Below are 49341 nucleotides of genomic sequence, written 5' to 3'. Positions count from 1 at the left end.
CAAAGCGCCGCAAGGTCGGAATCTCGTGCAGCGCTTCTTCCATCGCCGGATCGCTCAACGCATACCACTGCTGCAGCAAATGAATCCGCAACATCGTCGCCAGTGCGTATGGCTGCCGACCTGGGCGTCCCGACACCGGATAGTGCGGTGCGATCAGACCGAGCAAGTGCTGCCACGGAACGACCTGCTCCATCTCGGCCAGGAAGATCTCCCGTCGGGTCTGCTTGCGCTTGCCCAGGCCTTCAGCGTCGCCGAACGTCAGTTGCATGGATTACTCCTCAACATGAGGCGGGTAGTGTCACGTATCTATGGTGCGTTGTTCAGAGGTTCCCTAGCGCGGCGTGCATTGGAGTTGGGTCATTCGCCCGCGATGGGCAGAGCGCTGCCACGCTACGCACCCGCTGAAGTGCGGGAGTTGCTGGAACGCCCTTACCGACTGATCTACCGCGTTACGCCAACGCAGGTGGATATCCTGACGGTGCTGCACTACCGCCAGCTGATGCCATCGGACCTGACCGACCTGCAACGTTGAGTGCCTGTGGACTGGTCTGAACTGCCGGGCAATGCGTTGCGGGTCGAGTAGGGAAAGATATTATCTATTGCGTCGCCGGACCATGCTTGTAAGACCGTCGCGCCCAGGTGCGCTCCTACGCAAGCGGGTGGTTGGTTAGCGATGGAAGGCTAGTGTTGCGATGACGCCGCGCTCCTGGCCTGGGCGCACGCTGACGCGCCAGCCGTACAAGTCGCATAGCCGACTGACGATCGACAGGCCGATGCCGCCGCCTTGCGAGTGGCCGGCGTGGGTGCCGCGGTAGCCGCGCTGGAACAGTTTGGCGGCGTCCTCTTCGCTCAGGCCGGGGCCGGAGTCGATCACCTCTACTGCATCGCTTAGCACGCGCACACGCACCTGGCCGTCCTGGGTGTACTTGACCGCGTTGCCGATCAGGTTGCCCAGCGCCACCGACAAGGCAGATTCGGGTGCGTCGATGACCAGGTCGCGTTCGCCTTCCAGCAGCAGTTCCAGCGGTTTGCCGCCGAGTTGGGCGCGGTGCGCGTCGATCAGTTGTTCGGCCACCTTGGCGACGTTGCTGCTGCCCTGCCCGCGCTCGTTGCGCGAGAGCAGCAGCAGCGAGCCGATCAGGTCGCTGCACTGCAGTTCGGCACGCTGGATGCGTTGCAGGCGTTGCAGCATCTTTTCGTCGAGATTGGGTTTGCTGAGCAGCAGTTCGGTGGCGCCGCGAATCACCGCCAGCGGGGTACGCAGTTCGTGGCTGACGTCGGCGTTGAATTCGCGGTCGCGCTGCACCACTTCGGTGAGGCGGGCAGAGTAATCGTCCAGGGCCTCTGCGAGCTGGCCTACCTCGTCGTCCGGGAAGTGCGCGGCCAACGGCTTGGGCTCGCTGGTGCCGCCGCGGTAGGCGCGCAGGCGCGCGGCCAGATCGGACACCGGGCGCATCACCTTGGACGCAGACCACCAGCCGATCACCAACGAAAACCCGCTGAAAACAAGCACCGAGAGCATCAAGGTGCGCTTGAGCTGGATCTCGCCCTTGATGGTCTGGGTCATGTCGTAGGCCAAGAAAAACCAGACACTTGGCGTTTTTCGCACAGCTAGCTTGTATGAGTACGGATTACCACTCTCGTCGACACCCGAGACAGTCCGAATACCATCCTTAAACTGATACCAATCCGGCTGTTCGCGGCGCAACGCTTCGAACTTGTCGCTCTTGACCACCCGCCCACGCATCTGCTGTACCGGCAGATCCGGGTTACGCAACGGGTCGGAATAGAACCGCTGCGCGAAGGCGTCGATATTGCGGTTCATCACGTCTTCGACCAACTGGGTTTCCACGCGCGAGCGCGCCCAGGTGGTGGCGAAGGCGAACAGTGTGGTCAGGCAGAAGCCAAACAGCACGAACGACAGAATGATGCGGCTGCGCAGGCGCCGCCGGTAGCGGCCACGCCTGCGGGCGGGCCGCGCGCCGTTATTGCTTTCAGGCATCGGGCGAGGCGATGCGATAACCGATGCCGTGACGGGTCTGGATCATCGGCACGTCGAACGGCTTGTCGACCACCGCGCGCAGGCCGTGGATATGCACGCGCAGCGAGTCCGAATCCGGAAGTTCTTCGCCCCAGACGCGGGTTTCCAGCTCCTGGCGGGTGACCACGGCCGGCGAAGCCTCCATCAGCGACTGCAGGATTTTCAACGCAGTGGGGTTGAGCTGCAGCAACTTGCCGCGACGGCGCACTTCCAGGGTATCCAGGTTGTATTCCAGATCGCCGGTTTCCAGCACGCGGGTGTGCACGCCCTTGCCACGACGCGAGAGCGCGTTGAGCCGCACTTCCACTTCCTGCAGCGCGAACGGCTTGATCAGATAGTCGTCGGCGCCGGAGTCGAAGCCGGCCAGCTTGTTGTCCAGCGAGTCGCGCGCGGTGAGCATCAGCACCGGCGTCTGCTTGCGCGCTTCGTTGCGCAGCTTGCGACACACCTCGATGCCATCCATGCCGGGCAGGTTGAGGTCGAGCACGATGGCGTCGAACTCGTGCACCACGGCCAGATGCAGGCCGGTGACGCCGTCGGCGGCGAAATCCACCGTGTGGCCGCGGTCTTCCAGATAGTCGCCAAGATTGGCGGCGATATCGCTGTTGTCTTCAATTACTAGAATGCGCACTGGAACCTCATTGTTGGGTCGTGTACCCGGCTGCGTGTGGCAAGGTGCCGTTGCAGCCGCGCTGTCGTCTTGGTTGTTTCAGCAGTTGGCGCCATTCGGCCGCCGAACGTACTGCGTGATGCTCAGCGTTGCTGGTCGTTCCGTCGCTGATTGAGTAAGGAAATGTAGACGTGAACCCCAATCCCGGCAAGCCATCACAAAAAGGCCCAGGTGCCGCTAAGCACCCGGGCCAAAAATGCATCCCGATCACCGTCACTGCCGAGAGCGGAGCTACGGTCGGGAGAGGCTAGCGGGGCAAGGATTAGAGTTTCGTTATTTTTTTGATAAAAATGTTAAATCCCCGATCAACGGGCCGTCTGCTCCAGGTGCTCGATGATTGCGGCGGCCACATCCACGCCACAGACGCCTTCCACGCCTTCCAGACCGGGGGTGGAATTGACCTCCAGCACCAGCGGGCCGCGATTGGAGCGGATCAGGTCCACGCCGGCCACCGCCAAGCCCAGCGCGCGCGCCGAGCGCACCGCCACCTCCTGCTCTTGCGGCGTGGCTTCGGCCACTGCGGCGGTGCCGCCCAGGTGCAGGTTGGAGCGGAAGTCGCCTTCGGCGGCCTGGCGACGCATGGAGGCGACCACCCGGTCGCCGACCACGAAGCAGCGCAGGTCGGCGCCCTCGGCCTCGCCGACGAATTCCTGCACGATGAAGTTCGCGTACAGCCCACGCAACGCCTCGACTACGCCGCGCGAGGCGCTGGCCTTCTCGGTGAGGATCACCCCGGCGCCCTGGGTGCCCTCGTTCAACTTCACCACATGCGGCGGCGGGCCGAGCATGGAGAGCAGGTCCTGGGTGTCGTCCGGGTTGTCGCCGAACACCGTCACCGGCATGTCGATGCCCTGGGCCGCCAGCAGCTGATGCGCGCGCAACTTGTCGCGCGAGCGCAGGATGGCGTCGGAGGGATTGGGCGTGTAGCTGCCCATGAATTCGAGCTGGCGCAACACCGCAGTGGCATAGCGCGTGACCGAGGCGCCGATGCGCGGAATGACCGCGTCGAATCCGGTGATTGGCTTGCCCTTGTAGTGCAGGCTGAAGCCATCGGCGGCGATACGCATGTAGCAGCGCAGCGGGTCGAGGATGCGTACCGTGTGCCCACGCTTGCGCCCGGCCTCGATGAGACGGCGGGTCGAATACAGTTTGCTGTTGCGGGAAAGGATGGCGATTTTCATCGCGGAGGGTGCGCGGCGCGGCCTGGACATGGTCGGAGTCTAGTGACGAAGTGACCCAAGTCCGTACGTCTGCCAGTCGATCGCGCGTGCGGGCTGCAACCCTGCCCTGCACGCTTCGATCCAACTGGTGTGCGACGGCCCCGAGGAGGGAAAGGCGAACGCTGCTGGGCAACGCTATTGAAGCGACGCAGGTGTTGCGCAACCTCAGTGGCCTGGATGCTAGCAGGGCGGCCGCGCGGCGCTCAAGCAATGCGCACATGCATTGCGCTAGATGCTGCGCGCATGCACCTTGTCTGTGCATATGTCTGTGCCTATGTCTGTGCCGAATGCGCCAACCAGCACCGACGCCAGTGATGCTCAACCCACTCGGCGCAGCATTGCGTGGGCACGCCCACCTCCAGCCGCGCTGCGCAGTGATCAGGCGAGCGCAGCGACTGCCGCATGCCGCCCTCACGCCGCACCCCTATGGCCGTGACGCGTTTTGCACAGGCAAAACCGCAATGCTTGAGTCCCCTAATGCCGGCATGCCGGCGCACCCGAGACTCTCAATGCGACGTCCAGCAAGCGCGGCCTATGCCAACCCCTCCCGCATCCGCCAGGGGCGCCCGTTCCCGCGTGGCACGCTCTTCGATGGAACAGGCACCAATTTCGCGCTGTTTTCTGCGCATGCCACGCGCGTGGAGCTGTGTCTGTTCGACGAACAAGGCACCGAGACGCGGGTCGATCTGCCCGAATACACCAATGAGATCTGGCACGGCTATCTGCCCGACGTCAAACCGGGCCAGCGCTACGGCTACCGCGTGCATGGCCCGTACGAGCCGACCGAGGGACACCGCTTCAACCACAACAAGTTGCTGATGGATCCCTATGCGCGCGAGCTGGACGGCGATCTGGTCTGGGCGGACGAACTCTACGGCTACACCGTGGGTCACCCGGATGGCGACCTGAGCTTCGACGAGCGCGACAGTGCGCCCTTCATGCCCAAGTGCGTGGTGGTCGAAGACACCTACGACTGGGAAGACGACGCACGCCTGCTCAGGCCGTGGAACGAAACGGTGATCTACGAAACCCACGTGCGCGGTTACACCATGCGCAACCCGCAGGTGCCGGAGGCGGTGCGCGGTACGTTTGCCGGACTAGCGCAGCCGCAGGTGCTGCAATACATCAAGGACCTTGGCGTCACTGCCGTCGAGTTGTTGCCGGTGCATGCGTATCTGGACGACCAGCATCTGCTGGACAAGGACCTGCGCAATTACTGGGGCTACAACACCATCGGCTTTTTTGCGCTGAAGTCGCGTTATCTCTCCAGCGGCCACCGCGACGAATTCCGCGACATGGTCAAGGCCATGCACAAGCAGGGCCTGGAAGTCATTCTGGACGTGGTCTACAACCACACCGCCGAAGGCAGCGAGTTGGGCCCGACGCTGTCGTTCAAGGGCATCGACAACGCCAGTTATTATCGCCTTGCCGAAGACAAGCGTTATTACATCAACGACACCGGCACCGGTAACACGCTGAATCTAAGCAATTCGCGAGTGATCCAGATGGTCAACGACTCGCTGCGCTATTGGGCCGGCGAGATGCATGTGGACGGATTCCGCTTCGACCTGGCCACCATCCTGGGGCGCGAGCCGAGCGGTTTCGATCAGCGTGGCGGCTTCCTGGATGCCTGCAACCAGGACCCGCTGCTCACGGAAGTGAAGTTGATTGCCGAGCCGTGGGATTGCGGCCCCGGTGGCTATCAGGTGGGTCATTTCCCGCCGGGTTGGTCGGAGTGGAACGACAAGTTCCGCGACAACGCGCGCGAGTTCTGGAAGGGCGAAGACGGCAAGCTCGCCGAGTTTGCCACCCGCTTTACCGGCTCGGCAGATCTGTTCGATCGGCGCGGTCGCCGCCCGTGGGCGTCGGTCAACTTCATCACCGCGCATGACGGTTTCACCCTGCGCGATCTGGTGAGCTACAACGAAAAGCACAACATCGCCAACGGCGAGGACAATCGGGACGGTTCGTCCAACGATGGCTCGTGCAACTACGGCGAAGAAGGCGATACCGACAACGCGGAGATCCTGCAGATTCGCGAGCGGCAGATGAAAAACCTGCTCGCCACCTTGCTGCTCTCGCAAGGCACGCCGATGCTATTGAGCGGCGATGAGCGCGCACAGTCGCAAGGCGGCAATAACAACACCTATTGCCAGGACAACGAAATCACCTGGCTGGATTGGGAAAACGACCCGACCGACGGCCGTTTGACCGAATTCGTCAAGGCGCTCACCGGCTTGCGCAAGCGCTACCCGATCCTGTCGCGCGGTCGCTTTCTCAACGGCCAGTACAACGAGGAGGCCGGCCTGCGCGATCTGACCTGGCTCAATCCCGGCGGCACCGAGATGGACGACGCGCATTGGACCGATGCCGGTGCACGCTCGGTGGGTTTGCTGCTGGAAGGCAAGGCGCAGACCTCGGGCGTCAAGGAACTGGCCAACGACGACACCTTGCTGATCGTCATCAATGCCTACCACGAAGGGGTGACCTTCACCCTGCCCTCGTCCGATGAACCGGTGCACTGGAAGCTAGTGCTCTCCACCGACGAAGCGTTGGAAGTGGACATGATGCCGGCCGGCGCCAGCGAGTTCCTGGCCCCGCCACGCAGCGTGTCGGTCTTCGAGTGCAAGAGCGACCAGTAACGTTGTTCGAGAGGTGACACATGCTCGCTGTCTGCTGATATCTGGCAGACAGCGAGCTTTTTTGTGCGCTTTAAAAACCCGCCATATCAAAGATGCCTGGATCAAAATGGCTGGCGGACGTTCAGAGCGGCCAACAAACCTATTGCTACGTTTTGTTAGCCATTCTCAGTCCCGCTGATACGGTGACGGCAGTCTGATCAAGGCACGCGAGAATACCGGTGATCCGCTCTCTTCGGACACTTTTAAACAAAGCAGCTAAACATTGGCGCAGCAACTTTAATTAATCATTGCAACGACTGACAAAAGCTTTTATCGAACAAACAGACAAACCAAACAGCGCTCAAGCTGGAACAGACCTTCAACCTGGATAGAGCGGAAACCGCTTGTCCGGATGATTGGCTTTCCATTCCTTGTACGAACTGGTGCCTTCCCAGGCCTTGAAGGCGCGCGGGGTGCGACCACGCCCGGACCAGGTCTCGCCGGAATGCGGAATCCAGTACTTGGCCACGACTTCGCCGGTGGACGATAGCGGGCCCTTGGACTTGCCCGTCATTGCGAGGGACGCGATCTGGCTTTTCTGTTTTGCGTTGAAGCGGCCACCAAACTGGGTCAGCACTTCGACGACCTGGTCAAAGGCTTCCAGTGTCTGGGCATATTTCAGCTGGGCTTCTTCCTGTTCGAGCTTACGCAGCTCTTCCAGCAATTGGGCTTTGGCGGCGGCGGAGGGTGAAGCAGGCGGAACCTGGCGCATTGGCAAAACTGAGGTTGGGCGGATCAACGAGTATTGCCGTTGCGCCGGCTAGCGTAAAGCGCTGTGGCCTACGCGAGTCTGGAAGCGGTCAGCGAGGGCGCAGCAGAGCATGCTCCCGGGCCATGCTCAGCACCGGCCCGATCCGCCCGGCACGGATCAACTCGCTGCAGTGCTTGCCCACGAACTCGACCCTCGGCGCGGAAAACCACTGCATCACCCGCTCCGGCTCCCCGGCATTGATCGACCAGGCGTGGCACACCGTCTCGCCCAGCTCCTCCACCCCCACCAGGCCCAGCTCTCGAATCTGTTCCGGGTCGAGCGCAAACATCTCCAGCACCCTGCCCGCATCGGCCGGCGTGCCGTAGCCGCTATTCATCTGCCTGGCGATGCCGGCGCTGTAAGCAACCGATGCGGCGTGTGCGGACTCGGCGCGGCGCATGCCCTTGAGAAGTGCGCCGATGAGTTGAGGATGTGTCGTGGTCATGGTGCTCGCTCGATCATGGCCATAACTATGACCACCATCGGCGATGCGCTCAATCAGGAGGTTCCTGACCATGGGCAAGGAAATCACGAAGCGTGCTATCGGGGTTCTTCAGGAAGTTACTTTCTGCAATCGATGTCATTTCGATGTATGCCTAAACAGGCGTCTTCTAGCGATCGATTACCAAAAGCCAGCACCCGACATCGAGGCCGATTCATGCGTAGAGTCGACCGTCCCAGCGTCACGGTGGAGATTTCCATGTCCAGCCCGGCCAAGGTCACAATCGACAACCGCACCAGCTACACCATCGTCACCCACGTAACCCGGGATTACTGGGTGGAAGGCGACGGCGACTCCATGAAAGGAATGGCTGGCCCTTCATTGAAGACTTGAAGAACACGTTTCTTGTCTGCGTGACCGGCAACAAGCAGGACAAGCAGACCTATGCGGAAACCGCGCCGAAATCGCGGCTGTGCTTCGCCGACAAAGACACCGATGCCGACGAGAATCCCTCGGATCCTCACCGGGTCTTTTTCAACTTCCACATCTTCCACTCTGATCGCGATCAATGGATGAAGACATTCAAGGCCTGCGTCGGCAGACCCGAGGTCATCATCCGTGCGTATCTAGCCAATAGCGAAGACAACTGGAACGATTGTCTCGACAGCGGCTGCTGCGTGATCGCGACCAACAAGATCAGCGACCACGCCTGGGCACTGGTCGGCGCGCAGCGCTTCGCCAAGCGGGTGCCGTTGTTGTAGTGAAGGAATTCCCTTACGGCCCCGCTCGTGGTTCCTGACAGCGATGCGAGTGGTTTTCTGGCAGAATCGGCGGCCTGCAGGCTGATGGACCATGGGCGTCGGCCCGCAGGCATGGACGCCAAAAGCGCTAATTAACCAAGGTCAAGGAGGATCACGATTGGGAATGTCATCGATTCGGCACGTGGGCGACTATCAGCTCACCGCGCATGTCACGCCCGGCCAAGGGCAGTTTTCGGCTGAACTGCTGCTCAGCAAATCCGGCGGCATTACCTTGCAGCGATACCGTGTGCCGGGCGATGCGTTCGCCGACCGCATCGCCGCGCATGATCACGCCAGGCAGTGGATGGCGATGTGCGAGGTCTCCAGCGATGGGCGCGTGCGCTTCGATGCGCATTGCCTCGATCAGGGCCGACTTGCAGTAGCCGCCGCCTAAGCAGGCGGGAAGCACCGGGTGAGCCGCTCGTTCCAGAAGGCGAGTTGCTCCAACGTGTGTGACTCAATGGGTTTTTCCACCGTCGACGACGCTTTGCGTTGCGCCACTGTGGCAATCAGCGATGCCGCCAGGCGATCCCAGCACAGTCTGAGCAAGGCCGGTTCGGGATGCGAAGCAAGCATTGCTTCCAGCATCGCCCCTTGCGCGACTCTTGATGCCTGCAATTCGCTCAGCGCATCGGTCACTGCCGTCATCCATTGCTCGGTCAACTGCTCCGTCATTTCCGCACGCGATCCCTTCTCAAGATGCACAGGCTATCCGCAATGCACGGGTTTGTACCGGCTGCGCGCAAGATTCGCCAAGACATTACTGAACCGTATGGCGGAGGTTTTGAGCGAACCTCTGAAGCGATGCTTTTTCATCACCGAGCGCTGCCGACAGTGCGTTGGCAAGATCGCTTTCACTCGCAGCCGAGACGGCTTTCGACTCGATGAAAGATCTCAGCTGCGAACTTGCCGCCACCAAAACCGATGCCCGGCCTGACGGAGCGAATTACTCAGTTCGTTATCGAGTCAAGATTTTGTGAAATCTGCCGATAACGGATTGAGACACCTAGGCAAGCGCCAGCGAACCAGGCAAGCCAGTCGACGTTGGCGACAACGCCTCAGGTTGCTCGGACAGGCCAGTCACTCGCCGGCTCCTCCCACTCCTCCGCTTCTTCCCCAGGTCCCAGCATGCTACCGACGATCAAGAGCAAATTTATATTGGCATTGTTGGGAACGCTGATTCCGAGCATCCTGCTGTGTCTGTTCCTGCTGAACAGCCTGCACACCTCCAAGAACAATGTAGGCACGCTCTACAATCGCGACTTCACCGGCTCTGCGCTTGCCAGCAGCATCGACGGTCAACTGACCCGGGTCGATATCAACATCCTGCGCATGATCGCCATCGGCACACCCGAGCTGATCACGCAATGGAAGCAGGAGAACCAAACGCGCTTCACGCAAGTCGCGGCCAGCATCGTGGAACTCAAGCAGTTGCTGAGCCAGGAAGCCGAACACACCGCCCAGCTGCAAAAGATCACCGCAAGCTATGCGCTGATGCAAGCGGGGATGCAGCGCCAGATCGAGTTGATCGAAGCTGGCGATATCGCCGGCGGCGCCGAAGTCAATCGGACCCAGGTCAAGGACAACGCCAACGCCACCTTTGCCGGGCTTGCCACCTTGCGTGACGAACTGGCCGCCTCTGCCAAGCTGCGCTATCAGCAGCAACAGGCCACCAACACGCGCGCCATCACCTTGTCGGCGATCGCGCTGGGATTGATCGCGCTGGCCGGCGTGAGCATCGCGATGCTCCTGGGTAACGCGATTTCACGCTCGATCCAGCGGGCGGTTGCCGCCGTTGAGCAGTTGTCGCGCGGCGTGCTCGACGTCGATATCAAGGTCACCGGCAAGGACGAAACCGTGCAGTTGGCCAGTGCGGTCTACCGCATCCGCGATCGCCTGCAAGGCGTCATCGCCGCCCAGCTGGAAATGGCACGCCGGCACGATGCTGGCGAGATCAGCTACCGCATGGACGAAAACGCATTTCCTGGCGAGTTCGGTCACATGGTGCGCGATGCCAACGCCCTGGCCAGTTCGCATATCGCCATGACGATGCGCCTGACACAGATCATCGGGCGCTACGCCATCGGCGATCTCTCCGATGAGATGGATCGGCTGCCGGGCGAGAAGGCGGTGGTGACCGAGACGATGAATCAGGTCAAACAGAATCTGCAGGCGATCAATCAGGAAATCAGCCGCCTGGCTTCGGCAGCGGCAGCCGGGGACTTCAGCGTGCGTGGCGACACCGAGCGCTTCCAGCATGATTTCCGCGCCATGGTCACCAGCCTCAATCATCTGATGGCCACTGCAGACGGCAACCTGCAATCGCTGTCTGCATTGCTGCAGTCCATCGCCGCGGGCGACCTGACTGCACGCATGAGCGGCGAGTTCAAGGGCGTGTTCGCGCAGATGCGTGATGACGCCAACACCACCGCCGCGCAGCTGGCGGAAATCGTCGGACGCATTCAGCACTCGGCAATCTCCATCAATTCGGCTGCCAGCGAAATCGCCGCCGGCAATCAGGATCTGTCGCACCGCACCGAGCAGCAGGCGGCCAACCTGGAAGAAACTGCCGCTTCGATGGAAGAGCTCACCTCCACCGTTCGCCAGAACGCTGAGCATGCACGCCAGGCCAATCAGCTGGCGATCGGTGCGGCAAGCGTGGCCTCGCAAGGCGGCGAGATCGTGAGCAAGGTCGTGGGCACCATGGCCGGGATCGAAGCCTCGTCCAAGAAGATCGCCGACATCATCAGCGTCATCGACGGCATCTCGTTCCAGACCAATATCCTGGCGCTGAACGCGGCCGTGGAAGCCGCGCGCGCAGGTGAACAGGGCCGTGGCTTTGCCGTGGTTGCCTCGGAAGTGCGCACGCTCGCTCAGCGCTCAACCGCAGCAGCGAAGGAGATCAAGAGCTTGATCGACGACTCGGTACAGCGCGTTACCGAAGGCTCCACCCTGGTGCACACCGCCGGCAACACCATGGCCGAGCTCGTGGCCAGCGTGCAGCGCGTGACCGACATCATGGGTGAGATCTCTGCAGCCTCGCAGGAGCAGTCGGTCGGCATCGAGCAGGTCAACATCACGGTCACGCAAATGGATGAGACCACCCAGCAAAATGCGGCACTTGTGGAAGAAGCCACTGCGGCGGCGCGTTCGATGGAAGAACAGGCCGGCCAGCTCACCGAAGCGGTTGCGGTGTTCAAGATTGCGCAGACGAGCACGCACAGCGCGCGTTCGGCACCAACCGCATCATCAAAGCTCAGCCTGGTCAGCGGCCGAACAGTAGCACCGGTCAAAGCCGCTACCCGCCAAGCGTCTGCACCGAAAAAACTGGCTGCCACTGCTTCCAGTGACGGGAGTAACTGGCAGGAATTCTAAGCTTCGACCGCATTCAGAGACCCGGCAATACCGGGTCTTTCTTTGCTTCATTCAGGCACGTCCAAGCATGTACGTGCAGGTTATCCATGCGCCTGATCGTCTTCATTGGACCCGCTCCCAACTGGTAGGCGACCGAGCGTCTACGTAATCGCCCCACGCTTGAAATTTATAACGCGCTGGCGAGTCGCTCGATGCTCAGATGTTGCGCAGTCTACGCAATACTCAGCGTCGCCCATGCGAGCAAGGCGTAACGGGTGGTCTTGGCGATCGCAACCAGCGGCAGGAACACGCGCAGCGGCTCGCGCATGACGCCCGCCGCAAGTGTCAACGGGTCGCCAATGATCGGCATCCAGCTCAGCAGCAGCGACCATTTGCCGTATTTGCCATACCACGCCTGGGCGCGCAGCAATGCAGCCGCTTTGATCGGGAACCAGCGCTTTGCCTGAAAACGCAATGCCTCGCGCCCAAGCCACCAGTTGATCAGCGAGCCGAGCACGTTGCCGATGCTCGCAGCAGCCACGAGCCCCAACGCAGAATCGCCGCGCAACAGCAGCGCCACCAATGCCGTCTCCGACTGCGCAGGGAGCAAGGTGGCTGCGATAAGCGCAAGTGCGAAAAGCGAGAGATACGTCATTGGCTACGTTGCGCGTGTTGTGATGATGCAGGAGATTGGGCGATGCATCCGGCGCAACATCTGCGCCACAACCGACGCCAATGCGACATGGCGCAGCGTTACCGCTTGACCGGCTTTCGCCGCTTGATCTTTTCGTCAGGAAACACCCTGGCACACAGAAAGTCGACAAACGCCCGCACCTTCGGCGAAGGATGCTTGCCTGCCGGCCAAAGCACGTGGAACGCGCCGCTGCGCCGCACGTGCTCGGCCAACACGGGAAGCAGGCGCCCGTCTGCCAGCAGGTCGCGGATAGCGAAATCCGGCAGGCAGGCTATTCCGAGTCCTTGCACTGCGAAGCACACCCGCGTTTCGATGTTGTTGCAGATCATCGAGGTGGGAAGCACCAGTTCGCCGCTGTTGCGCCGCGTATGCAGCGGCCAGGTTTCCAGTTTTCCCGAGTTGGGATAACGGTAATGCAGGCAGGCATGCTGCAGCAGATCGACGGGCAAGCGCGGAGTGCCGCGCTGCGCGAGATACTCGGGCGCAGCCACCAGCATCATCTGGAAGCCACCGAGGCGCCTGGCCGAAAGGCGCGAATCGCTCGGCTCGCCGGTTCTCACCACCGCATCGAACCCTTCCTCGATCACATCGACCATCCGGTCGCTGAAGTCCAGATCCAGCTCGATCTCGGGATAGTGGCGCATGAAGTCACCCAGCACCGGCAATACCAACGCACTGACCAGCGGCAGGCTCACCCGCAAGCGCCCGCGCGGCGCGGCGGTGGCTTGCGAAAGTTCCAGCTCTGCTGCTTCGATCTCGGCGAGGATGCGGCGGCTACGCTCCAGGAACAACGTGCCTTCGGCTGTCAGCGTGACGCTGCGCGTACTGCGATGAAACAGCCGCACGCCAAGTTTTTCCTCCAACCGCACCACGCGTTTGCCGACCGCAGACGCCGACACGCCCAACAACCGGCCAGCCGCGACGAAGCTGCGCGTTTCGGCAACCTGCACGAACACCACGAACCCGCTCAGGCTTTCCACCACACGTCCCCATTGCGGACGTTTGGTTCCGCACAACGCGGAACTCTACCCCAGTTTTTCTTTAATCCAAGGCTGTCTACTCTGCCTGCACTGTCTCTCGATCAACCACACTTATGACACTGTCCCTCTCTCCGCCGCGCATCGCCATGCCGCCCGCACTGCTGACCAGTAACATCCAGGCGGTCGTTCAGCACGCCCTGGACGATAAGCGACTGGTGGGAGCTGTCGTCCTGGTCGCCCGCAATGGTGAGCTGATCCACCGGCAGGCCGCTGGCTGGGCAGACCGGGAAAGCCGTCGTGCGATGCGCGTGGATGCGCTCTTTCGGTTGTCATCGGTCAGCAAACCCATCATTTCAACCGCCGCGCTGGTGCTGGTGGCGCAAGGGCGCCTGGACCTGGATGCAGGCATCGATCGCTGGCTGCCCGAGTTCCAGCCACGACTGGGCGATGGCCGCCCTGCACGCATCACGGCGCGCCAACTGCTCAGCCATACCGCCGGCCTGGGCTATCGCTTTCTCGAAGCAGACGCCAATGGTCCTTATGCGGTCGCCGGCGTCTCCGACGGCATGGATGCCGCTGACATCACTCTGGAAGAAAACCTGCACCGCATTGCCAGCGTGCCGCTGCTTTATGCGCCGGGCACGGCATGGGGCTACTCGCTGGCAACCGACGTGCTGGGTGCGTTGATTGCGCGTGTCTACGGCGCCCCGTTGAACGAAGCGGTACGCGCATTGGTGACCGGACCACTGGGCATGGCGGACACCGATTTCGTCACCTCCCAAACGCAGCGTGTGGCGACCGCCTACGTCAACGCAGCGCCGCAGCCGCATCGCCTGGCAGAAGCAGAAACCGTCTCGGCCTTCGAAGGCGCGATCGGCATCCGTTATAGCCCCGCCCGCATCTTCGATCCGCAGGCGTTTGCCTCTGGCGGCGCCGGCATGGTGGGGACCGCCGAGGATTTTCTGCGTCTGCTCGAAGCCTTGCGCGATGGCGATGGCGAGCTGCTGCCTAGCCCGTTGATCGAGGAGATGGCGAGCGATCAGACCGCAGGCGCTGCGCTGCAGGATCTGCCAGGGCTTGGCTTCGGGCTGGGGTTCTCGGTCTTGCGCGACCCCGCGCTCGCCGCATCGCCGGAATCTGTGGGCACCTGGCGCTGGGGTGGTGCATATGGCCACTCGTGGTTTGTTGACCGGGCGCTAGGCCTGAGCGTGGTCGCCTTCACCAACACCTTGTACGAAGGCATGTCGGGCAGCTTCGTCACCGATCTGCGCGATGCCGTGTATGCCACTGTGGAAGCAAGGCAATGAATTCGACTGCGAAAGACCGTCTGCCACTGGCACCCTTGCTCGCGCTTGCCATGGCCGCCTTTATCACCATCCTCACCGAAGCGCTGCCAGCGGGTCTGCTGCCGCAGATGGCAGATGGCCTGGCCGTCTCCGAAGCCTGGGTCGGTCAGACCGTCACCATCTATGCGCTCGGTTCCTTGTTGGCAGCGATACCATTGACCATCGCCACCCAGGGCATTGCCCGTCGCCCGCTGCTGCTGGCGGCCATCGCCGGCTTCGCCATCGCCAACACGATCACCACGCTGTCCAGCAGCTATGCGCTGACGATGGTGGTGCGCTTTCTGGCAGGCGTCTCGGCGGGATTGTTGTGGGCCTTGCTGGCCGGCTATGCGGCGCGCATGGTGCCCGAGCATCAGAAAGGCCGCGCCATCGCGATCGCCATGGTTGGCACACCGCTGGCGTTGTCGTTGGGCGTGCCGGCCGGCGCGTTCCTTGGCAGCCTGGTGAGCTGGCGCGTGTGCTTTGGCATCATGAGCATCTTGGCGGTGATCCTGATGCTGTGGGTGCGCCTGCAGGTGCCGGATTTCGCCGGGCAGCTGCAGGGTAAGCAGCAACGTCTGGCGCACGTGGTGAGGTTGCCCGGCATTCGGCCGGTGCTGTTCGTGGTGCTGGCTTTCGTGTTGGCCCACAACATTCTCTACACCTACATCGCCTCGTTCCTGGCGGAGGCCGGCATGGCGCAGCGCACCGATCTGGTGTTGCTGGTCTTCGGTGGCGCATCGCTGATCGGCATCTGGATCGTGGGCGTATTGATCGACCGCCATCTACGCGCTCTGACGCTGACCAGCACGCTGCTGTTCTGCGTTTCGGCATTGGCACTGGGCCTGGCTGGCACATTTCCCACGATCGTCTACATCGCAGTCGGCGTCTGGGGGCTCGCCTTCGGTGGCAGCGCGACGTTGTTTCAGACAGCGCTCGCCAAATCCGCGGGAGAGGAGGCCGATGTTGCGCAATCCATGTTGGTGACCGCGTGGAATACCGCCATCGCTGGCGGTGGCCTTCTCGGCGGCGTATTGCTCGATCAACTCGGCGTCGGCGCGTTCCCGCCCGCGTTGCTGGTGCTGCTTGCCGCGACACTGCTCGTGACGTGGATGGCCAAGCGAGATGGCTTTGCGGCATCAAACGATGACCGCGACGTATCGCGGCCGGCTACCGTCGGAAGACAGTCGTAAACGCCGGACGTAGCGAACCGATGCCACTGCGCAGCACAGCTGGCGCAGTACAGACGCATCGAATTGCGGAGCGCACTGAGGATTGCGGAGCGGTCAGACGTGCCGAAGCGCTTACTGCATCTGGAGCGGGCGAAGGGAATCGAACCCTCGTCAGTAGCTTGGGAAGCTACAGCTCTACCATTGAGCTACGCCCGCGTGGCGTTGCGAGAGTTTAGGCGGGTGCGGGTGTCGGGCGCAATGCGCAGACGTGACGAGGGCCGGTTGCCCGGCCCTCGTGTCTTGCAGATCTACCGCGTGGACAGCTGTGCGGCGTGGATCAGAAGTTGCCGCTGAAATTCACAAACAGCGTTGCATCGCGGGCGCTGCGCTGGGCGGTGGTGGTGCTCAGGCCGATATTGCTCTGCAGGCCCCACAGGCCGGTGCGGGCGCCCAGCACGACGGTGGCGTAGTTGCGATCGAAGTTCTGGCCCGGCACGGTGTACATGCCCACTTCCGGCATCGACTGCAGCCAGGCGCTGGCCTCGGTGCCATCCTTGAACTCGTGGTCGTAGGTGGCCTGCACGTACGGCTTGACCTCTGCACCTTCCAGACGGACCTGGAAGCCGATGCGGCCCACCAGCGAGTCGATGTCCTGATCGGCGTAGCCCAGCGCGGTGGAGCTTTCGTTGCTTTCGGTGTAGCCGTCGAGCTTGAGCTTCTGCCAGGTCAGGCCGACCACCGGGCCGTACTTGACGCTGCCTTCGCCCAGCGAATAGCCGGCGTTGACCGCGGCGGTGAGGTTGCTGCCGTCGGGCGAGCCGCTGTGCACGCGCGTGGCTGGCCCGAGCTGCACTTCGCGGTCGACGTCATAGCGCAGCGCGCTGTAGCTGACCTGCGCATTGACCCACACCGGGCCGGTGTACCAGCCGAAGAACGCGCCCAGGGTGGTGTCGTCCTGCTTGAAGCTGCCGTTACGGTTGCCGAAATCGGCATCCATGCTGCCGAAGCCGGCAAAGCCGCCGAACACTAGATCGCCCGCGCTCCAATCCACGCCGAACAGGCCGGCCGGGGCCATGCCGTCGTACAGATCGGCATGGTCGTAGCGCTGCATGTCGCCGCGCACGCTGCCCCACCAACGCAGGCCGTCGGCGTCGGGCTTGCCATCGAGATGCCACGCCACCTGGTCGGCGCGTGCGCGGCCAATGGCCTGCGCGGAATGCGTCAGCACCTGCTGCAACCGCGGCGCCTCCAGCAGCGAGATGGCGTACTGGCCCAGGATCTGGTGGGTGGCGGTGCTCGGGTGGATACCGTCGGCGAACACATAGGTGTTCTGTGCGTTGGCCGCGACCAGGCTGGTCGGGTTACACGCCGGCAGCGGCACTGCCGGGTTGCAGGCGGTGCTGGTGACGTTGCTGAAGCCGTAGGTGCCCGGATCGGCCACCACTTCCTGCAGGATGTGGAAGGTGTCGACCGGAATCACGCGCAGGCCGGCCGAACGCAGGCCGTTGAACAATGCGGTGTTGTAGGCGGTCGCCGCTGCAGTGCCCTGCGCCATCGCGGCGGCACCGCCGGCGCGGAAGCGCGGGGTGATGCCCACATCCGGAATGGTCGGCACCATCACGTAGCGCGCGCCGGCAGCCTGCAGCGCCCCGACTGCGCCGACCTGCGCGGTGACCGCGTTGCCGATGATGGCCTGCGCCTGGGCCGGCGCCGCAGCGGCGGCGAGCAAATCGTTGGCGCCGCCCCACACGGTGTAGAGCGCATTCGGGTTGGCCTGGCCGCCGTTGGCGCTCAGGTAGGTGTTGATCTGGCTGGTCACCGACGGCGCAGCGCCGAGTGCGCTGACCGAGCTGGCCTGGATGCGGGCGCCACCGGCTGCGTAGTTGTCGCCGGTCTGGCCGTTGCCGTTGGGTGCGGCGTTGGTGCCGAAATGGTCGGCGACGTATTCGGCCCAGACAAAACCGGGGTTGGTGGTGAACTTGCCGGTGACTGCGCGCGAGGCGGCCGGCAGCAATGGGTTGTAGTAGCCGCTGTCGGTGAGGCTGTCACCGAAGAACACGGTCTGGTCGAACGCAGACGCAGCCATGGCCGGGGTGGCCGCAATGGCGATGGCAACGGCCATCAGGGAACGGATCGGGCGAAGAGATGTAGCCATGGGAGTGCCTGCTCAAAGGTGTGTGGAACTGGACCGGACCGGCATACGTACGCCGGCGAATGGCAAATGGTTTCACCCTCGCCGCCCGCGCTCACGCTGCATTGCCGCATAACGCAAAAACGCGCGCTCCGGCGGCACGCGATGCAACAATGATGACATGAACATCCAACTCAACGGCACCCAGCGCGACGTTCCCGATGACTTACTCCTGATCACCTTGCTTGAGCAGGAAGGTCTTGCACAACGACGCGTCGCGGTCGAGGTCAATGGCGAAATCGTGTCGCGCGGGCGGCATGCCACACACCGGTTGCACGCTGGCGATGTGGTGGAGATCGTGCACGCGCTGGGCGGCGGTTGATGCTGCGCGCAAGCCGGCGCAGCTGCGCGCGATCGGTGATAATTGCCCGATGACGACTACTGCCCCCACTGATGCATTGATCATCGCCGGCAAGGCCTACCGTTCGCGTCTGCTGACCGGCACCGGCAAGTTCAAGGATCTGGACGAAACCCGCCTGGCTACCGAAGCGGCCGCCGCGCAGATCGTGACCGTGGCGATCCGCCGGGTGAACATCGGCCAGGACCCGAACGCGCCCAGCCTGCTCGATGTGCTGCCGCCGGATCGCTACACATTGCTGCCCAACACGGCCGGCTGCTACACCGCCGAAGACGCGGTGCGCACCTGCCGGCTGGCGCGCGAGCTGCTGGACGGCCACAACCTGACCAAGCTGGAGGTGCTCGGCGACGAGCGCACGCTGTATCCGGACGTGGTGCAGACGCTTAAGGCTGCCGAGCAGTTGGTTGCCGATGGCTTCGACGTCATGGTCTACACGTCCGACGATCCAATCCTGGCCAAGCGCCTGGAAGAGATTGGCTGCGTGGCGGTGATGCCGCTGGCCGCGCCGATCGGCTCCGGGCTGGGCATCCAGAACAAGTACAACCTGCTGGAAATCATCGAGAACGCCAAGGTGCCGATCATTGTCGATGCCGGCGTAGGCACGGCATCGGACGCGGCGATCGCGATGGAGCTGGGCTGCGATGGCGTGTTGATGAATACCGCCATTGCCGGTGCGCGCGACCCGATCCTGATGGCGAGTGCGATGCGCAAGGCGATCGAAGCGGGACGTGAGGCGTTTCTGGCTGGGCGGATTCCGCGCAAGCGATATGCGTCGGCGTCGAGTCCGGTTGATGGTGTGATTGGATGAGTGGGTGTGCTGCGTTGACATTGCAGTCGAGGCGCAATGATTGGCAGTGCGGCGTGCCGGATGTTGCCGTTGCTAGATCGCGCGTTGCTGCGCGTGCGCCCTCACGCCGTACCCTCAACCCCAACCCCCGCTCCGCGCCCCGGCCCACGCCTGCGTCGTGGGCGCTCCTATGCACGCGCGCCCACGGCGCGCAAGCTGTGCCCCCTCGCCCCGGTGGGAGAGGGGCTTTCGTTTTACTGATGACTTAATTCATGACCGATCCGTTTACCAGTGACGGCGCCAAGATGCCGCCCAAGCCCTTCACCATCGAAGAGGGCCGCCGGCAGGTGCGCAGCTTCGTGCTGCGGCAGGGCCGCTTTACGCCTGCGCAACAGCGCGCGTTCGATGAGTTGTGGCCGCGCTTCGGTCTGGATTACGTCGGGACGCCGCGCGATTTCGATGCCGCCTTCGGCCGCGCCGCACCCAAGGTGCTGGAAATCGGTTTCGGCAACGGCGCAGCGTTGCGCTTTGCCGCGCAGCAGGATCCCGGCCGCGACTACATCGGCATCGAGGTACATGCGCCCGGCGTCGGCCGCTTGCTCAATGCCTTGCACGACGACGGCAGCAGGCATGTGCGCCTCTATCACCATGATGCGGTGGAAGTGCTCGAGCACGAAATCGCCGATGGCGCGCTGGACGAAGTGCGCATCTATTTCCCAGATCCATGGCACAAGAAGCGCCACAACAAGCGCCGCCTGATCCAACCGGCGTTTGCGCAGCTGCTCGTGCGCAAGCTGCGCGATGGCGGCCGCCTGCACGCGGCCACCGACTGGGCCGATTACGCCGAACAGATGTGGGACGTGCTCGACGCCACTCCGGGCCTGATCAATCGCGCTGGCCCGCGCGGCCACGTCGAACGCCCCGCCTGGCGCCCGCAAACCCACTTCGAAACCCGCGGCCAGAAGCTCGGTCACGGCGTGTGGGATCTGGTTTACGACCGGGAATTGGGAATCGGGAATGGGGAATCGCAACAGCAATTCCCGTCAGCTCCCGGATAAGCCGCCAGCGCACGCTCTTCCCGCTTTTCCCATTCTCCATTCCCGACTCCCCATTCCCGGACCTCAATGGACACCGCGCTGACACTGACCAACGATATGAAGCTCGTCCTCGGGCTGGTCGGTTTCACGATGGCGATGTTTTTGTTCGAGCGCATCCGCGCCGATGTGGTGGCGTTGATCGTGCTGGTGGTGTTGGGCGTGACCGGGCTGGTGGCGCCGGAAGAACTGTTCGGTGGCTTCTCCGGTAACGCAGTGATGAGCATCATCGCCACCACCATTCTCGGTGCGGGGCTCGAGCGCACCGGTGCGTTGAATCGCCTGGCGACGTGGTTGTTGCGCCGTTCGCACGGCAGCGAACAACGCTTGATGATGATGACGCTGGCCATCTCCGGCTTGAACTCGTCGTTCATGCAGAACCCGTCGGTGATGGCACTGTATCTGCCGGTCGCCTCGCGGCTGGCCGCACGCACCGGCCTCACCCTGCAACGCATGCTGCTGCCGATCGCGGCGGCCATCGTAATGGGTGGCGCGCTCACCATGGTGGGCAATTCGCCGTTGATCCTGCTCAACGATCTATTGGTCTCTGCCAACAACAACCTGCCCTCGGGCATGGCCAGCATCGAGCCGTTGACGATGTTCGCGCCGCTGCCGATCGGTGTGGCCTTGCTGATCGCCGCATTGCTGTACTTCCGCTTCTACGGCGACCGCAAGCTGATCGAAGAAGAACGCCTGATCAACGAAGGCGTCACGCCCTCGCGCACCGAGAGCTACTTCGCCAAGACCTACGGCATCGACGGCGATGTGTTCGAGCTCACCGTCAGCGCCGAAAGCCCGCTGGTCGGCATGACCCTGGGCGAGGCCGAAGCGCTGCACGACGCGCCCTTGCTGCTCGCCCTGAAGACCGGCAACGACACCCGCCTGGCACCGCCGGCCGACATGCGCATCTGGGTCGGCAGCGTGCTAGGTGCGATGGGGCCGCGCCAGGAAGTGACCGACTTTGCGCAGAACCACTTCCTGCGCATGTCCTCGCGCTTGCGCAACCTGGGCGATCTGTTCAATCCCAGCCTTGCCGGTATTTCCGAAGCGCTGATTCCGCCCAACTCGCGGCTGATCGGCAAGACCGCTGCCGAATTGCGTCTGCGCAAGCAGAGCGGCATCAGCCTGCTGGCGATCAACCGCGACAAGCAGGTGATCCGCGAGGACGTGCGCAACGTGCCGCTGCGTGGCGGCGACATGCTGGTGTTCCACAGCATCTGGCAGGACCTGGCGCAGGCGGCGGAAAGCCGCGATTTCGTGCCGGTGACCGACTTCCCCAAAGGCGAGCAGCGCCCGCACAAGTTCAAGATCGCCATGGCGATCTTCGCTTTCACCATTTTGATCGCGCTGACCTCGCGCCTGCCGGTAGCACTGACACTGATGACCGGCGTGGCCTGCATGCTGGTCAGCGGCGTGCTGCGCATGGACGAGGCCTACGCCTCCATCAACTGGAAGACCATCTTCATGATGGCCGGCCTGATCCCGCTGGGTTGGGCGATGGACAGCAGCGGCACCGCAGCCTGGGTGGCCGGCCACACCATCGACCGCCTGCCCGAAGGCGTGCCGGTGTGGGCGCTGGAAATCAGTCTGGCATTGCTGACCACTGCGTTTTCGCTGGTGATCAGCCATGTCGGCGCGACCATCGTGATGGTGCCGATCGCGGTCAATCTGGCGCTGGCGGCCAACGGCAATCCCACGGCATTCGCATTGATCGTGGCGTTGTCGGCATCCAACAATCTGATGACCGCCTCCAACCCGGTGATCTCGATGGTGGCAGGCCCGGCCAACTATCAACCGCGCGAGCTGTGGCGCGTGGGCGCGCCGCTGTCGCTGATCTACATCGTGGTAATGGTGTCGATGATCAACCTGATGTTCTGGTGGGCGGCGCGCTGAATCGGTGTAGCGGTTTTTAGCAGCACGCGAGCTGCAACGCGACCTGGCACGCAACCACCATAGATATCGCCGATACGCTGCACGCACTCGCCCGTGGCTTGCAGGCAACGTCGCTGCCGAAGGAGCCGAGCGACCTAGCCCAGGAAAACCTGCTCGCCCTCGATGCGCACCGGCACCGTCAACAACGATTGACCGCGGCATGGGCCGCTGATGCATTCGCCGCTGGTGAGCTCGAAGGCCGCGCCATGTGCGGCGCAGACCAGATGGCCTTCCTTGGTCTTGAGGAACTGGCCTGGCGCCCAATCCAGTCGACGGCCGGCATGCGGGCACACGTTCAACCACGCACGCACCTGCGCGCCTTCGCGATACAACACCAGCGATTCCGGGCCGCCATCCCACATGGCTTCGACTTCCAGAAATCCTGCATCGGGAATCTGCGCCAATTCGGCAAGCGTGGTGGGCGATGACGAAGACATGCGATCAGCCGATCGAGAACGAATGTCGATTGTGGCATGCACATGGATCGCTGCTGCACTGCACTATCGGCGGGATCAGCGCATCAGCTCACAGCGAATACCTTGTCCATCGCAGGCCGCAAGCGACGACGGGGCGAGCCTATGCGCTAGGCCGAACGTGATGGCCGCCGCAAAACCAGAGTGCATTTAACGAACTTTTCACTCAATGACATGAAACCGCAACGATACTGCCTGCCTGTTTCCTGCCCGGCAACCCACCGCCATGCCTGCACGCATCTTCCAATTCGGCAACATTCACCACCTGTTTGCACCGCGCAAACCGCGTCATCCGTTGGTGCGCGTTGCTGCGGGTCTGGCGGGTCTGGTCATTCTTGCGGTGTTGATCTTCTTCAGCGTGTTCGTCGGTGCGGCCATGATCCTGGGCGGTATCGCCTGGAAATTGTTGAGCAAGTCCAATCGACGTGCGCCGCAGCAAGCGCGCGTGGTCGAAGCCGAATACCGCGTGGTGCGCAAGCCCGCGTTGCCGTTGTCGCACTGAGCGACGCTGCGCGCATGACGCGCAGATGGTGTTGTCGTACACCGCCAAACGGCTAGACTCACGCGTCCCGTTCCCCAAGGATGCGTGCATGACCCACGATGTGATTCCCGCCGCCGATGTTCCGCGCATTCCGGTGGTTGGTGGCGGCAACTTTCCGGTGCACCGCATCTACTGTGTGGGCCGCAACTTTGCCGATCACGCGCGCGAGATGGGCGCCACCGCGCCTGCCTCGAAAGCAGAACGCGGCCAGCCGACGTTTTTCATGAAGCCTGCCGACGCGATCGTGGTCGGTCACGGCGACCACATTCCGTATCCGCCCGGCACCAAGGAACTGCACCACGAAGTGGAGCTGGTGGTGGCGCTGGGCCGCGATGCGCCGGCCGGCGAGTTGCCGGTGGATCGGGCCGAGGCCCTGATCTATGGCTATGGCGTGGGCCTGGATCTGACCCGTCGCGATCTGCAGGCAGCCGCCAAAGCCAAGGGCCTGCCGTGGGACATCGCCAAGGGCTTCGATCATTCCGCGCCGGTCAGCGAGCTGGTGCATGCCGGTGAAGTGGGCGCGCTGGACGCGTTGAATCTGTCGCTGGAGGTCAATGGTGAAGTACGCCAGCAATCGTTGCTGGATCAGATGATCTGGAATGTGCCGGAGATTCTGCATGAGCTCTCCAAGCTCTATGCATTGCGCGCGGGCGATCTGATTTTCATGGGCACGCCGGCCGGTGTCGGCCCGCTGCTGCCCGGCGATCAGTTCAGCGCCCGCCTGGAAAACGTCGCCGAGCGCCACGGCATCATCGCGGGCTGACACGCAGCCCGCTACGATCTCATTGCGGCAGTTGGTCCGCGACCGCATCTGGAGTGCGCTATGGGAATGGTCAGCGAATTCAAGCAATTCGCGATGCGTGGCAATGTCATCGACCTGGCGGTCGGTGTGGTCATCGGTGCGGCGTTCGGCAAGATCGTCACCGCGCTGGTGGAGAAGATCATCATGCCGCCGATCGGCTGGGCCATCGGCAATGTGGATTTCTCGCGGCTGGCGTGGGTGCTCAAACCGGCCGGCGTCGATGCCACCGGCAAGGAAATCCCGGCAGTGGCGATTGGCTATGGCGATTTCATCAACACCGTCGTGCAGTTCGTGATCATTGCCTTTGCGATCTTTCTGGTGGTCAAGCTGATCAACCGCCTCACCCAGCGCAAGCCGGATGCTCCCAAAGGCCCGAGCGAAGAAGTGCTGCTGCTGCGCGAGATTCGCGACTCGCTGAAGAACGACACGCTGAAGACGCCAGGCGTGCCGTAAGCGGACACATCCACTGCGCAACTTCGCGCAGGAGGATGACCTTTCGCACGCAGACGGGGGACCTCGCGCTGATAAGCTCGGGGTCCCCCTTGTCGTTGGAGCCGCCCTGCATGCGTCGTCTCGCTGTCGCCATCTCTGCCCTACTCGCTTGCGCGCCCGCGCTGGCCGCACCAACCACCATCGCCGATAGCGCGCTGCGCACCGCCGCACAGCTGCGCGAGCAGGCGTTGGCCGACAGCACCGGCTTTGCAGTGGTGGAATCGTTGACCACCGAAGTGGGCCCGCGGATTGCCGGCGGCGAAGCCGATCCGCGCGCGGTGGCCTGGGCCAAGGCCAAGTTCACCGCGCTGGGCTTCGACAAGGTGTGGACCGAGCCGGTGACGTTTCCCAAGTGGCAGCGTCGCAGCGAGCAGGCCACGGTGATCGGCGCGCATGCGCAGCCGCTGCACATCACCGCGCTGGGCGGCAGCCCGGGCGGCACCGTCGAAGGCGAGGTGGTGCGCTTCGAAAATCTCGCTGCGTTGCAGGCTGCACCGGCCGGCTCGCTCACCGGCAAGATCGCGTTCGTCGATTACCAGATGACCAAGGCGCGCGACGGCCAGGATTACCGCAATGGCGGCGCGGTGCGCAGCAAGGGCCCATCGGAGGCGATCCGCAAGGGCGCGATCGGGTTTGTGATGCGCTCGGCCGGCACCGACTCGCATCGCGTGCCGCATACCGGCATCACCCGCTTCGATGAAGGCGTGACACCGGTGCCGGCAGCGGCGTTGTCGGTACCGGATGCCAATCAGCTCGCGCGGCTCACCGCGCTGGGCAGCACGCGTCTGCGGCTGGCACTGGATTGCGGTTGGGACGGCACGGCGACCTCGTACAACGTGATCGGCGAAATCACCGGACGCAGCAAGCCGAAGGAAGTGGTGGTGATCGGCGGGCATCTGGATTCGTGGGATCTGGGCACCGGCGCGATCGACGATGGTGCAGGCGTTGCGATCACCATGGCCGCAGGCCACCTGATCAGCCAACTCAAGCAGGCGCCCAAGCGCACGATTCGGGTGGTGGCCTTCGCCAACGAGGAGCAAGGCCTGTATGGCGGCAAGGCGTACGCGGCCGCACACGGCAAGGATGCCAAGGACATGGCGCTGCATCAGATCGGCGCGGAGAGCGACTTCGGCGCCGGGCGCATTTATGCGTTCAACACCGGCTCGGCGGCACCGGAAGAATCACGTGCGGCGACCAAGCAGATTGCCGAGGTACTCGCACCGTTGGGCATCGCGTATGAGCCGAGCAAGGGCGGCCCGGGCCCTGATGTCGGCCCGATCTCGGCCAAGGGTGGCGCGTGGGCATGGCTGGCGCAGGACGGCACCGACTACTTCGATCTGCATCACACCGCCGACGACACCCTGGACAAGATCGACCCGAAGGCGCTCGCGCAAAACGCGGCTGCCTACACGGTGTTTGCGTATCTGGCGGCCGAAGCGGATGGCGATTTCGGCAGTCGTGCGAAGGTCGTGCAACCGCCGAGCGAGTAAGCGCGGCTCAAAACGGCCGCACGCGGACGTCGGTTGAGCACTGGCGGCACAGGTGACGCACACGGTGTGCGTTATCGGTGCCGATCCCGAACATCGACAGCGCCGCTTACCAGCAGCGAAGCCAATCTCAGTCGCTGCAGGCTTCAAGTGCACCACCTGCCCTTTCGCTTCCACTCCAGGACGAGCACACACAATGGCGGCCAAGCGGCAACGCAGTGCGAATACTGCAGCGACTCTGCTGGATGTCGCCAAACACGCCGGCGTCTCGCCGATGACCGCCTCGCGAGTCATCAACCGGCACCCGCATGTCGGTGAAGACATGCGCGTGCGCGTGGAAGCCTCAGTGCAGGCATTGGGCTACCGGCCCAACCTGGCCGGCCGCTCGTTACGCACCAGCGGTCTGTTGCGCATCGGTGTGCTGTACAGCAATCCCAGCGCCGCCTATCTCAATCAGTTCATGCTCGGCTTGCTCGAACAGAGCAGCCTCAATGGCAGCCAGGTGCTGGTGGAAAAATGCGGCGCCATCCGCAGCCAACGTGCCGCGACCGAGCGCTTGCTCGCCGCAGGCGTGGACGGAGTGATCCTGCCGCCACCGTTATGCGATTCGCGCCAGACCATCGCCGAACTCGATGCACGCGGCATCCCGGTCGTGGCGGTGGCCAGCGGCGCGCCGATGGCGCAAATCAGCTCGGTGCGCATCGACGATTATCAGGCCGCGCGCGCCATCGTAGATCATCTGATCGAACTGGGCCATCGCCGCATCGCCTTGATCAAGGGCGACCCCAAGCACACCCCGAGCGCGTTACGCGCCAATGGCTATCTCGACAGCTTGCAGGCCGCAGGTTTGACCGTCGCAGACGCGTTGGTCGCCGAAGGATTATTCACCTATCGCTCCGGCCTGCTCGCCGCACGCAGCCTGCTCGCACAAGCGCAACCGCCCACCGCCATTTTCTGCAGCAACGACGATATGGCCGCAGCGGCCGTTGCGGTGGCACACGGCCTGGGCTTGCGCGTGCCCGAGGACGTGTCGGTCGCAGGCTTCGACGACACCCCGGTTGCCACCACCATCTGGCCCGAGCTCACCACCGTGCATCAACCGGTCACCGCGATGGGACGCGCCGCAGTGTCGCTGTTGGCCGATGCAATCCGTCAGCGACGCAAGGGCGATACCGCACCGGGCGTGCATCAGGTGATGAAGTACACCGTGGTCAAGCGCGGATCCACCGCGGGGCCGCCGACACGGTAACCGCTACATCGATCCGTAGCGTGTAACCCCCTGTGCCATCACGCACAAAAAACGGCCGCATCGCTTCCCGACGATGCAGCCGAATGGGAGGGTGCCCGACGTTTCCATCGGGCGTACTGCAGCGCCGCATTCAACGGCGACGGGAAGAAAGCGCAATGACCGCTTGGAGGGTGGACAACAAGCAAACATGTGCGACACAGCGCGTGGATGCGCCGTGTCGCACATCGGTGCAAGCGAATCAGAAGCGCAGACGCAAACCCGCGTAGTAACGACGCTCGAAGATGTTCTGGTCGTAGTAGTGATTGGTCCACTGCGCGTAACGGCGTTCGCTTTCGCCGGTGAGGTTTGTGGCCTGTGCGTACAGCGTCAGGTGGTCGTTGACGTCGTAGCTCAAGGACGCATCGAGATAGCCCACATCGTCGTTCCAGATCGCCAGCTCATCGCCCCAGGCCCCGCTGTTGACCTGGCTGAAGCGCTTGCTGCGCCAGTTGTAGGCCACGCGCGTCTGCAGCTTGTCCTTCTGGTACCACAGCACCGCATTGGCCTGATGCTTGGAGTTGTCGCCGATCGGCAGCGTGTTGCCGTCGATATCGGTGTTGTCGGTGTCGGCATCGGAGAAGGTGTAATTGATGTTGGTGCCGAAGCCGCTGAGCCAGCCGGGCAGGAAATCGAATGCCTGCTGGTAGCCGATTTCGAAACCCTTGATCTTGCCGCCGCCGCCGTTGACGATGCGCTCGACCGTGCCGCCCTGACGCACCACACCATCGGCATCGGGCAGCAATTCGATATTGGTCACGGTGGTGGGAAACGACTTCACATCGATCAGGAACGCGCCCACGCTGATCAACGAGGCATCGGCGAAATACCATTCCCACGAGGCGTTGTAGTTGGTGGCGCGGTACGGATCGAGATCCGGATTGCCGGAGCGGCCGTTGAGGAACAGCACTGCATCCGAGGGCAACGATGGATTACGCGGCGGTGTGCCGTTGACCGCATAGAAGCTCACCAGGCCGCGACCGAGATCGGGCAGATCCTGGCGCGCCACCGCCTTGTTGTAGGCAAAGCGCAGCTTCTGCGCGTCGGTGATATCCAGCGAGAGGTTGGCGGTAGGCAGCACATCGGTGTATTGGCGATTCAGACGATTGGTACCGATCGCCGGGCTGACACCGTTCCATTCGACATTACCGATAAACACATTGCCGCTGCTCAGATACTGATCGATCGCCAGCTTGGTCTGCACGATGCGGGCGCCGATGTTCGCCGTCCACGGCACCGCACTGCCGGTGCCGCCTTCCAGATTCGCCAAAAAGTATGCCGCGGTGCTCTTTTCGGTGACCTTGTACGAATCGGCAGCCTGCTGGTAGGCCACATTGCCCGGGTACAGGCTGTTGAGATAGCCCACCGGGTCCTTCATGACCTGCGGGTTGATCGCCGGCAGGCCCTGGCTGCCCAGTCCGGTGACCTTGAGCGGATCGAAGTCATTGAAGTACGCCCAGTAACCGGGGATCGAATTGAACGGCAGCAGGCGCGCCTCGGAGACACCGCTGCAGGTATCCACGATCAGCGGATCCTTGAAGTAATACAGCGAGCGGTTCGGGTCTGCGCAGCTGCTCGACACCGGCGACAGGTAGCGATAGGTATCCAGCTTGACCTCGCGCTCGCCGTAACGGATGCCGAACTGGAAGCCGCGCACCACGCCCTCATCGAACTCGAAGGTGCCATCGGCGCGGAACGCGTCCATCGTCGCTTCGATCTTGTTGCCCTGCGCCCAGGTCGACATCAGCTGCCAGTTGTCCGGGTTGGACACATCGGTGCCGAGGTTGACCGCCGGATAGGTGCCACGGAAATCCACCGAGGCATCCACCGTTGGCAAGCCATTGGCGTTTGCCCATTGCGTCACGCCACCGGCGCGGGTGATCTGGTCGCCGCGCGTCACTACGGCGTCGGCACGCGCTTCGTCGTAGGTGCGCTCGGCATCGCCGTGCACCCAACGGAACGAGGCGCGAAACGGGCCGCCATCGTCGAAGCGGAGTTCCAGATTGGTGTTCAACGCATTCGAATCGGCCACACCGGCCATGGAATGCGCTTGAAAGCGGTTGTAGCGGAACTGGCCATATTCGAGCACGCCATTGGAATCGACCACCGACCCCGGCTGCAATTGGTTGGTGGCCCAGCCGGTATGCAGCTGCGCAGCCACCGAGGTGTCCTGGTCTTCGAGCTTGGTGTAGGCCGCATCGGCCAGCACCGTCCATGACTCGTTGATGTTGAACTGGAACGAGCCGTTGACGCCGGTGCGCTGGCGATCGGTGCTGCGGTTATCCAGTTCGGTGGCCACCCAGTTGTAGAAATAATCGCGCGGCAGATTGCTCGGGTCGGTATTGCTGCCGATGCGTCCATCGCCGTTGAAGTCGAAGCCCACATTCTGCTCGGTGGACTTCTGCGCACCGTTGGAATACACGCTGGGGTGCTTGTTCTCCAGCGTGGCATCGGAGTACGACACCGCCAGCAACGCCCCCCAACGCTCGGTGCGGAAGCTGGCCAGGCCCGAGTACAGCTCGTTGAGTTCCTGCACGCGATCGCCGTAGGAGCCTTCGGCCTGGCCGCTGAAGGTCCAGCCTTCCGGCAGATCGAACGGGCGGCGCGTCTTCAGCGACACGGTCCCGCTGATGCCGCCATCCAGATCGGCGGCGGTGGGCGACTTGATCACGTCCACGCCACTGAACAAGGTCGGCGGAATGTCCACGAAGTCCGGCTGCGCGCGGCCGATGTTCGGCTGCCCGTATTGGTCGCCGCCACCGGCGCTCAGGTACAACTCGCCGTTCATGGTGGTCTGCACCTGCGGCATGCCACGGATGTTGAGCTGCGAGCCCTCGCCGGCCGAGCGCCGGATCTGCACACCGGGCACGCGCTGCAGCGAATCGGTGATGGTGACGTCGGGTAACTTGCCGATGTCTTCGGCAGAGATCGAATCGATGATCTGCGCGGCGGTACGCTTGTTCTCAATGGCCTCGGCCTGCGCGCCGCGCACGCCCTTGACCATGACCTTGTCCAGTTCGGTGACGCCAGGAGTGGTGCTGGCGTCCTGCGCGTTGACGCTGCCGGCAAGCAAGGTGAGCGCCGCCGCGAGTGCGGCAGCCAATGGGGTGTGACGGGTGTTCGCATGCAGCTTGTTCATGGTCCCCTCCCAGGGATGACGACAATCCACGACCGTTTCGAATGGCATTGCAGGCACGGCAATGCGGTATTGGCTGACGTGCGATCGGCACGTCAGTACGAGCGCCGTGCAAGGCACGGCGCGGCAACTTGCTGGCGCCGCTACGGAAGCCCGTTGGCAGCACCTGTTGATGGTTCGACATTCCAGCCACGCACTTGCAACGTGGCGTTGCGCAAGCTCGCCGCAGACGGACCGCGAATCTCCACCTCGCGCTGCTCGCCTGGCACCAGACTCAGATAGTTGTCGCTGTAATACGCCGGCAGGATGCGCTGGCCTTGCGCATCCACCAGGGTCAGCTTGGTGTTGAGCGCAACCTGCTGCGATGCATTGCGCACCGTGGCGCGCAGCACCGGTTCCCCACCGTCCTGCAACTGCGTGCTGAGCTGCACCGGCACTGCCGCCAGCGCATCCAGGCCGCGCATGGCAACCGCATCGCGCGCCACCCAATAGAAATTACGCGAACGCACGACGGCGTCGCGGTCGAGCAATTGCAAGCGCACAAAGCCAAGCCCATTGGTGTCCTTGAGCAATGGCGCCAATTGCAGCACCGGTGCCGACACCGCAACCGCCGCTGCATCAACAGCTTGCTCGCGCTGTTGCAGCAGCTTGCCATCGGCATCGTAGATATCCGCACGCACACGCAAGCCGCTGACCGGCTCGGCCGCGTTGTTGACCACCACCACCTCGTGGCCGGGCAGGTTCATCTGTACATGCAGCATCTCCGCTGCGTTGCGCACACCGTAGTAAGCGGCATGCGTATCGTAGTCATGGCTGTAGATCTGCCACATGTTGCTGGGCCAGGCGGGATGGCTCATCCATAGCAAGCGCCCGCTGTTCTTGCTCCACAGCTGCGCGTTGAAACCCTCGAAGATCGCGCGGTGGGTGTCGTAATTGAGCAGCTGCGCCTTGCGCTCGAAATCAGCCAGGCTGGTCGGCGCGCCGAGCTTGTCGGTGAGCGTGCGCATGAAGCTGCCGGTGTCGCCGTTACCGGACTGGTGCCAGTCGTGATACGCCCATGCATCGCCGATCGGCCACTGATCCTGCACCGCAGGTACCGACGCCTTGAACGATTCCAGCGTGGAAAACGAAGGCGTGCCCACTTCCACCGAAAACCCCTGCGCCAGCTTGTTGAAGTACGCCACCGGCTCGCGATAGTTGTATGGCCCGCTGACCTGCAGATTGATCTCGTTGGAACTGCCTGTGTACCAGCGTGTGCCATCGAGTTCGGCAACCAGTGTGTCCAGGCCTTCATTGAGGATGGGGGCCGGCACGCCTTCGTTACGCCCGAACCACAGCACGATGGAAGGATGATTGCGGAAGCGCTTGATCACCTCGGCGGCGTTGTCCAGAAACAGCGCCGCGTCGGCCGGCTCCAGGTTGTAGTTCTGGGTGGACTGCCAGAAGTCGTTGAACACCAACATGCCGTATTCGTCGGCCAGCTCGAAGAAGCTGGCTTCGGTGTTCTGCCCCACCCAGTTACGCACCACATTGAAATGCGCATCGCGCTGCAGACGGAAGTACGGCTCCAGCCGTTCGCGCGAGACCCGCTTGCGCCAATCGTCCATGCCCCAGTTGCCACCCTTCACCGCAATGCGCACACCATTGATGCGCAGTGCCAGATGCGGGGCCAGACTGGTGTCGTCGAGTTGCTGCACGGCGGGCGAAGACAACGCGCCGGGATATAGCGACTGTGCATTGCCACCGGGCACCGGCCGGATCGCGCCATGGCGAACATCGATGATGCGCTCGCCGCGTTGCCGCGCCTGATTGAGATCCACCAGCACCCGGCGTAGCGCGCCATCGTTGTCGAACAACGATAGTTCGTAGGCCACCTGACGAATGCCAAAGCGCAGCTGCTGCGCGTCCGAGCGCGTGCCGGCGATATCGAAACCGACCTGCAAGGTATACAGCGCAGGCTCGCCATAGCCGTTGGGCCACCACAGGCGCGGATTGGCGATGATCAACTGCGGCGTATCGGCAGCGGTGAGCTTGAGCGTGCTGCCACCGGCCGGCACAGTGACCTCGCGCTGGATGCGCACATCGCCGAAGGCCAGCTGCAGGGTGCCCTGCACTGCTGCGTTGCTGTCGTTGCGCAGTGGCACGCTGACCTCGAGTTCCGCGCGGTGGTGATCCGGTGCCAGCCGCGCGGTGACCACCTGCGTATCACCGAGCGCCACGGGACCTGTTGCATGCAACTGCACGTCTTGCCACAGACCGGCATTGCGATCGCGCACCGCCGGAATCCAGTCCCAGCCTTCGCTGGCGATAAAGGTCGGCCCGTCCAGCGCCTGCATACCGCCATTTTCGCCGACGCCCGCTGTCATCGATTGTTCGTGTGCGATGCCCGGGTGCGGCGGCGGCGACACGCGCACTGCGATGACATTCCTGCCCGGCTTGAGCTGCTTGCTGACATCGAAACGACCGCGTGCGAATGCACCCCGGGTGCGCCCGACCTGGGTGCCGTTGACCCAGACTTCGCCGGCATAGTTGATGCCGTTGAACAGCAGTTCCAGTCGCTTGCCTTGCAGTGCCGCAGGCACATCGAAACTGCTGCGGTACCACCAATCCTGCCGGCTCAACGATTCGGGAATCGCCATGTTGTTGAGGCCGATATCCGGATCCGGATACACACCGCGATCCACCAGCGTGGTGAGCACCGTACCCGGCACGGTCGCGGCGCGCCACGTGGTCTTGCCCGCTGCGTAATCGCTGCGCGACAACGTTGCACCGGTGGCTTGACCGAGGTCCGGTGCTGCAGCAAGTTGCCATGCACCCACCCGCCATGACGCGGCATCCAGGGGCTGCAGCGCCTGTGCGTCCGGCACCGGCTTGGCAACCGGCGTCGAGAAGGCCGCCGCGCTGCGTGGCAAGGTCGCCGCGGGCTGCGGCGCAAGCTGCCCGGCCATCTGCTTGACCTGCACACGCCAGCCAGGCGACGCATCTTCAAAGCGCTGCAACGCAGGATCCGGCGCCTGCCTTGCAAGCCGCGCGATGGCTGCCTCATCCAGTGCACCCGCCTGCGCGGTAAAGCCCGCGATCTCCCCACCGAAGTGGTGTGTATACGCAGCCGGTTGCTGACGCGGGCCGAATACCAATGTTGGCGCAACCGCGAGCTGCTGCACCTTGCCGCTGGCAACCTCACGGCCATTTGCATACAGCGTCAGACGCGTGCCTTGTGCAACTGCGGCGACGTATGTCCACGTCCCTGCGCGCAGCGCCTGCTTGCTGCGCAGCACGTTGTCGCCACCCTGCACGAAACCGAGCTTGCCGTCGTCGACAACAAAATAGCGGCCAGTGCCTTGCGGATCGCCCACACCGGCGATCAACGCAGGGCCTGTCGTTGCGCTGGATAGGCGCACCCAACCGGACACGCTCCAATCGGCGTTGGCGGCAAGCAACGGCGTATCGGCGGCGAGCTTCTTGGTCAGCCCCACCCCGCCCGCGAGCACGCGCACATCGTAAGGACCAGGCGGATCATCGGCAGCCGCAGCCTCCACTGCAGTCCAACCGATGCAACCACACAACAACCACAGCGCTCCACGGCGGAACGCCTTGCGAAACATCAGCATTAGAGGCCTCTCCCAAGCTCTACTGCCAAGCAACGGTGCACATCGCCGGACGCAACCAACAAGACGAGTCGCAACTGTCTTGTCGCTTTGCTTTCGAGTGATGCCGCCCGTGGCTGCCGCCCCTGTTTCAGCGGCCATGGTGCGAGGTAACGTTACCCCAGGTAGATACCGACAACAACCTTTCTGCGTTAGGGTTGGCGCTCCCAGGAGGAGGGACTCATGCGAAACCTGATCCAGTCCGCATTACCGGCGGCATGCGCGTTGCTGTGCGTAATCGCGCTGCCTGCAGCTGCGCAGCGTTTGCAGGTGCAATCGCCCGACGCACGTACGCAAGTGGAATTCACCTTACGCGAGGGCGGCATTCCAACCTATCGCGTGCTGTATCGCAACAAAGTGGTGCTCGACGATGCACCGCTTGGGCTGGATCTGGGCAGGGCCAATAAGCTCGGCCGCGATATGACGCTGCAAAGCAGCACCACCGAAACGCATGACAGCCAGTTCGCCCTGAGCGTGGGCAAGACGCGCCAGGTGCGTGATCACTATCGCCAATTGCGCGTGCAGTTGTCCGATGCGCAACAGCGACGACTCACCATCGAGTTGCGCACCTACGACGATGGTGTAGCACTGCGTTACGTGCTGCCCGACGCCGGTGAGGTGCGTATTCGCAATGAGCTCACCAGCTTTGCATTTCCGCGCGATTACGCTTGCTGGACCTTGAATCTCGGTCGCTTCGGCACCAGCCACGAGGGCGAATACGATGCGATCGCCGCCTCGAAGTTGCGCCCGCACAATCTGCTTGAACTGCCGCTGGTGTGTCAGACCGATGCGAGCGGCACCACGCTGGCGATTGCCGAGGCCAACCTGCGCGACTACGCCGGCCTGTATCTCACCGGCCGCGAGGATGGTGGGCTGGGTGTGTCGGCCAAATTATCGCCACGCCTGGACGACCCCAAGCTGGCGGTCGACTTCGATGCCAAAGGCCACGATTTCGCCACGCCATGGCGGGTGATCATGCTCGGCGACAGCCCGGCAAGCCTGATCGAATCCAACCTGATTTCCACACTCAATCCGCCCCCTGCCTTCGATGCCAGCTGGGTGCATGCAGGCAAATCGGCGTGGGATTGGTGGTCGGGCAGCCTTGCCAGCGGTGTGGCGCACCCGGGCATGAATACCGCCACGATTCAGCGCTATATCGATCACGCGCAGCAATTGAAACTGCAATACATGCTGATCGACGACGGTTGGTATTTCGGCAGCACCGGCGATGGACAGTACAACGTCGACGCCGATATCCGCAGGCCGGTGGAGCAACTCGACCTGCCCAGCCTGGTGGCCTACGCACGGCAGCGCGATGTCGGGCTGTGGCTGTGGGCGCACTGGCGCGCGCTCGATGCGCATATGGACGAAGCGCTTGCGTGGTATCAACAGCTCGGCATCAAGGGCATCAAGGTCGACTTCATGGACCGCGACGATCAGCAGATGGTGGATTTCTATCACCGCCTGCTCGCCAAGGCCGCCAAGCACAAATTGCTGGTGGATCTGCATGGCGCCTATCACCCCACCGGCTTGAACCGCACCTATCCCAACTACCTTACGCAGGAAGGCGTGCTCGGCGCCGAATACAACAAGTGGACCACGCGCATCACCGCCACGCATAACCTCACGTTGCCGTTTACACGCATGTTGCTCGGGCCAATGGACTACACACCCGGCGGCTTCCGCAATGTGCGCCCGGCAGACTTCAAGGCGCAGCACATCGCGCCGCAAGTGATGACCACGCGCGCGCAGCAGCTGGCGATGTATGTGGTCTACGAAAGCCCGTTCGCGGTGGTGGCCGATAGCCCGGAGCAATACGAAAACGTGCCGGCAGCGCAGTTTCTGCGCGATGTGCCGGCAAGCTGGGACGAGACGCGGGCATTGGACGGTGCCATCGGCGAACACATCGCACTGGCGCGGCGCAGCGGCAAGGACTGGTATGTGGGCGCGATGACCAACGAGCAGGCACGCACGCTGACCTTGCCGTTATCGTTTCTGGGCAAGGGCACCTGGACCGCGACCATCTACGCCGATGGCGAGGCGCCGACAGAAGTGCGTATCGACACGCGCAAGCTCACACGTAACGACACGTTGCAGCTTGCGCTGGCTGCAAGCGGCGGCGCTGCAGTGAGGCTGCAAAAAAAGTAAGAACAGCCATGCTTATGGCGGAGTGACCGTGCACACCTTTGCGCAGTGGCAATACGCCGTACGCAAGGGTGTGCATGACCATCGACATGGCATCCGCTTAGCGCATTGCGCTTGGCGTGTGCCTGATGTCACGCAATGCGTGTTTGCCGATATATTCCCTTTTTAGACAGTTAGGATGCGCACGCCTTCAACGCAGGCATGCGCCACCGAACGAACCTCGGGACGCAACTGCGTACCGAGAGCACTGTGCTGCATGGTGCGCCACGTGCAGGCAGTTTCGTTCTGGCGTCAGGGGAAACACACATGACCTTCCGTTCCAATCGGCCGATAGCGATCGGCCGCGCCGTTGCTGCGCTCTGCGTTTGTGCATTGGCTCCCGCCACTCACGCCACCGCGTTGCTGCCACCATCGATTTCGGCAACCAGCAATCGCAGCATCGACACACTGATGCCACCGCTACTGCGGACGCCTGCCACGGCAAGCGTCGCACCCGTCCAGCGCGATGCGCTGCGCGCCTCGCTGTCGGTGTCGCGCGCATTTCCACAGGTCACGCGCGAGTTCAAAACTTTTCTGGATACGCAGGCGCAGCTCAGTTACGCCACGCGTGGCGCAACTGCCAAGGTCACCGACCCCACCGCATTCGCCGAAATGCAGCGCTATGTCTTCAATCGCTACAACGGTTTGACGGTACTGCGCAGCGTGCAACAGGACGGCAAGATCTTCGACTGCATTCCGCGCGAACAGCAGCCGGCACTGCGCGATGGCAGCACGCCAGCAATGCCACCAACGATCTCAAGCAACACGGGTACGGTGACGCCGATCGATGCGGCGCAACGCTGCGATACCGGCAGCGTACCGCTCGAACGCATCGGCCTGGCCGAGATGAGCAAGCATGCGGACCTGCGCAGCTTTCTGCGTGGCACCACTCCCAGTGTGATAGCGCCCAGGCAGGCTGACGCAGTGCCGGCGGCGCAGGATGCGGCATCGGTGGTGCATTACTACTCCACCATCTATCTGGACACCGCCGGCTCGCCGGTGACCGGCGCCGGTGCCGATCTCAACACCTGGGTGCCGACAGTCACCGCCAACGATGCGCAATCGATCAGCCAGATCTGGTTGGGCGGTTACACCCGCCAAGGCGTGATCCAGACGCTGGAAGCCGGTTGGCAGACCCAGCCCGGCGCCGGTTGGGGCACGCGGCCGATCCTGTTTATCTACTCCACGCAAGATGGCTACGTCACCACCGGTTGCCACAACCTGGATTGCGCCGACTTCGTGCAGACCAGCACTGCCAACGTGCTCGGCGCTGCACCAGCGGGCGGCTTCAGCACCGCAGGCGGCGCACAGGCGATGTTGCATGTGGAGTTCCAGCGTAACGCTGATGGCTACTGGTGGTTCGGCTTGAATGGCGAATGGATCGGCTACTACAAGGCAGAACTTTACGCAGGCGATATCGCCGAGGGCAGCGCGAACATCTTCATCTCTGCGGGTGGCGAAATTTCCACCTGGGATGGTCGTCCCAGCGCACCGATGGGCAGCGGCCGGTTTGCGAACGCCGGCTATCGCCAGGCCGCATTTCAGGCCAACCATTTTTATCGCGATGCGGCGATGGCCGCGCATCCCGCGCAACGCCTGTCGAGCTTGAATGTGGCGCAGCCGTCCTGCTACACGCTGGCGATGGCCGGTTACACCTACCCGTATGCCTTGGGTGCAGGCGTCACCCGCACCACGTTGTCGCCGGAAATGCAGAACGGCGGCTTCTACTTCGGCGGGCCGGGCTGCGCACGCTGAGTGAGTTGAGGGAAGTCATCGCGCGTACCGTTTCGGTGCGCGCGATTTCGGTGCGCACGATCGCTTACGGCAAGTCCACGCCTGCACACACGGGCGGGCGCGCATCCTTGATTTGCTGCACGCCGTTGGCATCGAACTGCAATGCCGCATGCTTGGGCGCGAACGCAGGCCAGGCGGGCAATCCCTTGGCGTTGGGATTGCCACGCTGCACGAAAGCGGCCCAATAGCGCTGCAAACTCACCGGCGGCTGTCCGATCGGCAGATCCTTGAACAGGAACGGCAGCTCCGCGCTATGCGTCACCTGCCCGCCCGGTGCGGCGGTATCGAACACGTAATGCCACACCGGCACGCCAAGCGCGGCCTGCTGCTGTGCGACGGTCACTGCCGGGCAACGGAAGGTCAGATCGGTGGAGAGCTGCATCGCCGCATCGCCTTGACGTGCGGCACGCTGCGCGGCATGCGTGCGCTGCGCTTGGAGCACGGCATCGGCCTGCGCGGGATAGTCGCGACGCAACCGCGCCTGCGCGCCCTGCTTGCCGCCATATTCCAGCTCCTGCACCACATAGCCGATCAACAGCGGCACCTTGGCCTGTGCACCTTCGGCCAGCAGCGACGCAGGCGCGCGTGGCAGCATGCGTCCGTCGACAACCGCCTGCAACCAGATGTAGCCATCGTCATCCAATGCCGGCACATCGACACCCTGCCCAGCCTTGATTACTTGCTCCACCGGCAGCGCACGCAGCTGCGCCAGACGCGTTGCAGGATCATCGATACCTGCGCGCTTGGCGATATTCACACCCAGCGCACGGTTCTCTTCCAGCGAGCGCGCCGGCAATCCGAAACCGGCCGTGCCGCTCTGCTCGATCGCTGCGGAAAACAGGCCACGTGCCAGCGGGCTGAGCATCAACAGGCCCACGTCCTGACCACCGGCCGACTGCCCGGCGATGGTGACCCGCGCAGCATCGCCGCCGAACTGCGCGATGTTGTCGCGCACCCACTGCAATGCGGCGATCTGATCGAGCAAGGCATAGTTGCCGGCGGCTTCGTTATCGCCATCGCGCAGTTCCGGCAGCGACAGAAAACCGAGTGCGCCAAGCCGGTACTGCAGCGTCACCACCAGCATGTTCTGTGCGACCAGATTGGTCGGCAGATGACCATCCGCGCCGCCAGCCACATTGGCGCCGCCGTGAATCCATACGAACACCGGCAGCGGCTTGGCCGGTTGCAACTTCGGCGTCTGCACTTCGACGTACAGGCAATCTTCGGTGCCGCGCTTGGCCATGGCGTTGTTCCAGCCCAGCGCCGGCTGCACGCACGGGGTGGCAGCCTGGGTGGCATCGCGCACGTCCAACCATGCCGCAGCCGGTTGCGGTGGCCGCCAGCGCAACGCGCCCAACGGCGGGGCAGCGAAGGGAATCGCGCGGAACACCGCACTGCCGTCGTCCTGCCACTGCCCGCGCACCATGCCGTGATCGGTACGCACCTCGGGGGCGGCAGCCGCTGCGGCCGGAGCTGCCACAGCAGTGCTGGCGCTCAGCACCCCGCCAATGGCGAGCAACCAGGCAGACGCACGCATCAGGACTGCCCGCTGAGCACGCGCGCGCGCCAGGCGGCCTGGAACACCGCAGTGGCCGAGGCCACATTGAGGCTCTCGACCTTGCCACTGCCGCGGATCGACAACTGCAGGTCGCAATCGCGTGCGAACTGGCGGTCCATGCCTTCGCTTTCTGCGCCCATCACATAGACCAGCCGCTGCGGTAGCGCAGCCGCGAACACGTCTTCACCACCGTCTGCCAGCGTGGCGGCCACTGCGAATCCGGCCTGACGCAGCTGCGCCATCGCCAATGCGGTTTCGGGCAATTGCACCAGCGGCACCGCTTCGGCACCACCTTCGGCCACGCGTGCGGCCGCGCCGGACAAGCCCAGCGTGGAACCGGAAGGCAGCAACAGACCTGCCACACCAAAGTGCGCAGACGAGCGCAAAATCGCGCCGAAGTTGTGCGGGTTGCCCACGCCGTCCAGCCAGAGCGCCAGCACCGGCCCGGCCGGCAATGCGGACAGCCAGTCCTGCAACGGCTGCGGGGTGACGCGCAGCACTTCGGCCACCACGCCTTCGTGGTGGGTACTGGCGGCCAGCTTGCTGAGATCGGCGTCCTCGACCACGCGGTAGCCGATGCGCTGGGCAACGCACCACGCCAGCAGCGCCTTGAACTGCGCAATGCGCGCCTCGCTCAGATACAGCTTGCGCAACGCCTCCGGCCGCGCCTTGAACACCGCCTGCACCGCATTGATGCCGTACAGCCGCACTTCGCGCGCGTTGCCGCCAGAGGTCGCAGAAGCAGCGGGCGTACCCGAAGGCGCGTACTGCGCTGGCGCCTGCGGTGCCGGCGGGCGCGCTGCAGGTGCACGCGGCACGGCGCGTCCCCAAGGGTTGTGCGCGGCGCCAGAGGTACCGCCATCGCGCGGCGGGCGTGAGCCCCGTCCATCATGCTGTGTCATCGTCGTATCCAGTCGTTCGTGTTTCTTGCAGTGCGGAACAGGCCGTTCTCGACCCCTCCCGCGATTGCTGTATCGGTCATCCTGCAGCGCCACCAGGGTCGCTGCCGCAGGAACAGTGACGACGATGGTAAGCCACTGGCGCGATGGGCCGTGTACGGCGGTTGGGATGAAGCCGATTTCCAAAGCCTTGCCTGCCTACCGGGACCGACTTCTGGCGCGCAGGATCGGCGTGCCTCCATTTGGAAGGCTTCGCCATCGGCGTGTGTAAAAAGGTGCGGAAATTGCGCGCTCAACCCGCGCGGCATCAGCGGGTCATGGCGCGCCACAACAAGGCATCCAGGTCGTCCTGGCGCCAACGGCGCAGCACGACGCCGGCTCCGTGCTGCGTCGGTGAATCGTCCATCGCTCCGGCCCCTATGTGCGCAGCATCGACACTGCCGATACTGCGCACCCGGGCCGCACGCTGCAACTCAGCGCTTGGCGGTTTGCGCCTGCTTCAGTGCGGCGCACAGGCGGATGGTTTCGCCGGTCTGTGCAAGGCCGCGGTCGGCGCCGCTGAGTTTGGCCAGGCGCGGTTTGAAGAACGCATCCAGGCGGTCGGCTTCTTCCACGCTGCAGCCGCCGGTGGCGCCCATTCCCGGCAAACCGCCGCCGTCGAACGAACCGCTGCGCTGCACGATGCGGTCGAAATTGGCGGTGAACCACGGCCACATCGAATCGTGCGAGCTCTGGTAACTGTGCCCGCGCGACAGCAAGCCCTTCATCTCGCCGACCTTGATCGCATCGGTGAGCGCGAAGTCGCGCGCCTGCTTGAGCAATGCCGGGTCCTGCACCGTGCCCAGTGCGGTGATCATGGCGTTGCGCTGCGCAGGGTCGGCGTGCGTGCGCAATGCGCCGATCAACGCCTGCACGGCGGGCGCACCACGTTCCTGTGCGGTCACTGCCAGCACGGTGCCGAGCAGATCCGGATTGGCCTTGGAGAAGTCCAGTGCGCCGTTGCCGCCGGCCAGCACCGCATCGCCTTGCGCGAGCAGCGCGTTGCGCACTTGCGTGTTCTGCAGACGCAGCGCGAACAGGCCGGCCAGCGACGCGCGCAGCGTGGTGTCGTCGATCGATTCGCCGCTACGCCGCGTGTAACCCAACTGCTGCAGACGCGGCAAATACGCCTGTTCGGCCGCCTTGCGCAGTGCTCCGCGCTGGGCCTCGGTGGTGGCCTGGTAACGCCAGATCCACACAAAGCGATTGAGCAGCGCAGTAGACACATCGGCCGATGCGGACGGCGCCAATTGCTTGAGTGCTGCCAGCACGGCGTCGCTATCGGCATCGCCATGGCGGTAAGCCGCATCGATCGCATCGGCATAGGCGAGCTGTTCGTTTTCGTCGAGCTGGCCGATCTGCTTGCCGAGCGCGGCCAGCTGTTTCTTCGGCAGGCTGAAACGATAATAGCCTGCGCCGCGCGCGTTCGGGAACACCCAGGTGTTCTTGCCGGCGCCTTCCAGCACGATGCTGCCGCTGCCGTCTTCGAGCATCTGGCAGGCGGTGCCGACCTGGTTCTTGCCCTTGCCGTATTTCACGCACACCGGCACGCCCCATTGCTGCGCGGTGGAGCCGGTGGAGCCCAGCGGCAGGTAGCGCTGCTGCTGCAGTTTGACCACGGTCTTGCCGCCTTCGCGCGCAACCTGGGTCTGCAGATACGGCACGCCCGGCTGATTGAGGAAGCTGCGGAATGCGGCCTTGAAATCCTCACCCTTGCCGGCGGCCTCGGCGATCGCATCGACCAGATCGTCGGCGGTGGCGCTGCCGAATTTGTGCTTGGCGATATAGGCGCGCATGCCTTCGCGGAACACGTCTTCGCCGACGAAGGCTTCGAACATCGCCAGCACTGCCGCACCCTTCTGATAGGTGATGCCGTCGAAGGCGGTTTCGATATCGCCGTTGCCGGTGATCGGCTGGCGGATCTTGCGCGCGCTGACCAGGCTGTCGTTGTCCATGGCGTGCTGTGCGCCGGTGATGCGGTCCAGATTGGCGCGGTATTCCGGGTGCAGCTGCATGGTGATCTTCTGCTGCATCCAGGTGGCAAACGCTTCGTTCAACCACAGGTCGTCCCACCACTCCATGGTGACCGCATCGCCGGTCCATTGGTGGGCCAGCTCATGCGCGTTGGTGTTGAAGGAGCGCTGCACGTTCTCTGCCGGCGACTCCTTGTCCAGCAACAGCAGCCAGTCGCGGAAGGTGACAAAGCCAGGGTTTTCCATCGCACCGGCGCTGAAATCCGGGGCGGCGACCAGATCGAGCTTGTCGAACGGATAGCCGAAGGCGTAGTAGTCCTCCAGCGCGGCGATGATCGCCGGGGTCTGGTCCAGTGCCGGGGTGATGCGCGGGCCCTGGCCCTTGGCGGCGATGCCACGCAACGGCGTGGCGTTGGGGCGCTGCGGGGTGGCCGGCATGGCCGGCACGTCCACCACGTCCCACGGGCCGGCGGCGTAGGCCACCAGATAGGTCGGCAGCGGCACGGTCGGGGCGAAGATCACCGTCTTCCAGCCCTTGCCGGCCGGCTTGGTCAAGGTGGCGATGGTGTTGGCCAGTGCCTGGTCGTCGGTGGGCACGGTCAGGCTGAGGTCGAACGGGGTCTTGAACGCGGGCTCGTCGAAACCGGGGAACGCGTAGCGTGCGCTGATCGGCTCCATCTGCGTCATCGCATAGGCCTGGCCCTGGTACTTCACCTGATACAGGCCCTGCAGCTGCTGATTGAGCGGCGCGCTATAGACGATGTCCACGGTGAGCGTCTGCGGCTGCAGCGTGCGGCCGAAGTCCAGGCGCACCACACCGGCCTGCGCATCGGCTTCCACGTAGCGTGCGGTCAGCGGCTTGCCTTTGCCTTTGCCCTTGCTCTTGGCCGGCGTGATCGTGACCTTGCTGACCTTCAATTCCTTGCCATGCAGCCAGAGGTGATCGGACGCCTGCTTGAGCTGCACGCGGATGCTGGTGCGGCCGCTGAACTCGGTCTGGTCCGGGTCGATCTTGAACGACAGGCTGTAGCGCTCGGGCACCGCCCAGGCCGGCAGCCGGCCGTTGGGGACCGGCTCGCCGGAGGATTGCGCCAGCGCGGTGCCGCAGCACAGCGCAAGGAGAGAGGGAGCAAGCAGGCAGGCAAAACGACGCATCGGCAATTCCGGTCAGGGTAACCGCCGAAGTCGACCACAGCCGGGCATGACTGTCATGTGACCTTAGTCATTGCGCGCGCTTGGCGCGTTGGTAAAGGTGCGTGCGAGCGCTGAGCCACGCAATGGCGCCAAGCCAGTTGGCGCGGTCTACGGCACCGGCCACAGCACGAACATATCCACGACCAGCAGCACCAGCGCAATGGTGCCGAGCAGGGCCGCGCGCAGGATCGGGCACTGCCATGGAGCGATGTGTTGCGGTGGTTCGCCCGAGCGTTGCTGGTGCGTGGCTGGCTGCGCAGGTGCTACCGCAGTGGTGTCGGGCAGTTGTGCTGTGCCCGGTGTTGCAGCGCGTGTAGCGAGATTGCCAGCGCGCGACGCACCGCAATGCGGACAATACGCCTGCGCGGCGTGCCCCCCGGCAGCCCGCAGTGCGGATGGATCGCCCTTGGCGAAAGGCAGTGTCTGCATCGCATGCGCTCCTGGACTGGATTGCGGCGTCTGGCTCGATCACGCGGCAGTGCTGCGGGCCGTTGCGAAGACACTCCCGGCAAGGCGCCGGGGCTGCCCTGCGTCATTGCGTCAATGATGCTGGCCTTGCGCTGATGCGCTCGATGGACCCAGCGTGCGCCCCGATGTTTGGGTTTTGTTTGCGCTGCAGGCGCATGCGCACGCAGCGATCAACACCGATGCCGCAGCATCCCCGCGTCTTCGACAACCGGCAGCACCCGCTACCGGTATCACTCAGGCATGCCCGCCTACCGACGGCGTCTGCGCCTCCAGGGTCTCCAGCTCGCGTGCCACCGCTTCGGGCGACTTGGTGTATGGCGCGATCAAACTGTAGAACGCCGGCACCACATATAGCGACAACAGCGTAGACAGCGACACGCCGAAGATCACCACCACACCGATGGTGGCGCGGCTGGCCGAGCCAGGGCCGCCGGCCACCACCAGCGGAATCGCGCCGACCACGGTGGCGATCGAGGTCATCAGGATCGGGCGCAAACGCACCGATGCCGATTCCACGATCGCCTCATGCACGCTACGGCCCTCATCGCGCAGCTGATTGGCGAACTCCACGATCAGGATGCCGTTCTTGGCGGCCAGGCCCACCAGCATCACGATGCCAATCTGACTGAACAAATTGAGCGTGCCACCGGTGAGCCACAAACCGACCAAAGCACCCAGCACCGCCAGCGGCACGGTGAGCATGATCACCAACGGATGGGCGAAGCTTTCGAACTGCGCGGCCAGCACCAGATACACCACCAGCAAGGCCATGCCGAAGGTCAGCAGCACCGCGCTGCCGGACTGCTGGTATTCGCGCGATTCGCCCTTCCAGTCCACCTGCGCGTACTCGGGCAATTCTTCGCGTGCGGTCTGCTGCGCCCAGGCGATCGCATCGCCGAGCGGGTAGCCCGGCGCCAGGCCGGCACTGATGGTGATCGCACGCAAACGATTGAAGCGATTCAAGGTGCCGGCTTCGGCCACTTCGCTCAGCGTGACCAGGTTGGACAACGGAATCAGCTCGCCACGGATCGAACGCACGCGGATGGCGGTGAGGTCTTCCGGCGCCATGCGGCCTTCGCGGCCGGCCTGCAGCATCACGTCGTATTCCTCGCCGTTTTCGACGAAGGTCGTCACGCGGCGCGAGCCCATCATCGCTTCCAGCGCTCCACCGATCGCCGTCACCGGCACGCCCAGATCGGCGGCGCGCAGACGATCGATATTGACGCGCATCTGCGGGCGGGTTTCCTTGTAGTCGGAGTCGGGACCGACCAGGCCGGGATTGGCTTCCATGCGCTGCAGGATGCGATCGCGCCACTGCGCGATCTCGGCATAATCCGGCCCGCCCAGCACCAACTGGAATGGCTGCCCGCGGCTGCGCACCAACCCACCGCTCACCTGCGTGCGCGCACGCACGCCGCTGAGCACGTTGAGTTTCTGCTGCAGTTCGTCGGCCACTTCGGTGGTGGGGCGCGTACGTTTTTCCCAATCCTGCAGGAACACGCTGACGCGGCCGGTGTGCATTTCCTCACTGCTGCCAAAACCGCCGGGCACGCGCGGGTTGGCACGCACGATGGGTTTGTCCGGTCCCACGTAGGGGCCGAGGATCGCTTCGACCTGATGCATCTGCCCCACGGTGTAATCGAAGCCGGCGCCCTCGGGCCCATCGATCATGATCTGGAAATTGCCGCGGTCTTCGGCCGGTGCCAGCTCCGAGGGAATGCGGCTCATCAACCACGCGCTGGCGCCCAGCGCCAGCAGCATCAGCAGCGCGAAGATCCAGGTGCGATGCACATGCCGCTCCAGCGAGCGCCCATACGCGCCGGACACCGCCTGCATGCGGCCATCGAACCAGCGATGGAAGCGATTGGGTTTGGCCTGCCCGTGCGAGCGCAACAACTTGGACGACATCATCGGCGTCAGCGTCAGCGCCACGAACGCCGAGATCGCCACCGCCGCTGCCAACGCCACCGCCAGCTCGCGAAACAGGCGCCCGGTATTGCCTTCCAGAAAGCCCACCGGCAAAAACACCGCCACCAGCACCGCAGTGGTCGCGATCACCGCAAACGCCACCTGCCCGGTACCGCGCTTGGCGGCCACCAGCGGCGGCTCGCCCAGGTCGATGCGGCGCTGGATGTTTTCCACCACCACGATGGCATCGTCCACCACCAGGCCGATACACAGCACCAGCGCCAACAAGGTCAGTAGGTTGATCGAAAAATCGAACGCGTACAGCGCGATGAAGGCGGCGATCAGACACACCGGCACCGTCACTGCCGGAATCAAGGCCGCACGTGCGCTGCCCAGAAACACCCAGATCACCACCAGCACCAGCACCACCGCTTCGATCAGCGTGTGGTACACGCGCTCTACCGCCGCATCGATGAAAGTGGTGGTGTCGAAGGCGACGAAGATGTTGGTGCCCTGCGGCAGCGACTTCTGCACTTCTTCGGCCTGCGCACGCGCTTCGCGTGCCACGTCCAGCGCGTTGGCGGTGGAGTTGCGCACGATGCCCAGGCCCACATTGGGCACGCCGTTACTCTGGAAATAGGCGCGTCGCTCGGCCGAGGTCAGCTCGACCTTGGCCACGTCGCCCAACCGCACCACATAGCCGCCCTCGCCCTTGCTCAATGGCAACTTTGCGAAGTCTTCGGGCTTGAGATAACTGCGCTCCACGCGCAAGGTGAAATCGCGCTGCGCTGATTCGATGCTGCCGGCCGGCAACTCGACGTTTTCGTTCTGCAGCGCCGCTTCCACATCGGCCACGGTGAGTTCGCGCGCGGCCAGTTGATCGCGGTCCAGCCAGATGCGCATCGCATAGCGCTGGCGTCCGCCGATCCGCACCTGCGCCACGCCGTCCAGGCTGGAGAAGCGGTCCACCACATAGCGCTCGGCGTAGTCGGACAGCTGCAGCGTGTCCATCGTGCTGGAGCTCATGTTGAGCCACAGGATGGGGTCGGCGTCGGCTTCGACCTTGGAAATTTCCGGCGGGCGCGCCTGGTCCGGCATGCGATCGGACACGCGGCTGACCGCATCGCGCACATCGTTGGCGGCCGCTTCCACATCGCGCGACTGCACGAACTCGATACTGATATCCGAGGAGCCATTGCGGCTGCGCGCCTCGATGGTCTCGATGCCTTCGATACCGGCGAGCGCATCTTCCAGCACCTGGGTGATGCGGCTTTCCACCACCGCCGCCGAAGCGCCGGTGTATTCCACATCCACCGAGACGATGGGCGGGTCGATCGCCGGCAACTCGCGCAGCGTGAGCCGGGTGAACGACATCACCCCCAGCACGATCAGCAACAGGCTCATCACCACCGCCATCACCGGGCGGGTAATGGACAGATCGGAGAGTTTCATCGCGCTGCCTGCGTGGGCGCCACTGCAGATGTCGATGCAGGCACGGGTGCGGCCTGATCGACCACCTTCAAGCCCGGACGCAGCTTGCCGGTGCCATCCACCACGATGCGCTCACCAGCCTTGACCCCTTCCAGAATTTCCACCTTGCCATCGCGGCGCTCGCCCAGCCGCACATCGGCGCGCTCCACGCTGCTGTCGGGCTTGACCCGGAACACGTAGGACTCGCGCCCCACCTGCACCACTGCAATCTCCGGAATCACCACCGCCTCGCGCGATGGCTGAAACAGCCGCACATCCAGCAACATGCCCGGCCGCAGCCGGCGATCGCTATTGGGGAAATCCGCCCGCACCGTCACCGAGCGCGTGGTCTCGTCGATGCGCGAATCGATCGCCGCCACCACACCTTCGAACTGCGCGCCCGGATACGCCGCCGCCGTGCCATTGACGGTATTGCCGAGCTGCACCAGGCCGAACTGCGATTCCGGCACCTGAAAGTCCACGTACATGCGCGCCACATCGTCCAGCGTGGCGATCACCGTGCTCGAGGTGATCAACGAGCCGGGGCTGATCTGGCGGATGCCGAGCACGCCGGAAAACGGCGCGCGCACTTCGCGGTCGGTGATCTCTGCGCGCATCTGCTGCACGCGCGCCTGCGCCGCATCGCGCAGCGCGCGTTGCGTATCGACAGTGGATTTGGCCACCAGCTGCTGGCCAACCAGACTCAACTGACGCCGGTACAGCTGATCGGTTTCTTCGAAGGTGGCCTGCGCGGCCGTCAGCGCCGCCTGCTGCGAATTGCCACGCAGGCGCAACAGCAACTGCCCGGCCTTGACCTCATCGCCACTGTCGAAATTGACCTGCTCCACCACATCGCTCACCGCGGCGGTCAGCGCCACCGATTCGCGCGCACGCACGGTGGCGATCGACTGCACGGTCGAGTTCCAGGGTTGGGTGGCCACCGCCTGCACCGAGACCGGGATGGGCTTTGCAACGGCAGGCGCCGCAGCCTGGCGACCGCAACCGGCCAACGCAGCGGCCAAGAAGAGCGCGGCGCCAAAGCGCGCGCTGGGCAGAACAAGCATCAGAACATCCTGGCGAGGTACGTCGAAAGTTTAACGACCTAGCCGCCAGGGTGTTGACAGAAAGGCGTGCTTTGCACCATGACCAAAGACCCTTGCCGTCGTCAGCGCGATGCGCTGGTCAACGTTCCAATTCAAGAAACTCGAGTACATGGCGCGCCAGCGCCTCTACATTCTCACCATCGGCGTGAAGATGGACCTCCGGCGACTCCGGCGCCTCATAGGGCGAATCGATGCCGGTGAAGTTGGGAATCTGCCCGGCCCGCGCCTTGCGGTACAGCCCCTTCACATCGCGCGCCTCGGCGACCTCGAGTGGAACGTCCACAAACACTTCGACGAATTCCCCGGCGTCGAAGCGCTCGCGCGCCAGTTGCCGCTCGGCGCGGAACGGCGAGATGAAGCTCACCAGCACGATCAGGCCGGCATCGGCCATCAGCC

The 49341-nt window shown here is 63.8% G+C and carries 39 protein-coding genes, 1 tRNA gene and 1 pseudogene (1 of these 41 running past the window's edge); 19 read left to right on the top strand and 22 right to left on the bottom strand.

What is annotated here, in order from left to right; all coding sequences use genetic code 11:
- Positions 1-268, bottom strand: a 268-nt coding sequence (locus FFY45_RS02485; protein WP_176339299.1) for a transposase, incomplete at its 3' end; no start/stop codon positions are given.
- A 27-nt stretch (positions 269-295) separates the two neighbouring features.
- Here FFY45_RS02485 and FFY45_RS02480 point away from each other — a divergent pair.
- A complete protein-coding gene (locus tag FFY45_RS02480) occupies positions 296-532 on the top strand; it encodes a type II toxin-antitoxin system RelE/ParE family toxin (RefSeq protein WP_176339298.1) in 237 nt (78 codons plus the stop codon).
- Positions 533-667: 135 nt separating this feature from the next.
- Here FFY45_RS02480 and FFY45_RS02475 read toward each other — a convergent pair whose 3' ends face one another.
- The 3 genes from FFY45_RS02475 to rimK all read right to left on the bottom strand — a co-directional run bounded on the left by FFY45_RS02475 (position 668) and on the right by rimK (position 3892).
- Positions 668-2002, bottom strand: coding sequence for a sensor histidine kinase (locus tag FFY45_RS02475; protein WP_176339297.1), 1335 nt, complete (start codon positions 2000-2002; stop codon positions 668-670).
- The gene (locus FFY45_RS02470; RefSeq protein WP_006448355.1) at positions 1995-2672 is read right to left on the bottom strand and encodes a response regulator transcription factor; all 678 of its coding nucleotides are present in this window, start codon (positions 2670-2672) and stop codon (positions 1995-1997) included. Before FFY45_RS02470 ends, FFY45_RS02475 begins: the two co-directional genes overlap by 8 nt.
- 344 nt (positions 2673-3016) lie before the next feature.
- Positions 3017-3892, bottom strand: coding sequence for a 30S ribosomal protein S6--L-glutamate ligase (gene rimK / locus FFY45_RS02465; protein WP_439333504.1), 876 nt, complete (start codon positions 3890-3892; stop codon positions 3017-3019).
- Positions 3893-4440: 548 nt separating this feature from the next.
- Here rimK and glgX point away from each other — a divergent pair.
- Positions 4441-6573, top strand: coding sequence for a glycogen debranching protein GlgX (glgX, locus tag FFY45_RS02460; RefSeq protein ID WP_176339295.1), 2133 nt, complete (start codon positions 4441-4443; stop codon positions 6571-6573).
- Between the two features lie 358 nt (positions 6574-6931).
- On the opposite strand, the gene FFY45_RS02455 is transcribed toward glgX, so the two are convergent.
- Together FFY45_RS02455 and FFY45_RS02450 are read right to left on the bottom strand one after the other, a co-directional pair.
- The gene (locus FFY45_RS02455; RefSeq protein WP_055824272.1) at positions 6932-7324 is read right to left on the bottom strand and encodes an H-NS histone family protein; all 393 of its coding nucleotides are present in this window, start codon (positions 7322-7324) and stop codon (positions 6932-6934) included.
- Positions 7325-7412: 88 nt separating this feature from the next.
- The gene (locus tag FFY45_RS02450; protein WP_023904916.1) at positions 7413-7808 is read right to left on the bottom strand and encodes a hypothetical protein; all 396 of its coding nucleotides are present in this window, start codon (positions 7806-7808) and stop codon (positions 7413-7415) included.
- A gap of 27 nt (positions 7809-7835) precedes the next feature.
- On the opposite strand from FFY45_RS02450, the gene FFY45_RS21925 reads away from it, so the two are divergent.
- The 3 genes from FFY45_RS21925 to FFY45_RS02440 all read left to right on the top strand — a co-directional run bounded on the left by FFY45_RS21925 (position 7836) and on the right by FFY45_RS02440 (position 8999).
- A complete protein-coding gene (locus tag FFY45_RS21925) occupies positions 7836-8198 on the top strand; it encodes a hypothetical protein (RefSeq protein ID WP_217902415.1) in 363 nt (120 codons plus the stop codon).
- Positions 8195-8566, top strand: a complete 372-nt coding sequence (locus tag FFY45_RS02445) for a hypothetical protein (RefSeq protein ID WP_176339294.1) — start codon at positions 8195-8197, stop codon at positions 8564-8566. The genes FFY45_RS21925 and FFY45_RS02445 overlap by 4 nt, the downstream gene beginning before the upstream one ends.
- 163 nt (positions 8567-8729) lie before the next feature.
- Positions 8730-8999, top strand: coding sequence for a hypothetical protein (locus FFY45_RS02440; protein ID WP_176339293.1), 270 nt, complete (start codon positions 8730-8732; stop codon positions 8997-8999).
- Here FFY45_RS02440 and FFY45_RS02435 read toward each other — a convergent pair.
- Positions 8996-9280: a hypothetical protein gene (locus FFY45_RS02435; RefSeq protein WP_043889393.1), complete on the bottom strand. Its 285-nt coding sequence runs from the start codon at positions 9278-9280 to the stop codon at positions 8996-8998. The two genes, FFY45_RS02440 and FFY45_RS02435, sit on opposite strands and share 4 nt — an antisense overlap.
- 453 nt (positions 9281-9733) lie before the next feature.
- Here FFY45_RS02435 and FFY45_RS02430 point away from each other — a divergent pair, with 453 nt between their 5' ends.
- Positions 9734-11980: a methyl-accepting chemotaxis protein gene (locus tag FFY45_RS02430; protein WP_176339292.1), complete on the top strand. Its 2247-nt coding sequence runs from the start codon at positions 9734-9736 to the stop codon at positions 11978-11980.
- 211 nt (positions 11981-12191) lie between these two features.
- Here the strand turns inward: FFY45_RS02430 and FFY45_RS02425 are convergent, their stop codons facing one another.
- Positions 12192-12614 carry a YqaA family protein gene (locus FFY45_RS02425; protein WP_104552056.1) on the bottom strand — a complete coding sequence of 141 codons (423 nt, stop codon included), beginning with the start codon at positions 12612-12614 and terminating at the stop codon, positions 12192-12194.
- A gap of 98 nt (positions 12615-12712) precedes the next feature.
- On the bottom strand, positions 12713-13669 hold the full coding sequence (locus tag FFY45_RS02420) for a LysR family transcriptional regulator (RefSeq protein ID WP_255171844.1): 957 nt from the start codon (positions 13667-13669) through the stop codon (positions 12713-12715).
- Between the two features lie 77 nt (positions 13670-13746).
- On the opposite strand from FFY45_RS02420, the gene FFY45_RS02415 reads away from it, so the two are divergent.
- Both FFY45_RS02415 and FFY45_RS02410 read left to right on the top strand, forming a co-directional pair.
- The gene (locus tag FFY45_RS02415; RefSeq protein ID WP_176339291.1) at positions 13747-14940 is read left to right on the top strand and encodes a serine hydrolase domain-containing protein; all 1194 of its coding nucleotides are present in this window, start codon (positions 13747-13749) and stop codon (positions 14938-14940) included.
- Positions 14937-16151 carry an MFS transporter gene (locus tag FFY45_RS02410; RefSeq protein ID WP_176339289.1) on the top strand — a complete coding sequence of 405 codons (1215 nt, stop codon included), beginning with the start codon at positions 14937-14939 and terminating at the stop codon, positions 16149-16151. The genes FFY45_RS02415 and FFY45_RS02410 overlap by 4 nt, the downstream gene beginning before the upstream one ends.
- Positions 16152-16272: 121 nt before the next feature.
- On the opposite strand, the gene FFY45_RS02405 is transcribed toward FFY45_RS02410, so the two are convergent.
- Both FFY45_RS02405 and FFY45_RS02400 read right to left on the bottom strand, forming a co-directional pair.
- Positions 16273-16346 (bottom strand) — tRNA-Gly (locus FFY45_RS02405).
- A gap of 121 nt (positions 16347-16467) precedes the next feature.
- On the bottom strand, positions 16468-18252 hold the full coding sequence (locus tag FFY45_RS02400; protein ID WP_176339305.1) for an autotransporter outer membrane beta-barrel domain-containing protein: 1785 nt from the start codon (positions 18250-18252) through the stop codon (positions 16468-16470).
- A 190-nt stretch (positions 18253-18442) separates the two neighbouring features.
- Between FFY45_RS02400 and thiS the strand changes: the two genes are divergently transcribed.
- The 4 genes from thiS (at position 18443) to FFY45_RS02380 (ending at position 22453) form a co-directional block, all read left to right on the top strand.
- The gene (thiS, locus tag FFY45_RS02395) at positions 18443-18643 is read left to right on the top strand and encodes a sulfur carrier protein ThiS (RefSeq protein WP_176339287.1); all 201 of its coding nucleotides are present in this window, start codon (positions 18443-18445) and stop codon (positions 18641-18643) included.
- A 49-nt stretch (positions 18644-18692) separates the two neighbouring features.
- Entirely contained in the window at positions 18693-19487 is a 795-nt protein-coding gene (locus FFY45_RS02390) for a thiazole synthase (RefSeq protein ID WP_176339285.1), read from the top strand.
- A 251-nt stretch (positions 19488-19738) separates the two neighbouring features.
- The gene (gene trmB, locus FFY45_RS02385) at positions 19739-20524 is read left to right on the top strand and encodes a tRNA (guanosine(46)-N7)-methyltransferase TrmB (protein ID WP_176339283.1); all 786 of its coding nucleotides are present in this window, start codon (positions 19739-19741) and stop codon (positions 20522-20524) included.
- 66 nt (positions 20525-20590) lie between these two features.
- Positions 20591-22453 (top strand): SLC13 family permease, encoded by a 1863-nt coding sequence (locus tag FFY45_RS02380; protein ID WP_023904931.1) that lies wholly within the window; start codon positions 20591-20593, stop codon positions 22451-22453.
- A gap of 134 nt (positions 22454-22587) precedes the next feature.
- On the opposite strand, the gene FFY45_RS02375 is transcribed toward FFY45_RS02380, so the two are convergent.
- Positions 22588-22929, bottom strand: coding sequence for a Rieske (2Fe-2S) protein (locus tag FFY45_RS02375; RefSeq protein ID WP_176339281.1), 342 nt, complete (start codon positions 22927-22929; stop codon positions 22588-22590).
- Between the two features lie 262 nt (positions 22930-23191).
- Between FFY45_RS02375 and FFY45_RS02370 the strand changes: the two genes are divergently transcribed.
- From FFY45_RS02370 to FFY45_RS02350, 5 genes are all read left to right on the top strand, one after another.
- Positions 23192-23467 (top strand): hypothetical protein, encoded by a 276-nt coding sequence (locus FFY45_RS02370; RefSeq protein WP_006448453.1) that lies wholly within the window; start codon positions 23192-23194, stop codon positions 23465-23467.
- Positions 23468-23555: 88 nt separating this feature from the next.
- Positions 23556-24269, top strand: a complete 714-nt coding sequence (locus FFY45_RS02365) for a fumarylacetoacetate hydrolase family protein (RefSeq protein WP_176339279.1) — start codon at positions 23556-23558, stop codon at positions 24267-24269.
- A gap of 60 nt (positions 24270-24329) precedes the next feature.
- The gene (gene mscL / locus FFY45_RS02360) at positions 24330-24761 is read left to right on the top strand and encodes a large-conductance mechanosensitive channel protein MscL (protein ID WP_104591819.1); all 432 of its coding nucleotides are present in this window, start codon (positions 24330-24332) and stop codon (positions 24759-24761) included.
- Positions 24762-24871: 110 nt separating this feature from the next.
- Positions 24872-26290, top strand: coding sequence for a M20/M25/M40 family metallo-hydrolase (locus FFY45_RS02355; RefSeq protein ID WP_176339277.1), 1419 nt, complete (start codon positions 24872-24874; stop codon positions 26288-26290).
- 193 nt (positions 26291-26483) lie between these two features.
- The gene (locus FFY45_RS02350) at positions 26484-27536 is read left to right on the top strand and encodes a LacI family DNA-binding transcriptional regulator (RefSeq protein WP_176339275.1); all 1053 of its coding nucleotides are present in this window, start codon (positions 26484-26486) and stop codon (positions 27534-27536) included.
- 238 nt (positions 27537-27774) lie between these two features.
- On the opposite strand, the gene FFY45_RS02345 is transcribed toward FFY45_RS02350, so the two are convergent.
- The gene (locus FFY45_RS02345) at positions 27775-30711 is read right to left on the bottom strand and encodes a TonB-dependent receptor (RefSeq protein ID WP_176339273.1); all 2937 of its coding nucleotides are present in this window, start codon (positions 30709-30711) and stop codon (positions 27775-27777) included.
- A 140-nt stretch (positions 30712-30851) separates the two neighbouring features.
- The gene (locus tag FFY45_RS02340) at positions 30852-34319 is read right to left on the bottom strand and encodes a glycosyl hydrolase 2 galactose-binding domain-containing protein (protein ID WP_176339271.1); all 3468 of its coding nucleotides are present in this window, start codon (positions 34317-34319) and stop codon (positions 30852-30854) included.
- A 219-nt stretch (positions 34320-34538) separates the two neighbouring features.
- Between FFY45_RS02340 and FFY45_RS02335 the strand changes: the two genes are divergently transcribed.
- Positions 34539-36503 carry a glycoside hydrolase family 97 protein gene (locus FFY45_RS02335; RefSeq protein WP_176339269.1) on the top strand — a complete coding sequence of 655 codons (1965 nt, stop codon included), beginning with the start codon at positions 34539-34541 and terminating at the stop codon, positions 36501-36503.
- A 303-nt stretch (positions 36504-36806) separates the two neighbouring features.
- Positions 36807-38294, top strand: a complete 1488-nt coding sequence (locus tag FFY45_RS02330; protein ID WP_176339266.1) for a neprosin family prolyl endopeptidase — start codon at positions 36807-36809, stop codon at positions 38292-38294.
- Positions 38295-38358: 64 nt separating this feature from the next.
- On the opposite strand, the gene FFY45_RS02325 is transcribed toward FFY45_RS02330, so the two are convergent.
- From FFY45_RS02325 to cysN, 8 genes and pseudogenes are all read right to left on the bottom strand, one after another.
- The gene (locus FFY45_RS02325; protein WP_439333503.1) at positions 38359-39870 is read right to left on the bottom strand and encodes a carboxylesterase/lipase family protein; all 1512 of its coding nucleotides are present in this window, start codon (positions 39868-39870) and stop codon (positions 38359-38361) included.
- Complete coding sequence (locus FFY45_RS02320; RefSeq protein ID WP_176339264.1) at positions 39870-40793, bottom strand: TrmH family RNA methyltransferase; 924 nt, start codon at positions 40791-40793, stop codon at positions 39870-39872. Before FFY45_RS02320 ends, FFY45_RS02325 begins: the two co-directional genes overlap by 1 nt.
- Before the next feature lie 242 nt (positions 40794-41035).
- Positions 41036-41196: pseudogene (locus FFY45_RS02315) on the bottom strand (GNAT family N-acetyltransferase); the annotation flags it as partial.
- 67 nt (positions 41197-41263) lie between these two features.
- Positions 41264-43957 (bottom strand): M1 family metallopeptidase, encoded by a 2694-nt coding sequence (locus FFY45_RS02310; RefSeq protein ID WP_176339262.1) that lies wholly within the window; start codon positions 43955-43957, stop codon positions 41264-41266.
- Between the two features lie 147 nt (positions 43958-44104).
- Positions 44105-44425, bottom strand: a complete 321-nt coding sequence (locus tag FFY45_RS02305; protein WP_176339260.1) for a hypothetical protein — start codon at positions 44423-44425, stop codon at positions 44105-44107.
- 273 nt (positions 44426-44698) lie between these two features.
- Complete coding sequence (locus FFY45_RS02300; RefSeq protein WP_176339258.1) at positions 44699-47824, bottom strand: efflux RND transporter permease subunit; 3126 nt, start codon at positions 47822-47824, stop codon at positions 44699-44701.
- A complete protein-coding gene (locus tag FFY45_RS02295; protein WP_176339256.1) occupies positions 47821-48906 on the bottom strand; it encodes an efflux RND transporter periplasmic adaptor subunit in 1086 nt (361 codons plus the stop codon). Before FFY45_RS02295 ends, FFY45_RS02300 begins: the two co-directional genes overlap by 4 nt.
- A gap of 118 nt (positions 48907-49024) precedes the next feature.
- Positions 49025-49341: the end of a sulfate adenylyltransferase subunit CysN gene (cysN, locus tag FFY45_RS02290; protein WP_176339254.1), read on the bottom strand. 1660 nt of this gene lie beyond the right edge of the window; only the last 317 of its 1977 coding nucleotides appear in the window; its start codon lies beyond the right edge, outside the window; its stop codon occupies positions 49025-49027.

Origin of the sequence: Xanthomonas hortorum, assembly GCF_011305375.1 — a bacterium.
Lineage (GTDB): Bacteria > Pseudomonadota > Gammaproteobacteria > Xanthomonadales > Xanthomonadaceae > Xanthomonas > Xanthomonas hortorum_E.
This window is presented reverse-complemented; position numbering and strand designations above follow the sequence as displayed.

Coding starts and splice junctions, on each gene's coding strand:
- FFY45_RS02475 (WP_176339297.1), bottom strand. CDS start 2,002: ATGCCTGAAAGCAATAACGGCGCGCGGCCCGCCCGCAGGCGTGGCCGC.
- FFY45_RS02320 (WP_176339264.1), bottom strand. CDS start 40,793: ATGACACAGCATGATGGACGGGGCTCACGCCCGCCGCGCGATGGCGGT.
- FFY45_RS02345 (WP_176339273.1), bottom strand. CDS start 30,711: ATGAACAAGCTGCATGCGAACACCCGTCACACCCCATTGGCTGCCGCA.
- glgX (WP_176339295.1), top strand. CDS start 4,441: ATGCGACGTCCAGCAAGCGCGGCCTATGCCAACCCCTCCCGCATCCGC.
- FFY45_RS02380 (WP_023904931.1), top strand. CDS start 20,591: ATGGACACCGCGCTGACACTGACCAACGATATGAAGCTCGTCCTCGGG.
- trmB (WP_176339283.1), top strand. CDS start 19,739: ATGACCGATCCGTTTACCAGTGACGGCGCCAAGATGCCGCCCAAGCCC.
- FFY45_RS02330 (WP_176339266.1), top strand. CDS start 36,807: ATGACCTTCCGTTCCAATCGGCCGATAGCGATCGGCCGCGCCGTTGCT.
- FFY45_RS02430 (WP_176339292.1), top strand. CDS start 9,734: ATGCTACCGACGATCAAGAGCAAATTTATATTGGCATTGTTGGGAACG.
- FFY45_RS02335 (WP_176339269.1), top strand. CDS start 34,539: ATGCGAAACCTGATCCAGTCCGCATTACCGGCGGCATGCGCGTTGCTG.
- FFY45_RS02375 (WP_176339281.1), bottom strand. CDS start 22,929: ATGTCTTCGTCATCGCCCACCACGCTTGCCGAATTGGCGCAGATTCCC.
- FFY45_RS02450 (WP_023904916.1), bottom strand. CDS start 7,808: ATGACCACGACACATCCTCAACTCATCGGCGCACTTCTCAAGGGCATG.
- rimK (WP_439333504.1), bottom strand. CDS start 3,892: ATGAAAATCGCCATCCTTTCCCGCAACAGCAAACTGTATTCGACCCGC.
- FFY45_RS02415 (WP_176339291.1), top strand. CDS start 13,747: ATGACACTGTCCCTCTCTCCGCCGCGCATCGCCATGCCGCCCGCACTG.
- FFY45_RS02440 (WP_176339293.1), top strand. CDS start 8,730: ATGTCATCGATTCGGCACGTGGGCGACTATCAGCTCACCGCGCATGTC.
- FFY45_RS02305 (WP_176339260.1), bottom strand. CDS start 44,425: ATGCAGACACTGCCTTTCGCCAAGGGCGATCCATCCGCACTGCGGGCT.
- FFY45_RS02400 (WP_176339305.1), bottom strand. CDS start 18,252: ATGGCCGTTGCCATCGCCATTGCGGCCACCCCGGCCATGGCTGCGTCT.
- mscL (WP_104591819.1), top strand. CDS start 24,330: ATGGGAATGGTCAGCGAATTCAAGCAATTCGCGATGCGTGGCAATGTC.
- FFY45_RS02365 (WP_176339279.1), top strand. CDS start 23,556: ATGACCCACGATGTGATTCCCGCCGCCGATGTTCCGCGCATTCCGGTG.
- FFY45_RS02355 (WP_176339277.1), top strand. CDS start 24,872: ATGCGTCGTCTCGCTGTCGCCATCTCTGCCCTACTCGCTTGCGCGCCC.
- thiS (WP_176339287.1), top strand. CDS start 18,443: ATGAACATCCAACTCAACGGCACCCAGCGCGACGTTCCCGATGACTTA.
- FFY45_RS02410 (WP_176339289.1), top strand. CDS start 14,937: ATGAATTCGACTGCGAAAGACCGTCTGCCACTGGCACCCTTGCTCGCG.
- FFY45_RS02390 (WP_176339285.1), top strand. CDS start 18,693: ATGACGACTACTGCCCCCACTGATGCATTGATCATCGCCGGCAAGGCC.
- FFY45_RS02295 (WP_176339256.1), bottom strand. CDS start 48,906: ATGCTTGTTCTGCCCAGCGCGCGCTTTGGCGCCGCGCTCTTCTTGGCC.
- FFY45_RS02310 (WP_176339262.1), bottom strand. CDS start 43,957: ATGCGTCGTTTTGCCTGCCTGCTTGCTCCCTCTCTCCTTGCGCTGTGC.
- FFY45_RS02455 (WP_055824272.1), bottom strand. CDS start 7,324: ATGCGCCAGGTTCCGCCTGCTTCACCCTCCGCCGCCGCCAAAGCCCAA.
- FFY45_RS02425 (WP_104552056.1), bottom strand. CDS start 12,614: ATGACGTATCTCTCGCTTTTCGCACTTGCGCTTATCGCAGCCACCTTG.
- FFY45_RS02325 (WP_439333503.1), bottom strand. CDS start 39,870: ATGCGTGCGTCTGCCTGGTTGCTCGCCATTGGCGGGGTGCTGAGCGCC.
- FFY45_RS02300 (WP_176339258.1), bottom strand. CDS start 47,824: ATGAAACTCTCCGATCTGTCCATTACCCGCCCGGTGATGGCGGTGGTG.
- FFY45_RS21925 (WP_217902415.1), top strand. CDS start 7,836: ATGACCACCATCGGCGATGCGCTCAATCAGGAGGTTCCTGACCATGGG.
- FFY45_RS02340 (WP_176339271.1), bottom strand. CDS start 34,319: ATGCTGATGTTTCGCAAGGCGTTCCGCCGTGGAGCGCTGTGGTTGTTG.
- FFY45_RS02435 (WP_043889393.1), bottom strand. CDS start 9,280: ATGACGGAGCAGTTGACCGAGCAATGGATGACGGCAGTGACCGATGCG.
- FFY45_RS02370 (WP_006448453.1), top strand. CDS start 23,192: ATGCCTGCACGCATCTTCCAATTCGGCAACATTCACCACCTGTTTGCA.
- FFY45_RS02350 (WP_176339275.1), top strand. CDS start 26,484: ATGGCGGCCAAGCGGCAACGCAGTGCGAATACTGCAGCGACTCTGCTG.